This is a genomic window from Bacillus sp. FSL H8-0534 (assembly GCF_038005885.1).
GTDB lineage: Bacteria > Bacillota > Bacilli > Bacillales > Bacillaceae_G > Bacillus_A > Bacillus_A pseudomycoides.
Window position 1 is genome coordinate 2,825,905 of record NZ_JBBOUC010000001.1, and the last position, 57,671, is coordinate 2,883,575.

A 57,671-nucleotide genomic window follows, 5' to 3' on the forward strand; every position below is an offset into this window, starting at 1 on the left:
ACTTGAACTATTAAAGTTCTTCGCCTCAAATCCTGAACAAGTTTTTACAAAGACGCAACTCTTCCGCAATGTTTGGGATAGTAATTATATAGAAGATGATAATACCGTCATGGTACACATTAGAAAACTGAGAAAAAAAATAGAAGTTGATCCTTCAAACCCCAAACTCATTCAAACTGTATGGGGTATTGGTTATAAATTTGTAGGTGAGAAAAATGAAGAATGATAAAGTTCTCTATCTTATTCTATTGCAGTTTATCATCATCACCGGACTTCTATTTATAGATATTGTTCACACATTAAAATTAATTTTATTCATTATCCTTATGGTTATAACAGGAAGTCTTTTCTTTACAAGACTTCATTTTATTCAAACTCGGAAGTCCATGGCTACGAAATTAAAACGCGCCATTAATGGTAATTTACATACACGACTATATACAAATAACGACCATTCACTAGCTGACGTCATTTTTTCTATAAATGAATTAATAACCGAGCTAGAAAAAGTACAAGTTGAGGCCAAAAGGTCTCAAAAGGCTAGGAAGCAACTTCTATCCAGCATCTCACATGATATACGAACACCTCTTACTTCTATTATTGGATATATTGACGCATTAAAAGATGGTATAGCTGCTTCAGAGGAAGAAAAACTGGAGTATCTTGAAATAATCTCAAATAAAGCAAATAGCTTAAAACAATTAGTTGATGAAATATTCAATATGGCAAAGCTTGATGCAGATGAATTTCCATTAAAGGAAGAACAACTTGATTTTTCAGAGATTACTAGAGAATCGCTAATCGAGTTTTTACCTGAACTATCAAAACATAGTATTGAGTTACAAATTAATATTCCAGAAGAACCTTGCATAATTACAGCAGATTCTTTTAGTCTTATTCGAGTTATAAGTAACCTCCTAAAGAATGCTATACATTACGGACACTCTGGAAAAATAGTAGGAATCGAACTTTTAGAAACGACTAACGACTATCAGCTACTCATTTGGGATAAAGGCCCTGGCATTTCAACAGATGATCTAGAGAACGTATTTGAGAGAATGTACCAAATTGATCAATCAAGGAACCCTTCTCATGGCGGGAGCGGTCTAGGGCTTGCTATTGCAAAAGCTCTCGTAGAAAAAAACGGCGGTCAAATATGGGTAGAAAGTATTCCATGGAAAAAAACCACCTTTGGCTTTTCCATCCCAAAACAAACCGTTTTTAAGAAACAGTTAAGAAATGATTAAGGAGCAGTTAAATCCTCCTTCTTATTATGTACTTAAGAGATTATAGAAAGTAGGTGTTCAACATAAATACAATCATAAAAACAATAAACTTAACTAAAATTTATGGCAAGCAAAAATCAGTAGATAATGTAAATATAAATGTAAATCAAGGAGAGATTTACGGCTTCATTGGCCGGAACGGTGCAGGTAAAACAACAACAATTCGAATGCTGCTCGGTCTTATAAAACCTACAAGTGGAAAAATCGAAATATTCGGGGAAGATTTTTTTCAACACCAAAAAGAAATTTTAAGGAGAATCGGTTCTATCGTTGAGGTTCCGGGGTTCTATGAAAACTTAACTGCAAAAGAGAACCTATTAATTAATGCAAAAATAATCGGTGTTCATAAAAAGAATGCGATTGAAGAGGCATTAGAAATTGTAGGGCTAGAGCATGAAACGAAAAAGCTAGTGGGAAAATATTCATTAGGAATGAAACAGCGACTAGGGATAGCGAGAACTCTACTCCATTATCCAGAATTATTAATATTAGATGAACCGACAAATGGCTTAGATCCAATTGGTATTAAAGAAATGCGAAAGCTTATTAAATCTTTGGCACAAGAAAGAAATATAACGATATTAATTTCTAGCCATATTTTAGCCGAAGTCGAACAACTAGTAGATCGTATGGGGATTATTCATGAAGGGAAGTTATTAGAAGAGACTTCTCTTGATGCACTTCGAAGAACAAACCGTAAATACTTAGAATTTCAAGTCAATAATGATAATAAAGCTGCGATGCTTTTAGAAAAACAATTTCATATTTTTGATTACGAAGTACATGATGAAGGGAATATTCGCGTTTATTCTCATTTCGGTCAACAAGGACAGATTAACAGAACATTCGTTCGAAATGATATCGAAGTATTAAAAATTATGATGAGCGAAGACAAATTAGAGGATTATTTCACCAAATTGGTTGGAGGTGGGACAATTGGTTAATCTACTATATACGGAACTATTAAAATTGAAACGTTCTAACATGTTCTTAATTAGTATTATTGGAGCGGCGGTAGCACCTTTTATGGTAGTTGTATTATCTTATATACACATGCACACAAAACATCCTAATCCGATTATTGTATTTTCTCAACTGTTCTCTGAAGTAAATCTATATACTACTGTAGTACTAGGAGTCCCCCTATATGGAGTTGTTATCGCTTATTTGTTTAGCCGTGAATATACAGAAGATACTTTAAAGAACCTATTAACCATCCCTGTATCACGTATTAACTTTATTATAAGTAAATTTATTCTCCTATTCTTTTGGATTGTGATGTTAACTCTAGTTGCTTGGGGATTAACATTATTACTAGGGCTCTTAGGAAACTTTTCTGGATTCAGTAGCTCATTGCTTTTCCAATCTCTTATACAGTTTCTGATGTGCGGTGGATTTCTCTTTATTTTATCGACTCCTATTGTACTGCTAACTCTTATAATGAAAACTTACGTTCCCCCTATTGTATTAACGATCATTATAACGCTGATAAATCTTATGTCTATAAACTCAGAACATAAAGATCTATTCCCTTGGGCAGCTACACTTGATATAGCAAACAATACATTACAACCGACATATCCTCCAGAATATTCCTATATCGCGATCACTGCTACATCCATTATCGGTTTTATTGCAACAGTATTCTATTTTAAAAAAGTCGATATTCATTAATTTGAGTAGATAAAACAAAAAATTCCACTAAAATTTGTTCCCACATCTCTATTTATTCCTTTCTCATATTTTTGAGGTGTGGGTTACTTTCCAATTATGCAGATTTAAAACACTTTCTATAATGATTACAGCAACTCTATCATCCATTATTGCCTACAGATAGGAGCTATTAAAAATGAATAAAAAGCAAAGAAAACTTTACCATTACCTGTCTATTAGTTTTTTAATACTAATCTTCCTTATCCCATTAGCACACATTAGCTTTGCTGAAAGTGAACAAACTAACGAACAACGTATACAACAAATTGATCAATTTATTAAAGAGCAACAAGAACTGAGTCAAATACCAGGAATATCGGTAGTGATTGTTGAAAAAGGAAAAACTGTTTATCAAAAAGGATTTGGGTATGCAGATTTAAAAACAAAAAAGCCTGTGAATGAGGATACCTTATTCGAGTTAGCTTCAACAAGTAAAGCCTTTACAGGTTTAGCTATTTTGCAACTAGAAAAAGAAGGCCTACTAAAGCAGGCAGATGATATCACAAAGTTTTTACCATGGTTACAATTAACTTATAATGATAAGCCAGTAAAAATCAATTTAAATCATCTGCTCTATCATACTAGCGGGATACCTTCTACCACGATTAGCTCTATTCCTATAAGTTCAGCCAATGATGCACTGGAAACAACAATCAAAACTCTAAAACAAACAAAATTAAATCATAAGCCTGGAAGTTCTTTTGAATACGCAACTATTAATTACGATATTTTAGGACTTGTAATTGAAAAAGTAACAAAGAAGCCATATGAAGTTTATATAAAGCAGAACATCCTAGATCAAATTGGAATGAAAAATTCATTAGTAGGTTACTTACAAGGACACCCTAACGAGATGGCTACCGGATATAAATTAAGATTTATGAGACCATATCCATATGAACAACCTATCTATCGCGGTAATACACCTGCAGGTTATATTATTAGTAATACAAATGATTTAGCAAAATGGATGAATCTCCAGTTAGGAATTGAAATAAACAATTCTATTCATACACAACTCATTTCAGATTCACACATACCGGATAAAACAGTGCAACCAATTAAAAATAATGATTATTATGCTAGCGGCTGGATTGTTAGACAAGAAGACACAAAGTCCATACTTCATTCGGGGGAAAATCCGAATTTTTCATCCTTTATTATTATGCAACCGAATAAACAAACAGGTGTAGCAGTGTTATCTAATATGAAAAGTGCAGTTACAACATCAATTGGTCAAGGAGTTATAGATCTCTGGAATGGAAAAAACATTTCTGATACAAAACAAATAGATAGCTTTCAAAAAATAGATAAAGTAGCAACCATAATATTCATTGTGACAGCGTGCTTAAGTATATTATTTATAATTTTAACCATAAGACTTATAAGAAGGTTATTACAAAAACGCCGAAATTGGACTTTATTAAACAAAAAGAAATTCATATTATTTCTCATAAATATATGTGTCGTTGCAGGGGGACTACTATTCTTTTTAAAACTCCCCAAAATACTACTTGGAGCACCTTGGTCGTTTATTACAGTATGGGCTCCCGTTACAGTTACACTAACAATGTATAGCTTTATAACAGTTATAATTTTATATTCTATCTATACAACTTTAAAGTTTTTTACTAAAAAAGAAATGAATAGATTTATTTCTTAACATTGTATTTCATAGATAGCTTTTCATTAATATTTTGTATAGGAGTGAAATTATGAGCGATACAATTATTGCCTTCATACTCGGTATTGTAGAAGGACTAGCAGAATTCCTACCTATTTCTTCTACTGGGCATCTTATACTAGTAGGACACTTATTAGGTTTTGAAGGAGAAAGAGCAAAAACATTTGAGATTGTCATACAATTAGGAGCAATTTTAGCTATTGCTGTTTTATATCACAAACGCCTTGTTTCCTTATGTAACATTAAGCCTCTCTTGCAGAAAGAGAAAAAATTCAATGCACTACATGTTTTCCTAGGTGTATTCCCAGCTGTAGTTGCTGGCTTACTATTACATGATGTAATCAAAACATACTTATTTCAGCCATATACTGTCGTTATCGGACTTGTAGCAGGAGCTATTCTTATGATTTTTGCAGAAGTTAAAAAACCTGAAGCTACCTCTTATTCATTAGATGATTTAACATATCGTCAAGCATTAACAATTGGATTATTTCAATGTTTAGCGGTATATCCTGGTTTTTCAAGAGCTGGATCCACAATGTCTGGAGGATTGTTAGCAAAAGTAAATTATAACGCTGCATCAGAATTTTCTTTTCTTATCGCTCTTCCTGTCATGGTTGGTGCAACAGGTCTAGACTTATTAAAAAGTTGGGAACATTTAAGTATAGATGATATTCCAATGTTTGCAGTAGGATTTATTACTTCTTTTGTAGTAGCAATGTTGGCAGTAGTAACTTTTTTAAAGTTACTAGCAAAAATCGGTTTAAAGCCATTTGCCTATTACCGCATTTTGTTAGCCATTGTGTTCACTCTCTTCGTATTGCTCTAACTATAGAAAGATCACCTATAAAAAGACAACAACTAACCGATATTCCTATGGAAGAATCGGTTAGTTGCAATTATACCACCCTAACAGACGTACCTTCTTCATTTTGACGAAAAGATACGTTAAACAAGCTCCCCATAAAAAGCGTTGGTTTTATTACTCGAAATAAATTATCTAATCTTGAAAACTTAGGTAGTCGTTTAAAATGGCTTGACTTCTTTATTCCGAATATTCTTTAATATTATTATAGAGGTTTATAGGAAAGATAGATGAGCAGAACCTTATGGCAATGAATTATGTATTAGACTATATAATAGAGAAATAGGTGAATGATACAAATGAACCAATTAGCACAAAAGTATTGGGATGAGTATTGGAAGGAAAGTGAAAAACCTCAATCTGTCAGTGCATGGCAGTTCGGAGCATCTCCTGACTATCTTGCTCAATTAGTAATTGATGGCGTGAAAACAGCAACATGCTCTGGTCATATCTTCTATGAACTAGACAATGAGCCGCTTCCTACGACAAATGATTATAGCATTATCTTAAATAGCCAGGATGAGCCTGTAGCCATTATTAAAACAATAGAAGTAACTGTAACACCAATGAATGAAGTTCCCGAAGAATTTGCCATTGCAGAAGGCGAAGGTGATCGAACTTATGACTACTGGAGAAAAGCACATATAAAATTTTTCACAGAAGAGTTACACAAATTTGGACGTGAATTTTCTGAAGACATGTTACTCGTTTGTGAGCGCTTTAAACTCATTGATATCAAAAGATAAACATAGCTACTATTCACACCCAAGCCCATCATCTATGATTCGAGAGATACATATAGATGATGGGCTTATGTTATTATCTCTAACTTGGAGAAAAGAAGCCGTATGAAGGACTGCAAAAAAATATAAACAATATTTACATATACAAAACATTTTTGCAGAGCATCTCACAAACTTGTCATTCTGTAGAGGAAGCTACACAAACTATCAATGCTTCTCCAGAACAATTCGTCAAAAATATTTGTATGATTCTGAGCAATCACTTCTAGAGTAGGTAAAGCATTACATATTGAGAGGCCACGGTTAGCCACCGAGCAAGAAGTGTTAGAACATACAGGATATCCAGTTGGTGGAGTACCTTCATTCAGAATTAAAATCTATTTTTACTGGAGGCGTTTCTCCGTACTCTTTAGTAAAAATAAAAATTGAGGATATGTTAAAAGTGAATAGAGGAAAATTATTTGCATACGGAAATAGGTATTATGTTATTAACCACAAAAAAACCTAAGTCGAAACGACTTAGGTTTTTGCTTGGCGACGTCCTACTCTCACAGGGACAAGGTCCCAACTACCATCGGCGCTAGAGAGCTTAACTTCCGTGTTCGGTATGGGAACGGGTGTGACCTCTCTGCCATCATCACCAAACTATTGAAGGTATATTCCTTCAAAACTAGATAACATTTGCTTCATATTATATGGTTAAGTCCTCGATCTATTAGTATTCGTCAGCTCCACATGTCACCATGCTTCCACCTCGAACCTATCAACCTGATCATCTTTCAGGGATCTTACTAGCTTACGCTATGGGAAATCTCATCTTGAGGGGGGCTTCATGCTTAGATGCTTTCAGCACTTATCCCTTCCGCACATAGCTACCCAGCTATGCCCTTGGCAGAACAACTGGTACACCAGCGGTGCGTCCATCCCGGTCCTCTCGTACTAAGGACAGCTCCTCTCAAATTTCCTACGCCCACGACGGATAGGGACCGAACTGTCTCACGACGTTCTGAACCCAGCTCGCGTACCGCTTTAATGGGCGAACAGCCCAACCCTTGGGACCGACTACAGCCCCAGGATGCGATGAGCCGACATCGAGGTGCCAAACCTCCCCGTCGATGTGGACTCTTGGGGGAGATAAGCCTGTTATCCCCGGGGTAGCTTTTATCCGTTGAGCGATGGCCCTTCCATGCGGAACCACCGGATCACTAAGCCCGACTTTCGTCCCTGCTCGACTTGTAGGTCTCGCAGTCAAGCTCCCTTATGCCTTTGCACTCTACGAATGATTTCCAACCATTCTGAGGGAACCTTTGGGCGCCTCCGTTACACTTTAGGAGGCGACCGCCCCAGTCAAACTGCCCACCTGACACTGTCTCCCGGGTCGATAAGACCCGTAGGTTAGAATTTCAATACAGTCAGGGCGGTATCCCACCAGCGCCTCCACCGAAGCTAGCGCTCCGGCTTCAAAGGCTCCCGCCTATCCTGTACAAACTGTACCAAAATTCAATATCAGGCTACAGTAAAGCTCCACGGGGTCTTTCCGTCCTGTCGCGGGTAACCTGCATCTTCACAGGTACTATAATTTCACCGAGTCTCTGGTTGAGACAGTGCCCAAATCGTTACACCTTTCGTGCGGGTCGGAACTTACCCGACAAGGAATTTCGCTACCTTAGGACCGTTATAGTTACGGCCGCCGTTTACTGGGGCTTCAGTTCAGAGCTTCGCTTACGCTAACCCCTCTCCTTAACCTTCCAGCACCGGGCAGGTGTCAGCCCCTATACTTCGCCTTACGGCTTCGCAGAGACCTGTGTTTTTGCTAAACAGTCGCTTGGGCCTATTCACTGCGGCTTTCCGTTAAGAAAGCACCCCTTCTCCCGAAGTTACGGGGTCATTTTGCCGAGTTCCTTAACCAGAGTTCTCTCGCACACCTTAGGATTCTCTCCTCGCCTACCTGTGTCGGTTTGCGGTACAGGCACCTTTTATCTCGCTAGAAGCTTTTCTTGGCAGCGGGGAATCAAAGACTTCGCTCCATAAGGAGCTTCCCCATCACAGCTCAGCCTTCACGATAAGCGGATTTGCCTACTTATCAGCCTAACTGCTTGGACGTGCACAACCAATCGCACGCTTCTTCTATCCTTCTGCGTCCCTCCATTGCTCAAACGATAAAGAGGTGGTACAGGAATATCAACCTGTTGTCCATCGCCTACGCCTGTCGGCCTCGGCTTAGGTCCTGACTAACCCTGAGCGGACGAGCCTTCCTCAGGAAACCTTAGGCATTCGGTGGACGGGATTCTCACCCGTCTTTCGCTACTCATACCGGCATTCTCACTTCTAAGCGCTCCACCAGTCCTTACGGTCTGACTTCACTGCCCTTAGAACGCTCCCCTACCACTGATACCATAGGTATCAATTCGCAGCTTCGGTGGTGTATTTAGCCCCGGTACATTTTCGGCGCAGAGTCACTCGACTAGTGAGCTATTACGCACTCTTTAAATGGTGGCTGCTTCTAAGCCAACATCCTAGTTGTCTAAGCAACTCCACATCCTTTTCCACTTAATACACACTTTGGGACCTTAGCTGGCGATCTGGGCTGTTTCCCTCTTGACTACGGATCTTATCACTCGCAGTCTGACTCCTAAGGATAAGTCATTGGCATTCGGAGTTTGACTGAATTCGGTAATCCGATGAGGACCCCTAGTTCAATCAGTGCTCTACCTCCAAGACTCTTACACTTAAGGCTAGCCCTAAAGCTATTTCGGGGAGAACCAGCTATCTCCAGGTTCGATTGGAATTTCTCCGCTACCCACACCTCATCCCCGCACTTTTCAACGTGCGTGGGTTCGGGCCTCCATTCAGTGTTACCTGAACTTCACCCTGGACATGGGTAGATCACCTGGTTTCGGGTCTACGACCACGTACTAAACGCCCTATTCAGACTCGCTTTCGCTACGGCTCCGCCTCTTCAGCTTAACCTCGCACGGGATCGTAACTCGCCGGTTCATTCTACAAAAGGCACGCCATCACCCATTAACGGGCTCTGACTATTTGTAGGCACACGGTTTCAGGATCTCTTTCACTCCCCTTCCGGGGTGCTTTTCACCTTTCCCTCACGGTACTGGTTCACTATCGATCACTAGGTAGTATTTAGCCTTGGGAGATGGTCCTCCCAGATTCCGACGGAATTTCACGTGTTCCGCCGTACTCAGGATACATTCAAGAGAGAACGAAGTTTCGACTACGGGGTTGTTACCCTCTATGACGAGCCTTTCCAGGCTGCTTCGTCTACCTCGTTCCTTTGTAACTCCGTATAGAATGTCCTACAACCCCAAGAGGCAAGCCTCTTGGTTTGGGCTAGATTCCGTTTCGCTCGCCGCTACTCAGGAAATCGCATTTGCTTTCTCTTCCTCCAGGTACTTAGATGTTTCAGTTCCCTGGGTCTGTCTTCCTTACCCTATGTATTCAGGTAAGGATACCATACCATTACGTATGGTGGGTTTCCCCATTCGGAAATCTTCGGATCAAAGCTTACTTACAGCTCCCCGAAGCATATCGGCGTTAGTCCCGTCCTTCATCGACTCCTAGTGTCAAGGCATCCACCGTGCGCCCTTTCTAACTTAACCAAACTAAAATTAAAAAATATGAGCTACACTGTTATCTAGTTTTCAAAGAACATACATTTATTTCTGAGAGATAGTTCTCTCAAAACTGAACAAAACGAAACACGGAAACTTATATTGATGAACAGCGTTCATCAATTCTCCATAGAAAGGAGGTGATCCAGCCGCACCTTCCGATACGGCTACCTTGTTACGACTTCACCCCAATCATCTGTCCCACCTTAGGCGGCTGGCTCCAAAAAGGTTACCCCACCGACTTCGGGTGTTACAAACTCTCGTGGTGTGACGGGCGGTGTGTACAAGGCCCGGGAACGTATTCACCGCGGCATGCTGATCCGCGATTACTAGCGATTCCAGCTTCATGTAGGCGAGTTGCAGCCTACAATCCGAACTGAGAACGGTTTTATGAGATTAGCTCCACCTCGCGGTCTTGCAGCTCTTTGTACCGTCCATTGTAGCACGTGTGTAGCCCAGGTCATAAGGGGCATGATGATTTGACGTCATCCCCACCTTCCTCCGGTTTGTCACCGGCAGTCACCTTAGAGTGCCCAACTTAATGATGGCAACTAAGATCAAGGGTTGCGCTCGTTGCGGGACTTAACCCAACATCTCACGACACGAGCTGACGACAACCATGCACCACCTGTCACTCTGCCCCCGAAGGGGAAGCCCTATCTCTAGGGTTGTCAGAGGATGTCAAGACCTGGTAAGGTTCTTCGCGTTGCTTCGAATTAAACCACATGCTCCACCGCTTGTGCGGGCCCCCGTCAATTCCTTTGAGTTTCAGCCTTGCGGCCGTACTCCCCAGGCGGAGTGCTTAATGCGTTAACTTCAGCACTAAAGGGCGGAAACCCTCTAACACTTAGCACTCATCGTTTACGGCGTGGACTACCAGGGTATCTAATCCTGTTTGCTCCCCACGCTTTCGCGCCTCAGTGTCAGTTACAGACCAGAAAGTCGCCTTCGCCACTGGTGTTCCTCCATATCTCTACGCATTTCACCGCTACACATGGAATTCCACTTTCCTCTTCTGCACTCAAGTCTCCCAGTTTCCAATGACCCTCCACGGTTGAGCCGTGGGCTTTCACATCAGACTTAAGAAACCACCTGCGCGCGCTTTACGCCCAATAATTCCGGATAACGCTTGCCACCTACGTATTACCGCGGCTGCTGGCACGTAGTTAGCCGTGGCTTTCTGGTTAGGTACCGTCAAGGTGCCAGCTTATTCAACTAGCACTTGTTCTTCCCTAACAACAGAGTTTTACGACCCGAAAGCCTTCATCACTCACGCGGCGTTGCTCCGTCAGACTTTCGTCCATTGCGGAAGATTCCCTACTGCTGCCTCCCGTAGGAGTCTGGGCCGTGTCTCAGTCCCAGTGTGGCCGATCACCCTCTCAGGTCGGCTACGCATCGTTGCCTTGGTGAGCCGTTACCTCACCAACTAGCTAATGCGACGCGGGTCCATCCATAAGTGACAGCCGAAGCCGCCTTTGAATTTCGCACCATGCGGTGCAAAATGTTATCCGGTATTAGCCCCGGTTTCCCGGAGTTATCCCAGTCTTATGGGCAGGTTACCCACGTGTTACTCACCCGTCCGCCGCTAACTTCATAAGAGCAAGCTCTTAATCCATTCGCTCGACTTGCATGTATTAGGCACGCCGCCAGCGTTCATCCTGAGCCAGGATCAAACTCTCCAATAAAGTTAGTTTGTCTAGCATCTAAAATAAAAATTGACGTTTCACGTTGTTTGTTTCGTTCAGTTTTCAAAGAACTTGTTTGTCGCTCATTTGCGACTCCCTTATGTTAACACTTTCATGTTTCAATGTCAACTAAGTTTTTTATTTCGTTTGTCGCGTTTTTCGTTGTTGCTATCGGCGACTCGTATAATATTACACCTGTATATTGAAATAGTCAATGATTTTTATATAAAAAATTGTTTTTTATCTCTTTTATAGATAAACACTCACAGATTATTAATCTTTTATTCATACACCCTTTCCATTCCTATAGACTCAGTACCTCTAAAAGAGAAAAAAGTAAAACTATTTATCCCTACTAGATATTATAAATGCGTACTCAAGGAGCCTTCATTCTATTTCAGAGTCAAAAGAATGGCAATACTTCATTAGCAATTTGTTTTTTATCAAATAATTTCACTTCAAACATCCTTGGATTATCATCCCTTTGTTCATTATTATAAATGCAGTATATAAATGTATAATTTAGTATTGTATTACACGGGTTCCCTACTCTTCCTGTATGCTCCTCTAAACCAACTAAAAAGAGGGCATGCCATTCGATGCATCCCCCCTTTCATATTCTGGCATTAATATGTTTTGTACTTCCTATCTTCTGTAGTTTGTCGATCAACGGATTTCATTAGAGTACTTAATTTACCTTTATCCGCCCAGATAACCCCAAATAAAACTAGACATCCTCCTATTAATATCTTCCATGTTAAAGATTCTTTTAATAAAATAACCGAAGCAATAATACTTATAAGTGGTAAAGCATTTAAATACAACCCACTTACTGATGCCGAAATTCTTTCTAGTGCCTTATTCCAAAACCAATAAGCTAGGATTGTTGCACAAACAACAAGGTATGTAAAACTAAGCCCTGTCTTCCATGTTTCTATTTGAGGTAGACCATAATAAAAAGTTTCGATAACTGCAAAGGGGAATAGAATGATTGCCCCTATGATTAATGTTAACGTTGTAAATACTTCGTTTGATAGATTCTTTTCTTGTTTTGGTCTTTTTAATAATATTGTATAGAAAGCAAATAAAAAAGTACTTAATAAAATAAGTATGTCCCCAACTAGAGAAGCGCTTTGATTATCATTACCAGATGGAATGGTAATACATATTACTCCTATAAAACCTAATATAATTCCAATCCAATAGTTTAACTGAATCTTTTCTTTTAAAAACAGTGCCGAGAAAATAATTGTAACTAAAGGTAAAGCAGCATCAATGATGCTAACATGTAATCCACTTGTTAAAGAAATCCCATACGAGGTAAACATAAAATATCCCGCCACACCAGTAAAAGATAATACGCTTATCCTTTTCCACGGAACATCCCTATTAACAATACTTTTTCGTAGCTGCTGAAAAAAAAACAATAGACATATCCCGCCAGCAAAGCAAAGACGAAGAAATAATAGGGTGAATGGCTGAATTGACTCTAACGCCCATTTTGTCGGAGCAATTGCTATCCCCCATAGTATAATCGCAATTAATAGCATACTTATTCCTTTAATGTTTTTCTCCCCCTTTTCATATATGTCTCTTCATACCATATGTAGACATAAAAGTCCCATTGGAATTTTTTTCTTCGATCATTCGCTTATTATGTAAAAACACAAAAAAGACGAGTCATTCTGACTCGTCTAAAGTTGCTTGGCGACGTCCTACTCTCACAGGGACAAGGTCCCAACTACCATCGGCGCTAGAGAGCTTAACTTCCGTGTTCGGTATGGGAACGGGTGTGACCTCTCTGCCATCATCACCAAACTATTGAAGGTATATTCCTTCAAAACTAGATAACATTTGCTTCATATTATATGGTTAAGTCCTCGATCTATTAGTATTCGTCAGCTCCACATGTCACCATGCTTCCACCTCGAACCTATCAACCTGATCATCTTTCAGGGATCTTACTAGCTTACGCTATGGGAAATCTCATCTTGAGGGGGGCTTCATGCTTAGATGCTTTCAGCACTTATCCCTTCCGCACATAGCTACCCAGCTATGCCCTTGGCAGAACAACTGGTACACCAGCGGTGCGTCCATCCCGGTCCTCTCGTACTAAGGACAGCTCCTCTCAAATTTCCTACGCCCACGACGGATAGGGACCGAACTGTCTCACGACGTTCTGAACCCAGCTCGCGTACCGCTTTAATGGGCGAACAGCCCAACCCTTGGGACCGACTACAGCCCCAGGATGCGATGAGCCGACATCGAGGTGCCAAACCTCCCCGTCGATGTGGACTCTTGGGGGAGATAAGCCTGTTATCCCCGGGGTAGCTTTTATCCGTTGAGCGATGGCCCTTCCATGCGGAACCACCGGATCACTAAGCCCGACTTTCGTCCCTGCTCGACTTGTAGGTCTCGCAGTCAAGCTCCCTTATGCCTTTGCACTCTACGAATGATTTCCAACCATTCTGAGGGAACCTTTGGGCGCCTCCGTTACACTTTAGGAGGCGACCGCCCCAGTCAAACTGCCCACCTGACACTGTCTCCCGGGTCGATAAGACCCGTAGGTTAGAATTTCAATACAGTCAGGGCGGTATCCCACCAGCGCCTCCACCGAAGCTAGCGCTCCGGCTTCAAAGGCTCCCGCCTATCCTGTACAAACTGTACCAAAATTCAATATCAGGCTACAGTAAAGCTCCACGGGGTCTTTCCGTCCTGTCGCGGGTAACCTGCATCTTCACAGGTACTATAATTTCACCGAGTCTCTGGTTGAGACAGTGCCCAAATCGTTACACCTTTCGTGCGGGTCGGAACTTACCCGACAAGGAATTTCGCTACCTTAGGACCGTTATAGTTACGGCCGCCGTTTACTGGGGCTTCAGTTCAGAGCTTCGCTTACGCTAACCCCTCTCCTTAACCTTCCAGCACCGGGCAGGTGTCAGCCCCTATACTTCGCCTTACGGCTTCGCAGAGACCTGTGTTTTTGCTAAACAGTCGCTTGGGCCTATTCACTGCGGCTTTCCGTTAAGAAAGCACCCCTTCTCCCGAAGTTACGGGGTCATTTTGCCGAGTTCCTTAACCAGAGTTCTCTCGCACACCTTAGGATTCTCTCCTCGCCTACCTGTGTCGGTTTGCGGTACAGGCACCTTTTATCTCGCTAGAAGCTTTTCTTGGCAGCGGGGAATCAAAGACTTCGCTCCATAAGGAGCTTCCCCATCACAGCTCAGCCTTCACGATAAGCGGATTTGCCTACTTATCAGCCTAACTGCTTGGACGTGCACAACCAATCGCACGCTTCTTCTATCCTTCTGCGTCCCTCCATTGCTCAAACGATAAAGAGGTGGTACAGGAATATCAACCTGTTGTCCATCGCCTACGCCTGTCGGCCTCGGCTTAGGTCCTGACTAACCCTGAGCGGACGAGCCTTCCTCAGGAAACCTTAGGCATTCGGTGGACGGGATTCTCACCCGTCTTTCGCTACTCATACCGGCATTCTCACTTCTAAGCGCTCCACCAGTCCTTACGGTCTGACTTCACTGCCCTTAGAACGCTCCCCTACCACTGATACCATAGGTATCAATTCGCAGCTTCGGTGGTGTATTTAGCCCCGGTACATTTTCGGCGCAGAGTCACTCGACTAGTGAGCTATTACGCACTCTTTAAATGGTGGCTGCTTCTAAGCCAACATCCTAGTTGTCTAAGCAACTCCACATCCTTTTCCACTTAATACACACTTTGGGACCTTAGCTGGCGATCTGGGCTGTTTCCCTCTTGACTACGGATCTTATCACTCGCAGTCTGACTCCTAAGGATAAGTCATTGGCATTCGGAGTTTGACTGAATTCGGTAATCCGATGAGGACCCCTAGTTCAATCAGTGCTCTACCTCCAAGACTCTTACACTTAAGGCTAGCCCTAAAGCTATTTCGGGGAGAACCAGCTATCTCCAGGTTCGATTGGAATTTCTCCGCTACCCACACCTCATCCCCGCACTTTTCAACGTGCGTGGGTTCGGGCCTCCATTCAGTGTTACCTGAACTTCACCCTGGACATGGGTAGATCACCTGGTTTCGGGTCTACGACCACGTACTAAACGCCCTATTCAGACTCGCTTTCGCTACGGCTCCGCCTCTTCAGCTTAACCTCGCACGGGATCGTAACTCGCCGGTTCATTCTACAAAAGGCACGCCATCACCCATTAACGGGCTCTGACTATTTGTAGGCACACGGTTTCAGGATCTCTTTCACTCCCCTTCCGGGGTGCTTTTCACCTTTCCCTCACGGTACTGGTTCACTATCGATCACTAGGTAGTATTTAGCCTTGGGAGATGGTCCTCCCAGATTCCGACGGAATTTCACGTGTTCCGCCGTACTCAGGATACATTCAAGAGAGAACGAAGTTTCGACTACGGGGTTGTTACCCTCTGTGACGAGCCTTTCCAGGCTGCTTCGTCTACCTCGTTCCTTTGTAACTCCGTATAGAATGTCCTACAACCCCAAGAGGCAAGCCTCTTGGTTTGGGCTAGATTCCGTTTCGCTCGCCGCTACTCAGGAAATCGCATTTGCTTTCTCTTCCTCCAGGTACTTAGATGTTTCAGTTCCCTGGGTCTGTCTTCCTTACCCTATGTATTCAGGTAAGGATACCATACCATTACGTATGGTGGGTTTCCCCATTCGGAAATCTTCGGATCAAAGCTTACTTACAGCTCCCCGAAGCATATCGGCGTTAGTCCCGTCCTTCATCGACTCCTAGTGTCAAGGCATCCACCGTGCGCCCTTTCTAACTTAACCAAACTAAAATTAAAAAATATGAGCTACACTGTTATCTAGTTTTCAAAGAACATACATTTATTTCTGAGAGATAGTTCTCTCAAAACTGAACAAAACGAAACACGGAAACTTATATTGATGAACAGCGTTCATCAATTCTCCATAGAAAGGAGGTGATCCAGCCGCACCTTCCGATACGGCTACCTTGTTACGACTTCACCCCAATCATCTGTCCCACCTTAGGCGGCTGGCTCCAAAAAGGTTACCCCACCGACTTCGGGTGTTACAAACTCTCGTGGTGTGACGGGCGGTGTGTACAAGGCCCGGGAACGTATTCACCGCGGCATGCTGATCCGCGATTACTAGCGATTCCAGCTTCATGTAGGCGAGTTGCAGCCTACAATCCGAACTGAGAACGGTTTTATGAGATTAGCTCCACCTCGCGGTCTTGCAGCTCTTTGTACCGTCCATTGTAGCACGTGTGTAGCCCAGGTCATAAGGGGCATGATGATTTGACGTCATCCCCACCTTCCTCCGGTTTGTCACCGGCAGTCACCTTAGAGTGCCCAACTTAATGATGGCAACTAAGATCAAGGGTTGCGCTCGTTGCGGGACTTAACCCAACATCTCACGACACGAGCTGACGACAACCATGCACCACCTGTCACTCTGCCCCCGAAGGGGAAGCCCTATCTCTAGGGTTGTCAGAGGATGTCAAGACCTGGTAAGGTTCTTCGCGTTGCTTCGAATTAAACCACATGCTCCACCGCTTGTGCGGGCCCCCGTCAATTCCTTTGAGTTTCAGCCTTGCGGCCGTACTCCCCAGGCGGAGTGCTTAATGCGTTAACTTCAGCACTAAAGGGCGGAAACCCTCTAACACTTAGCACTCATCGTTTACGGCGTGGACTACCAGGGTATCTAATCCTGTTTGCTCCCCACGCTTTCGCGCCTCAGTGTCAGTTACAGACCAGAAAGTCGCCTTCGCCACTGGTGTTCCTCCATATCTCTACGCATTTCACCGCTACACATGGAATTCCACTTTCCTCTTCTGCACTCAAGTCTCCCAGTTTCCAATGACCCTCCACGGTTGAGCCGTGGGCTTTCACATCAGACTTAAGAAACCACCTGCGCGCGCTTTACGCCCAATAATTCCGGATAACGCTTGCCACCTACGTATTACCGCGGCTGCTGGCACGTAGTTAGCCGTGGCTTTCTGGTTAGGTACCGTCAAGGTGCCAGCTTATTCAACTAGCACTTGTTCTTCCCTAACAACAGAGTTTTACGACCCGAAAGCCTTCATCACTCACGCGGCGTTGCTCCGTCAGACTTTCGTCCATTGCGGAAGATTCCCTACTGCTGCCTCCCGTAGGAGTCTGGGCCGTGTCTCAGTCCCAGTGTGGCCGATCACCCTCTCAGGTCGGCTACGCATCGTTGCCTTGGTGAGCCGTTACCTCACCAACTAGCTAATGCGACGCGGGTCCATCCATAAGTGACAGCCGAAGCCGCCTTTGAATTTCGCACCATGCGGTGCAAAATGTTATCCGGTATTAGCCCCGGTTTCCCGGAGTTATCCCAGTCTTATGGGCAGGTTACCCACGTGTTACTCACCCGTCCGCCGCTAACTTCATAAGAGCAAGCTCTTAATCCATTCGCTCGACTTGCATGTATTAGGCACGCCGCCAGCGTTCATCCTGAGCCAGGATCAAACTCTCCAATAAAGTTAGTTTGTCTAGCATCTAAAATAAAAATTGACGTTTCACGTTGTTTGTTTCGTTCAGTTTTCAAAGAACTTGTTTGCCGCTCATTTGCGACTCCCTTATGTTAACACTTTCGTATTTCAATGTCAACTAAGTTTTTTATTTCGTTTGTCACGTTTTGCTTTGTTGCATCGGCGACTTCTAATATATTACACACTTATCATTATAAAAGCAATACCTTTTTAAAACAAAATTCAAATTCCCCATTAAATATAGAAGATAAGACTTTAATCCGTTAGATTTCTTTATCCTCACTTAAATTTAACCATCACTTATCCACGCATAACATTTAGATAGAAAGACTCCCTATTTAAGCTACAATCAATGTATCCCCTATATATAAAGAAAGAATCTTTCACTTTTAATAGCGAAAGATTCTTTCTAAATCTATACTTATGCTGGAATGTATTTTCCAATAAATCCCCATACAGTATTCCAATATTTCTCCGAATCTATTTTTTCAGCTTCTCCATGACCTGCACCTGGCACAATCAATTTCTCTTTTTTCACCTTTGCAGCATTATACACTTCATCCAACATTTCAAAAGGAACAAATGTATCTGCATCTCCATGGATAAACAACATCGGAGTTTTACTTTTTGCAACTTGCTTGACGGCCGATCCCTCATTCAAGTCATAACCAGCACGGAGTTTTGTAATTGTATTCGCCGCATTCATAACAGGGAATTTTGGTAAATGAAATAGATCTTTTAATTGATACGTGAATTCATCTATAACAGATGAATAACCACAATCTTCAATAATAACCTTAACATTGGCAGGTAACTCTTCTCCGGAAGTCATCATAACAGTTGCGCCTCCCATAGAAATACCGAACAGAGCTATTTCCGCTTGCGGATCTTTCTTTAATACATACTGAATCCACTGCGTAACATCCTTACGATCATGCCACCCCATACCAATATAATCACCTTGACTATTGCCATGACCACGAAGATCAGGTGCTACTACACTATAACCCTTTTCATAAAAATGGCGAATGTATTTTGTCATTTCCAAGGCTCTTCCATTATATCCGTGAACCACGATTGACCATTTATGACTAGATTCCTGATTACGATATTCATAGCCAGTTAGTTTCAAGTTATCAAAAGAACGTATAGACGTCGTACTTGGTTGATGTTTTGATAAGAATTCTGTATTTTTCATTTCATCAGTGGCTACTACATTACCCGATACAGTTACAGTTTTCTTTAAATGAGGGTTTCCCTCTAAAAATTCTTTTTCTTGTTTCGCATTTAGCGCATAGTTATAAAAGTAGTTCCCAACTAGCATATACGCAATAACTAGGAGGAGTAAAACTACTATTGTAACAATACTTATTTTCTTCATTCTTTGAATCCCTTCTCTATGATGTATATTTTAAAAACACCTTATATTATATCAAATTCGAATATAACGCCCTCCTACTTCATCAAGATTTTTACTAAGCTAGAATAGTAGGTCTCCTTAAAATTTACAATCGAGAAAAAGAAGCGAATAACAAAGAAAGAACTATTCATAGTAATGCGCAAGTAACAAACTTTCCTTAACAAAATATTCACTATGAATATTTTGTTAAGGAAAGCAATATTATGTTTTAATCGCCCTATTGTATAACGAAAGAACATAACTAGTTCGACTTCTTTCTTTTCTAACGAATCCATATGCCCATTCGCTATAGTTTCCTAATATTGAATCTATTATAGATACAACATTAGGAAACTTTGAAATCCAAATACTACAGATTATTTTTAATGAATTTGAATTATAACGGAAAATATTTGAACCTTATACCCTAGAAGAGTCTATTTATTGTACTCTACCAGACGATCTATTAGATATCTATAAAAATCTTAAAGAAGACATCTTATTATATGAGAAGAACGAATTCAACAAAGCTACTTAGCATTGGAAATTTCTTTTAGAGGCTCAATAAGATTCACATACTGTGCAATATGCACATTACATTTCGAAAAATTTTATTAAAGATCTTCAATAAGCTAAAAACACAAAAAAGACGAGTCATTCTGACTCGTCTAAAGTTGCTTGGCGACGTCCTACTCTCACAGGGACAAGGTCCCAACTACCATCGGCGCTAGAGAGCTTAACTTCCGTGTTCGGTATGGGAACGGGTGTGACCTCTCTGCCATCATCACCAAACTATTGAAGGTATATTCCTTCAAAACTAGATAACATTTGCTTCATATTATATGGTTAAGTCCTCGATCTATTAGTATTCGTCAGCTCCACATGTCACCATGCTTCCACCTCGAACCTATCAACCTGATCATCTTTCAGGGATCTTACTAGCTTACGCTATGGGAAATCTCATCTTGAGGGGGGCTTCATGCTTAGATGCTTTCAGCACTTATCCCTTCCGCACATAGCTACCCAGCTATGCCCTTGGCAGAACAACTGGTACACCAGCGGTGCGTCCATCCCGGTCCTCTCGTACTAAGGACAGCTCCTCTCAAATTTCCTACGCCCACGACGGATAGGGACCGAACTGTCTCACGACGTTCTGAACCCAGCTCGCGTACCGCTTTAATGGGCGAACAGCCCAACCCTTGGGACCGACTACAGCCCCAGGATGCGATGAGCCGACATCGAGGTGCCAAACCTCCCCGTCGATGTGGACTCTTGGGGGAGATAAGCCTGTTATCCCCGGGGTAGCTTTTATCCGTTGAGCGATGGCCCTTCCATGCGGAACCACCGGATCACTAAGCCCGACTTTCGTCCCTGCTCGACTTGTAGGTCTCGCAGTCAAGCTCCCTTATGCCTTTGCACTCTACGAATGATTTCCAACCATTCTGAGGGAACCTTTGGGCGCCTCCGTTACACTTTAGGAGGCGACCGCCCCAGTCAAACTGCCCACCTGACACTGTCTCCCGGGTCGATAAGACCCGTAGGTTAGAATTTCAATACAGTCAGGGCGGTATCCCACCAGCGCCTCCACCGAAGCTAGCGCTCCGGCTTCAAAGGCTCCCGCCTATCCTGTACAAACTGTACCAAAATTCAATATCAGGCTACAGTAAAGCTCCACGGGGTCTTTCCGTCCTGTCGCGGGTAACCTGCATCTTCACAGGTACTATAATTTCACCGAGTCTCTGGTTGAGACAGTGCCCAAATCGTTACACCTTTCGTGCGGGTCGGAACTTACCCGACAAGGAATTTCGCTACCTTAGGACCGTTATAGTTACGGCCGCCGTTTACTGGGGCTTCAGTTCAGAGCTTCGCTTACGCTAACCCCTCTCCTTAACCTTCCAGCACCGGGCAGGTGTCAGCCCCTATACTTCGCCTTACGGCTTCGCAGAGACCTGTGTTTTTGCTAAACAGTCGCTTGGGCCTATTCACTGCGGCTTTCCGTTAAGAAAGCACCCCTTCTCCCGAAGTTACGGGGTCATTTTGCCGAGTTCCTTAACCAGAGTTCTCTCGCACACCTTAGGATTCTCTCCTCGCCTACCTGTGTCGGTTTGCGGTACAGGCACCTTTTATCTCGCTAGAAGCTTTTCTTGGCAGCGGGGAATCAAAGACTTCGCTCCATAAGGAGCTTCCCCATCACAGCTCAGCCTTCACGATAAGCGGATTTGCCTACTTATCAGCCTAACTGCTTGGACGTGCACAACCAATCGCACGCTTCTTCTATCCTTCTGCGTCCCTCCATTGCTCAAACGATAAAGAGGTGGTACAGGAATATCAACCTGTTGTCCATCGCCTACGCCTGTCGGCCTCGGCTTAGGTCCTGACTAACCCTGAGCGGACGAGCCTTCCTCAGGAAACCTTAGGCATTCGGTGGACGGGATTCTCACCCGTCTTTCGCTACTCATACCGGCATTCTCACTTCTAAGCGCTCCACCAGTCCTTACGGTCTGACTTCACTGCCCTTAGAACGCTCCCCTACCACTGATACCATAGGTATCAATTCGCAGCTTCGGTGGTGTATTTAGCCCCGGTACATTTTCGGCGCAGAGTCACTCGACTAGTGAGCTATTACGCACTCTTTAAATGGTGGCTGCTTCTAAGCCAACATCCTAGTTGTCTAAGCAACTCCACATCCTTTTCCACTTAATACACACTTTGGGACCTTAGCTGGCGATCTGGGCTGTTTCCCTCTTGACTACGGATCTTATCACTCGCAGTCTGACTCCTAAGGATAAGTCATTGGCATTCGGAGTTTGACTGAATTCGGTAATCCGATGAGGACCCCTAGTTCAATCAGTGCTCTACCTCCAAGACTCTTACACTTAAGGCTAGCCCTAAAGCTATTTCGGGGAGAACCAGCTATCTCCAGGTTCGATTGGAATTTCTCCGCTACCCACACCTCATCCCCGCACTTTTCAACGTGCGTGGGTTCGGGCCTCCATTCAGTGTTACCTGAACTTCACCCTGGACATGGGTAGATCACCTGGTTTCGGGTCTACGACCACGTACTAAACGCCCTATTCAGACTCGCTTTCGCTACGGCTCCGCCTCTTCAGCTTAACCTCGCACGGGATCGTAACTCGCCGGTTCATTCTACAAAAGGCACGCCATCACCCATTAACGGGCTCTGACTATTTGTAGGCACACGGTTTCAGGATCTCTTTCACTCCCCTTCCGGGGTGCTTTTCACCTTTCCCTCACGGTACTGGTTCACTATCGATCACTAGGTAGTATTTAGCCTTGGGAGATGGTCCTCCCAGATTCCGACGGAATTTCACGTGTTCCGCCGTACTCAGGATACATTCAAGAGAGAACGAAGTTTCGACTACGGGGTTGTTACCCTCTGTGACGAGCCTTTCCAGGCTGCTTCGTCTACCTCGTTCCTTTGTAACTCCGTATAGAATGTCCTACAACCCCAAGAGGCAAGCCTCTTGGTTTGGGCTAGATTCCGTTTCGCTCGCCGCTACTCAGGAAATCGCATTTGCTTTCTCTTCCTCCAGGTACTTAGATGTTTCAGTTCCCTGGGTCTGTCTTCCTTACCCTATGTATTCAGGTAAGGATACCATACCATTACGTATGGTGGGTTTCCCCATTCGGAAATCTTCGGATCAAAGCTTACTTACAGCTCCCCGAAGCATATCGGCGTTAGTCCCGTCCTTCATCGACTCCTAGTGTCAAGGCATCCACCGTGCGCCCTTTCTAACTTAACCAAACTAAAATTAAAAAATATGAGCTACACTGTTATCTAGTTTTCAAAGAACATACATTTATTTCTGAGAGATAGTTCTCTCAAAACTGAACAAAACGAAACACGGAAACTTATATTGATGAACAGCGTTCATCAATTCTCCATAGAAAGGAGGTGATCCAGCCGCACCTTCCGATACGGCTACCTTGTTACGACTTCACCCCAATCATCTGTCCCACCTTAGGCGGCTGGCTCCAAAAAGGTTACCCCACCGACTTCGGGTGTTACAAACTCTCGTGGTGTGACGGGCGGTGTGTACAAGGCCCGGGAACGTATTCACCGCGGCATGCTGATCCGCGATTACTAGCGATTCCAGCTTCATGTAGGCGAGTTGCAGCCTACAATCCGAACTGAGAACGGTTTTATGAGATTAGCTCCACCTCGCGGTCTTGCAGCTCTTTGTACCGTCCATTGTAGCACGTGTGTAGCCCAGGTCATAAGGGGCATGATGATTTGACGTCATCCCCACCTTCCTCCGGTTTGTCACCGGCAGTCACCTTAGAGTGCCCAACTTAATGATGGCAACTAAGATCAAGGGTTGCGCTCGTTGCGGGACTTAACCCAACATCTCACGACACGAGCTGACGACAACCATGCACCACCTGTCACTCTGCCCCCGAAGGGGAAGCCCTATCTCTAGGGTTGTCAGAGGATGTCAAGACCTGGTAAGGTTCTTCGCGTTGCTTCGAATTAAACCACATGCTCCACCGCTTGTGCGGGCCCCCGTCAATTCCTTTGAGTTTCAGCCTTGCGGCCGTACTCCCCAGGCGGAGTGCTTAATGCGTTAACTTCAGCACTAAAGGGCGGAAACCCTCTAACACTTAGCACTCATCGTTTACGGCGTGGACTACCAGGGTATCTAATCCTGTTTGCTCCCCACGCTTTCGCGCCTCAGTGTCAGTTACAGACCAGAAAGTCGCCTTCGCCACTGGTGTTCCTCCATATCTCTACGCATTTCACCGCTACACATGGAATTCCACTTTCCTCTTCTGCACTCAAGTCTCCCAGTTTCCAATGACCCTCCACGGTTGAGCCGTGGGCTTTCACATCAGACTTAAGAAACCACCTGCGCGCGCTTTACGCCCAATAATTCCGGATAACGCTTGCCACCTACGTATTACCGCGGCTGCTGGCACGTAGTTAGCCGTGGCTTTCTGGTTAGGTACCGTCAAGGTGCCAGCTTATTCAACTAGCACTTGTTCTTCCCTAACAACAGAGTTTTACGACCCGAAAGCCTTCATCACTCACGCGGCGTTGCTCCGTCAGACTTTCGTCCATTGCGGAAGATTCCCTACTGCTGCCTCCCGTAGGAGTCTGGGCCGTGTCTCAGTCCCAGTGTGGCCGATCACCCTCTCAGGTCGGCTACGCATCGTTGCCTTGGTGAGCCGTTACCTCACCAACTAGCTAATGCGACGCGGGTCCATCCATAAGTGACAGCCGAAGCCGCCTTTGAATTTCGCACCATGCGGTGCAAAATGTTATCCGGTATTAGCCCCGGTTTCCCGGAGTTATCCCAGTCTTATGGGCAGGTTACCCACGTGTTACTCACCCGTCCGCCGCTAACTTCATAAGAGCAAGCTCTTAATCCATTCGCTCGACTTGCATGTATTAGGCACGCCGCCAGCGTTCATCCTGAGCCAGGATCAAACTCTCCAATAAAGTTAGTTTGTCTAGCATCTAAAATAAAAATTGACGTTTCACGTTGTTTGTTTCGTTCAGTTTTCAAAGAACTTGTTTGCCGCTCATTCGCGACTCCCTTATGTTAACACTTTCATGTTTCAATGCCAACTATTTTTTTATTTCATTTGTCGCGTTTTGCGTTGTTGCTATCGGCGACTCATATAATATTACACTTCATTTATATAAACGTCAATATGTTTTTCTAAAAAAATATAAAGAAGGCTTATTCCTTATAAACAAGCCTTCCTCTTCCATAACTCTCTCTTTATTTACTTTTCTTCTATAATTGGTAGTGAAACGATAAACTGAATAATTCCATCCTCATATTCTGCTCGAATTTCTCCCCCTTGTAATTCAACAATACTTTTAGCGATTGCTAATCCGAGTCCCGATCCTTCCGTTACTCTACTTCTAGATTGATCTTTCTTATAGAAGCGTTCAAACAAGTTCCCTAACTCTTCCTTTGTAAACTCTTCACTATGGTTCGCAACCGTAATTTGTATATTCCGGCGTTGTCTTTGAAGGGAAACCTTAATCTCTCCATCATCTTTACTATATTTAATAGCATTCATTAATAGATTCTCAAATACACGGACCATCTTCTCTGAATCAATCGCAGCATACACACGTTCTTTAGGAAACTGCTTCACGAGTATAAGTCCTTCTTCTTCAGCCTGTGGTACTAGCTCTTCTATTAATTGCCCCAGAAGTTCGGTTATACACACTTCTTGCTTTTCTAATACCATCTTTTCATTTGTTAACTTTGTATACTCAAATAAATCTTCTATTAAATTCTTTAACTGCTCAGATTTCGAGAAAGCAATTCTCACATATTCATTGTGCTGTTCTTTACTTTCATATTTTGAATCCTGTAATAAACGCAAATAACCCATAATAGATGTAAGTGGCGTTCGCAAGTCATGAGATACATTTGTAATCAATTCATTCTTTTGCTTCTCTATTCTTCTTTCTTTTTCTATGTTGGAAAATAACTCTTTTGCCATCTGATTCATATTCACAGCTAGCAAACTTAATTCATCTTGCCCCTTCTGCGGAATTCTATATTGCAGGTTACCTTTTGCGATTTCTTTTACACCTTCCGCCATTGCCTCAACTTGCCTCATCTTTCTTTTAGTTATATAAAAGAAAGAAAATAAAAAAATAACAAAGCCAATCAAAAATGGAAACGGCCCATCATTCTGTACTACTCTAATATTCCCTTCCGGTATACCGCTTGCGATCATATACATATTTTTCTCTTGAATTGTTAAAGGATAAAAAGTCGTAAATTCTTTACGCTCTCTTTCGATTTCATTATCTATTACATTTTTTTGATATTCATATTGAGAGCGATTTATTTTGAAACTCATTATATTACGAATAGTACTATGAAGATTAACTTGTTCTTCCTGAGCATCTTTTGTCTTATATATAACTTTTCCATTCTCATCTACAATTAACACTTTTAATTCACCTTGATACTCCGGACGTTCAAAAACTTCTTGGACGTTAACATCAGCACCTTCTCTTGTAATAACCTCGGCAAGTCTTTCAGCAGTTGCATCAATTCCTCGCATACCAGATGAATAATCAATTACAGAGTATGTATTTATTCCTTGAAAAAACGGAGATGATGTCCACACTCCTATTACACCCAACAAAATACAGAAAGCAAACGTAGTTATCAGTTGTACACGTAAACTCTTTTGTACTCCCCTTATTACTTTATATATTATTTTTTTAAAAGTTCGATTCATCCAACCAATCGGCCTAAATATGCTTTTAATTATCTTTCTCAATCTTATATCCCACTCCCCATACTGTTTTTATATATATTGGCTTTCTCGGATTCTCTTCTGTCTTCTCACGTATTTTTCGAATATGCACCATGACAGTATTATCAGATTGGAAAGATCGTTCATTCCAAACCTTTTCATAAATTTGTTCTGCACTAAAGACCATCTCTGGATTACGAGCTAATAACTCCAAAATCGAAAATTCCCTCGGAGTTAGTTTCACTTCTTCATTTTCTACAACAACTTTGTGGGTTGAGACGTTTATTTTCATATTCCCGATTTCAATTTCATTTTCATTTTGGACAACAAATCCATTCATTTTCATATATCGACGAAGCTGCGATTTTATTCTCGCCATCAGTTCTAACGGATTGAAAGGTTTCGTTACATAATCGTCCGCTCCTGTTGTTAGCCCTAAAATTTTATCCATATCTTGCGTTTTCGCAGACAACATAATAATTGGCATCTCTTTCGCTTCTCTTATTTTCATACACATATGGATACCATCAATTTTCGGCATCATAATATCCAATACAACTAAATGCACTTCATTTTTCTCTAATATATATAAACCCTCTGCTCCATCCTCTGCCTGTAGCACCTTATATCCTTCATTCTTTAAATAAATCGTAATTAAATCCCGAATTTCTTTTTCATCATCTACAACAAGTATTGTTTCGTGTCCCACAATATCTCCCCCATAGCTTTTTCATTCCCTAACTTCTATTATAAGAAAACTTCTGAAGAAAAACGGAACGAAATCCTTAAGATTTTCTGAAGACGCAAAAAAGGTCTAGACTCCCCTTAGTCCAGACCTTTCAAAAACCCCTTTATTTACGAACGTAGATGAAATATAGTACGAATAAAACTCCCATTACATACATAATTGGATGAATTTCTTTACGACGACCACTTACAACCATTGTAATTGGATAGAAGATAAATCCAATTGCTATTCCTGTTGCAATACTATACGTAAGTGGCATAGAAATAATCGTAAAGAATGCTGGTACTGCAATCTCGAATTTCTTCCAATCAATTTCTCCTAGAGACGAAACCATCAAAATCCCTACAATAATTAAAGCCGGTGCCGTTACAGACGCTGTCACAACACTTAATAATGGTGAAAAGAAAAGTGCTAACAAGAAAAATCCGGCTGTTACAACTGCTGTAAATCCTGAACGCCCTCCTGCTGCTACCCCTGCAGACGATTCAATGTAAGACGTTGTCGTAGATGTCCCAAGAATCGCACCAATTACAGTGGCAATTGCATCTGCAAATAATGCTTTTCCCGCACGTGGTAATTTATTGTTCTTCATTAACCCAGCTTGATTCGCAACTGCTACAAGTGTACCCGCTGTATCAAAGAAATCAATGAAGAAGAACGTTATAATAACAATTCCCATTTGAACAGTAAAGATATCTCCGAAGTGCTGGAACGCCACACCGAACGTAGGTTCTAAACTAGGAATTGCACCAACGACAGCTTTTGGTGTATCAATTAATCCTGTTGCTACTCCAAGGATTGCTGTAAGAATCATTCCGTAGAAAACAGCACCGTTTATTTTTTTAATCATTAGAATGATTGTAATCACTACACCGAAAATCGCAAGTAATGTTGTGCCCTTTGTTAAATCCCCCAATCCAACAAGAACCGCATCATTCTTCACAATAATTCCTGCATTTTGAAAACCAAGAAAGGCGATAAACAAACCAATTCCTGCTGCTACTGCAAACTTCAACTCTAATGGAATGGCATTAATAATTTTTTCGCGAATACCAGAAGCAGTAAGAATAATAAAGATAATACCTGACATTAAAGTTCCGGCAATCGCTGTTTGCCACGGAATCCCCATCGTTAACACCGCTGTATAAGCAAAGAATGCATTGATTCCCATTCCTGGCGCTAAGGCAATTGGATATTTTGCGAAAATCCCCATAATCAGTGACCCAATTGCAGCCGCTAATGCAGTGGCAACAAAGACCGCTCCCGGATCCATTCCTGTTCCTGCTGGTAACCCTTTAATGTTTCCCAGTGACAGTGTAGCAGGATTGACAAATAATACATAAGCCATAGATAAAAATGTCGTTAACCCTGCAATGAACTCTGTTTTATAATTTGTACCGAGCTCATCGAACTGAAAATAACGTTTCATTCTACGTTTCCCCCGTTATATGATTACTCGTCGTAACCCTCCCTAGCCCTCTTTTATTTATAAAAATAAAAAAGGCTTCCATTGCATATACATGGAAGCGTTCTGTAAATAAAGGCAGATTTCCCCTTACCTTTATAAAAACGCCTCGTAGTCAAGCCATTTACGGTAGCTAGGTAGAAACTTTCGGGCCATATCCCCGATATTATACGACGGCTGTAATATTCATTTTTTCGTATCAATTACATACTCATATTAACTCACATATAGGTGTATGTCAATTTAAAAACGAACATTTTTATAAGATTTTTGTTTTTCGTTCGTATAAACAACAAAAAAAGACCCATCTATGCATAAAATCATAGATGGGTCTTCTTTTAAACGAATAAACCTATTCTATTCCCACTCAATTGTTGCTGGTGGCTTACTCGTTACATCATACACGATACGGTTAACGTGTTTTACTTCGTTTACGATACGTACAGAGATTTTCTCTAATACATCCCAAGGGATACGTGCCCAATCTGCTGTCATACCATCGATTGATGTTACTGCACGGATACCTACTGTGTAATCATAAGTACGCTCGTCACCCATAACACCTACGCTACGCATGCCAGGAAGTGCAGTGAAGTATTGCCAAATTTCACGATCTAAGCCAGCTTTTTGGATTTCCTCACGTAAAATCGCATCGGATTCACGAACGATTTCTAATTTTTCTTCTGTGATTTCGCCTAATACACGGATACCAAGTCCTGGACCCGGGAACGGTTGACGCCATACGATTTCATCAGGAATTCCTAGTTCTGATCCTAATACACGTACTTCATCCTTAAATAGAGTGTTTAAAGGCTCAATTAATTTGAACTGCATATCTTCTGGAAGTCCACCAACGTTATGGTGAGATTTAATTGTTTGTGCAGTTGCTGTACCACTTTCAACAATATCTGTGTACAGTGTACCTTGTGCTAAGAAGTCCATTCCTTCTAATCTAGAAGCTTCATCATCAAATACGTAAATAAATTCATTACCAATGATTTTGCGTTTTTGTTCTGGATCTTCTACACCTTTTAACTTGTTCATGAAGCGTTCTTTTGCATCCACTTTAATAACGTTCATGTGGAAGCCTTCGCTAAATGTTTTCATAACACCTTCCGCTTCACCTTTACGAAGTAAACCATGGTCAACGAAAATACATGTTAATTGGTCACCGATTGCTTTATGGATTAATACTGCTACAACAGAAGAGTCTACACCGCCACTAAGTGCGCATAGTACTTTTTTATCGCCAACAGTTTCACGGATTTTTTCTAATTCTACTTCAATAAAGTTCTCCATGTTCCAACCTTCAGAACAGCCACATACGCCGAATACGAAGTTTTTGATTAAATCATTACCGTGCTCAGAATGACGTACTTCTGGATGGAATTGTACACCGTATAAGTTTTTTGCTTCATTGCTCATACCAGCAATTGGACAAGACTCACTTGTTGCATCTACTACGAATCCTTCTGGTAAACCAGTTACTAAGTCACCATGACTCATCCATACAACTTGCTCTTCTGGAAGGTTCGCATATAATTTTGATCCGTTCTCTACTTTAAGAACTGCTTTTCCGTACTCACGATGGTTCGCACGTTCTACTTTTCCACCAAAGTGTTTTGTCATAAGCTGCATACCGTAACAAATACCGAAAATCGGTAATCCTAATTCAAAGATTTTTTCATCACAGTGGAATGCATTTTCACCATATACACTATTCGGTCCACCAGAGAAAATAATCCCTTTTGGATTCATTGCTTTAATTTCTTCTGCAGTAATTGTATGTGGATGAAGTTCACTGTATACACCGAACTCACGAATTCGACGTGCAATTAACTGATTGTACTGACTCCCAAAATCTAAAACGATAATTGTATCGTGCTGTTTCTTCAAAATAATCACCCCAACGTTAGTTCTGTATATAAATATTTTCACCAATTTGGCAAAAAGCATTACCAATATAATAAAAAAAGCCAGTCCTCCGCCCTCAGTCTCATAACAAAGAAAAGGCAGAGGTCTGGCTTTATAAAGATAGTATCCCGCTCTTTATAAATATAAGACACACTGCCTTCATAGTCAGGTTGTTTACGGTAACCCGGTAGAGACTCTCAAACCATATCATTGAGGATATATGAAGGATTGTTTTATATTATCTTCCTAGATTCTAACAATGAAGTATCAATACGGTCAAGAGAGAAAGCGACAAAATTCTACAGAAATTATTTTCTTTATCCCAAGAAACCTTTATTTCTATATTTTTTTGTCCCATAACAAAAAACATTCACCCCTATATAGAGATGAATGTTTCTTTGGCGAATGAAATTACATCATTCCGCCCATACCGCCCATGCCCATGCCGCCCATGTCAGGCATTGCTGGTGCATTTGGTTCTGGCTTGTCAGCAACTACAGCTTCAGTTGTTAAGAACATAGCTGCAACAGATGCCGCGTTTTGAAGTGCAGAACGAGTTACTTTTGCTGGGTCTACGATACCAGACTCAAGCATGTTTACCCATTCGCCAGTTGCTGCGTTGAAACCAACGCCTACTTTTTCGCCTTTTAAGCGTTCTACAACAACGGATCCTTCTAGACCAGCGTTGATTGCGATTTGACGAACTGGCTCTTCTAATGCACGAAGTACAATGTTGATACCTGTTGCTTCGTCACCTTCAGCTGAAATAGAAGCTACTTTAGTGTATACGTTCATAAGTGAAGTACCACCACCTGCAACAATACCTTCTTCTACTGCTGCACGAGTTGAGTTAAGTGCATCTTCAATGCGAAGTTTGCGCTCTTTTAACTCAGTTTCAGTTGCTGCACCTACTTTAATTACTGCTACGCCTCCTGCAAGTTTAGCAAGACGCTCTTGTAATTTTTCACGATCGAATTCAGAAGTTGTTTCTTCTAATTGTGCACGGATTTGACCGATGCGAGCTTCGATTTGTTCTGTGTTACCTACACCTTCAACTACAGTTGTGTTTTCTTTCGTTACAACAACTTTGCCAGCGCGTCCTAAAGATGCAACTGTAGCTGATTTTAAGTCGCGTCCTAATTCTTCAGTGATCACTTCACCGCCAGTTAAGATCGCGATATCTTCTAGCATTGCTTTACGACGGTCACCAAATCCAGGAGCTTTAACAGCTACTACATTGAATGTACCACGAAGTTTGTTCACTACTAATGTAGCTAATGCTTCACCTTCTACATCTTCTGCAATGATAAGAAGTGGTTTACCTTGTTGTACCACTTGCTCTAACACTGGTAAGATTTCTTGAATGTTAGAAATCTTTTTGTCAGTGATTAAGATATATGGGTTATCAAGTACTGCTTCCATTTTGTCAGAATCAGTAATCATGTAAGGAGATGCATATCCACGATCAAATTGCATACCTTCTACTACATCTAATTCTGTTGTGAATCCTTTAGATTCTTCTAAAGTAATAACGCCGTCGTTACCAACGCGCTCCATTGCTTCTGCAATTAATTGACCTACTTCTTCGTCAGCTGATGAAATAGCAGCTACTTGTGCGATAGAAGATTTACCTTCGATTGGTTTAGAAATTATTTTTAATTCTTCAATTGCTGTAACAACCGCTTTTTCGATACCTTTACGAAGACCCATTGGGTTCGCGCCAGCTGTTACGTTTTTTAAACCTTCACGAATCATAGCTTGTGCTAATACAGTTGCAGTTGTTGTTCCGTCACCAGCTACGTCATTTGTTTTGCTAGCAACTTCTGCTACTAATTTTGCACCCATGTTTTCGAAAGCATCTTCTAATTCGATTTCTTTCGCAATTGTTACACCATCATTTGTAATAAGTGGTGAACCGAATTTTTTCTCAAGTACAACGTTACGACCTTTTGGTCCAAGCGTTACTTTTACTGCATTTGCAAGAGTGTCGACACCGCGAAGCATCGAACGACGTGCTTCTTCACTAAATTTAATATCTTTTGCCATAATAATTGACCCCCTTGGATTTTTAAAATGTATATAATTAACCGATAATTGCTAAAATGTCACTTTCACGTAAAATCAAGTAGTCTGTACCTTCATATTTCACTTCAGTACCTGCATATTTTGAGAAGATGATAAGATCACCTGCTGCTACCTCTAAAGCAACACGCTCACCATTTTCAAGCACTCGACCAGTACCTACTGCAATAACTTTACCCTCTTGTGGTTTTTCTTTTGCAGTGTCTGGTAATACAATACCACTTGCTGTTTTTTCTTCTGCTTGAACAAGCTCAATTACAACGCGATCACCTAATGGCTTTAGCATGAACAATAACCTCCTCATTTTTCTATGTAAATTTTCTTTATTAGCACTCAACGACCTCGAGTGCTAACACACTTATAATAATAAATAATCTAATTTTCTTTTGCAAGTAAAAAAATCATAATTTTTTCGCAAATTGCTATATAAACTTTTTTTATATAACTTCCTAAGAAAAATCATTCTGTTATCGCTGCAACCATTCTCGCGAAAGCCTTATATATATGAATCAGCGTTTTCACTTATCGTATGTTACAATATGGAAGATGCCATAAGTTGTTTTCTCTATAGGTACAGCTTTTTCCTGTCTCCTATTTCATTTTCAAAGAAAGATTTACAAAAAAATAATAATATGAATGGTTATTACGTATCCCCGGCTGGATGTTTACATGTTATCCCGCCTTATCTCATAAACTAGAGTTAGAAAGGATGGTTAACCAATTTGAAAAAACAATATTGGTGGATTATAGTTACATACATTCTTATGCAATTATCAGGTATTGTTGGATTACCGCTTCTTTTGAAAACCGGACTATATGATAATAGGGGGTTCACCAGAGAAGAAAAAATGCAGCTACTGACTGGTCACTGGGCAATTATTAGCTTTTTCATTGCATTATGTATTGTACTTTTACTACTTCGAACAGATATTCGTGAAAGTCGTTTCGATACAAAACGCGCCAGTATTCCTGCCACAATCGGTTGGATCTTTATCGGTTTCTTTTTAGCTTTCTTTTCTCAAACAATTGCAGGCACAATCGAAATGCGTTTATTGGGCATTAAACCTGGATCTGAGAACACAGCTCGCTTGATGGAAATAGCACGGACCACCCCATGGTTCCTTATTGTTATATCAATAATAGGGCCTATTTTAGAGGAAATTGTCTTTAGAAAAATTTTATTTGGTACATTGTATAAGAAATTCAACTTCTTTATCGCTGCTATTATTAGCTCACTTGTATTTGCAGCAATTCACTTTGATTTTACACACTTATTGGTATACACTTCCATGGGGCTTGTATTCGCCTTTTTATATGTAAAAACAAAGCGAATTATCGTTCCTATTATGGCACATGTTGCGATGAATACATTAGTTGCAATAGCCCAAGTACTGGTAAGTAACGAACAAATACAAGAAATGATTAAAGAAGCAGAAAAAATGCAAGGATTTATCGGAGGATTTTAAATATGAGGAACTCACCATTGTTCATGGCAGCACTGTATTTCCTTCTTGGTTGTGTCTTTACACGTTTCGCAATTACGAACGTTACAGATACAATTTGGAACTTTGGGACACTGCTGTTTGCTGCTATGGCAACAATTGATTTTAATTTGGCACTTCGACTTATCTTAGTCAAATTTACAAAGAAAAAGCAACAATAAAACGCAGAGGGATTTCCTCTGCGTTTTATTGTGGATAATTTTTCAAAAAATAAACGAGTGTTTGTAATTCTACAGCTAAATCAATATGGTGAATTCTTATATTTTCTGAAACATTTAATCGTGCTGGTGTAAAATTTAAAATTCCGTGTATATTTGTTTCGGCCAATCGATCTGCTACAGCCTGTGCAACAGTAGCAGGTACTGTTAATATTGCCACTTGTATATCATTTGTTAAACGCTCTTCTAATTCATCTAAATGATATACAGGAATTCCTCCGATTTCTTTTCCAACTTTCTCCTCATTGACATCAAATGCCATTTCAATCTTTGTATTATTATTTTTGGTGAAATTGTAATGTAAGAAAGCGGTCCCTAAATTACCCACTCCAATAAGTGCTACACGTGTTATATCATCTTGATCAAGCGTTTCTCGGAAGAATGATAGTAAATAATTCACATTATATCCATATCCCTTTTTCCCTAACGCTCCAAAATATGAAAAATCTCTCCGAATTGTTGCTGAATCTACCTTTACAGCTTCACTCAATTCAGCCGATGAAACACGCTGCTTACCAGAAAGAGATAAGTTTTGGATAAATCGATAGTATAGAGGCAATCGTTTGGCAGTGGCCTGTGGAATCTTTTGTTGATCCATATAACCTCTCCTCTCTTCCTATCTTTGTTCACAGATTTAAAACAAATACAGAAGTTTAGCACTTATGACTTTCCTTGTATAATAGAGAGAAGACTTCTCTCTTATTTTAAACTATACACTATTTTTAGTATGATTGAGAAATATAAACATGGCAAAGTTAAGAAATTATTTGAGGTGAAAACATTGATTTTATTACAAGTGAATGGGCTTTCAAAATTATACGGTGCTGAAACAATTCTTGCAAACATTAAATTGGAAGTTCAAACAAAAGATCGCATTGCACTAGTTGGTCGAAATGGTGCTGGAAAATCTACATTATTAAAAATAATTGCCGGTGAATTATCTCACGATGGTGGAGAAATTATAAAACCAAAAGATGTTTCAATTGGATACTTGGCCCAAAATACTGGTTTAGAAACTTCTTTAACAATTTGGGATGAAATGCTTACTGTCTTTACTCATCTGCAGCAAATGGAAAAGAAGCTTCGAAGGTTAGAGCTAGACATGGGTAAGGAAGAGAACTTTTCAAATGCTGCTACGTACGAAAAATTACTCGCTGATTATGATCAATTACAGTTAGACTACAAGGATCAAGGTGGTTATCAATATGAAGCTGATATTCGCTCCATTTTAAGTGGACTTGGTTTTCCGGTTGAAACACACCAAACAACGATTTCTACGTTAAGTGGTGGACAGAAAACAAGACTTGCTCTTGGGAAACTACTGCTAACAAAACCAGACTTACTCATCTTGGACGAACCAACAAACCATTTAGATATCGATACATTAACATGGCTTGAACAATACTTACAAGGCTATCCTGGAGCTATTTTAATCGTTTCCCACGATCGCTACTTTTTAGACAAGCTTGTTACACAAGTATATGAAATTTCTAATAAAGAAAGCAGACGATATGTTGGTAACTACAGTAAATATTTAGATTTAAAAGCTGCACTACATGAGCAGGAAATGAAGCGTTATGAGAAACAACAAGAGGAAATTGCTAAACTAGAAGACTTTGTCCAAAAGAACATTGCCCGTGCATCTACAACAAAGCGTGCACAAAGTCGTCGGAAGCAGTTAGACAGAATGGAATTACTAACTAGACCATTAGGTGATTCTAAATCAGCATCCTTCCACTTTGATATCGAAAAACAAAGCGGAAACGATGTATTACAAATAAAGGATGTTTCAATTGGATATGACAAAGAACCGATTATTGAACATGTAAATATGCGCTTAACCCGCGGTGATAGTGTCGCACTAGTTGGTCCAAATGGTATTGGGAAATCTACATTATTAAAATCAATTGTGAATAAATTAAAGACGTTAGGCGGTGAAGTTTCTTTCGGTTCAAATGTATCTATTGGATATTATGATCAAGAACAGGCAAACTTAACATCATCTAAGCGTGTTTTAAACGAACTATGGGATGATTATCCGCTAGAGCCAGAAAAAGAAATTCGCACGATACTCGGTAACTTTTTATTCACAGGGGACGATGTATTAAAGCCAGTATCTTCCTTAAGTGGTGGTCAAAAAGCACGATTAGCTCTAGCAAAATTGATGATGCAAAAATCTAATTTACTGATTCTCGATGAGCCAACAAACCATCTCGATTTAAATAGTAAAGAGATTTTAGAAAATGCCTTAATTGATTATCCTGGGACTCTTTTATTCGTTTCCCATGATCGCTATTTCATTAACCGTGTCACAACTACAGTTGTTGAGTTATCAACAGGTGGTGCACAAGAATATTTAGGTGACTATGACTACTATATTGAAAAGAAAAATGAAATGATTGAACGTGCGGAATTTGAACAACAAGAAGAGGATGCAACAGTCCAAAAAACTATCGCTCAAGAAAAATTAAATTACCTTGAAGAAAAAGAACGTAAGAAGTCAGAACGCCAACGCATCCGAAAGATTGAAGAAATTGAACAAAACATTGCAAATTTAGAAGAAGAAATTGAACAATTAGAAGAGGAGCTTTGTCTACCTGAAGTATATGCTGACTACGAACGAGCTAGTGAGATTACAACAGCAAAGCAAACAAAACAAGAAAAATTAGAGCAGTTTATGGCGGAATGGGAAGAGTTACACGTATAACCCTTATATATTTATATGATAAAAACAAGGTAGTTGAAAGCCATTCAACTACCTTGTTTATTTTTCAATACAAAAGATTATGGTCGAAGGTCTGACCTCAATAGTGTTATCCACAACCTTATGCACATATCCACCTTTATCATATAAACACAAAAATAACTTTTCCACATTATCCACAAATCACAAAAAAATTATGCACATTTAATATTCACAATAAAACCCATATTATCAACAGATAATATGGGTTTTATCCACAAGTTGTGGTTAATTATGTGTATAACTATGCTTCAATATCTAATCCTGGATTTGCATTTAAAGCCAATGTTGCACGTTTTCCTTGCTCATATGCAATAGTTCCTGCTGCTGCAATCATTGCTGCATTATCTGTGCATAAAGATAACGGTGGAATAATGAGCTCGATTTCTTCTTTTTTTGCAAACTCTTCCTCTAAACGTGCACGAAGTCCTTTATTCGCTGCAACGCCACCAGCGAGAAGCACCTGTTTTACATCATACGCTTCTGCAGCACGTGCTGCTTTTGTTACTAGTACATCTATTACACTCGCTTGGAAGCTAGCTGCTAAATCTTCTGGTGCGATTTCTTCTCCACGTTGTTTTGCGTTATGCACAGTGTTGATAACTGCTGATTTCAGTCCACTAAAGCTAAAATCATACGAATCTGGTTCTAACCATGCACGTGGTAAATCAATCGTTGGTTGTCCTTCATGAGCAAGACGGTCAATATGAGGACCACCTGGATATGGCATAGATAGTGTACGTGCAACTTTATCATATGCTTCTCCTGCCGCATCATCTCTCGTTTCGCCAATTACTTCAAACGAACCATGCTCTTTCATATAAACAAGCTCTGTATGCCCGCCAGACACAACAAGTGACAACAAAGGGAATTGTAGTTCTTTTACTAAGCGATTCGCGTAAATATGCCCAGCAATATGATGAACACCAACAAGAGGAATATTATGAGCAAAGGCAACTGCTTTAGCTGCATTTACACCAATTAAAAGTGCCCCTACTAAACCTGGCCCTTCCGTCACAGCAATTGCATCAATATCTTCAAATGTAATGTTCGCTTCCTTTAATGCTTCTTCTAATACAACTGTAATTTGTTCTACATGATGACGAGATGCAATTTCCGGCACAACTCCGCCAAAACGCTTATGGCTCTCAATCTGTGAAGCAACAATATTTGCCACTATTTCTGTTCCATTTTTAACAACCGCTACAGCCGTTTCATCACAGCTCGTTTCAATACCAAGTATAATCGTATTTTTTTCCATTATATATTCACCCACATTACAAGACCATCTTCATAATTGTCTGTATAGTATCGTTTACGAATCCCACCATTTTGGAATCCATACTTTCGGTATAACTGCTTCGCTACTTCATTTGACACTCGTACTTCAAGTGTCATCGTTTTTGCTCCCATTTCTTTTGCCTGATCCATTACTTCTTTCAGCAAAGCATCTCCAAGTTTTTGACCGCGATATTCTGGCAAAATGGCTATGTTCGTAATATGTGATTCATCAATAATAATCCACAATCCACAGTATCCAATTACCACACCATCTTTTTCAATTACGACATAATGTGCATATTCATTCATCGTCAATTCACGATAAAATGCATCAGCAGTCCAAGGAGTTGGGAATGACGCTTCTTCAATTACTACAATTTGAGCAATATCATCAGTCGTCATCTTTCTAAATGTAATATCCATTTTGATAACCCCTATTTTTTTTGACTTTCTAGCCATTTTGCTTCTGCTTCTGCTAAACGGAGGTAGCTCGGAACAAATGTATGCACACTTTGCTCCTCTTTTTGTAATCCTAAAAATGCTAGCTCACTTGGTCTTGGGTTGTTCTTTGTAAAAGAAGCAAACACAGCTCGATCTCCTAAATATTCTACAATCGTTTCTTTATGTTGTTCTACATCATTGCCGATAAATAAAACAGGTTGCCCCTTATCTTTTAACATCTGTAACCAATCAATAATAAGAATAATTCGATCCTCTTCTACAGAAGATAACTGCTCTTCTTTATATGTATACAAGCCCGTATAAATTTGTCCGCGACGTCCATCAAACAATGGACAAATAACCCCTTGGAAATTCGCTCCATTCGCAGCCACTACTTCTAAGCTAGACACACCGACAATCGGTATTTGCAACGACCAAGCTAATGTTTTTGCAACAGTCACACCAATTCGAACTCCTGTATAAGATCCAGGACCAGCCGCTACGATGATTTTGTCTAGCTCTTTCGGCTTTATATTACATTCCTTCAGAAGTTGTTCTACAGCCGGCATAAGGCGTACAGAATGATTTTTGGTTAAATTCGTAATGATTTCTCCGACAACAGTATTTCCATCAATAAGAGAAATCCCCATTACATAATTTGAAGTATCAATTGCTAGTACTTTCATCTTGTAATAGCTCCTCACATAATCTAATATAGCGTTCACCACTTGGCTCTAACACAATTTTTCTTGTATCATCACCTGTATGGAACAAGCTTATTTTTAATTTCTCATTTGGCAGAAAAGATTCAATTAAATGAGCCCATTCTACTACTGTTATACCTTCACCATAAAAATACTCATCAAACCCTAAATCTTCTTCACTTTCCGCTAAACGATACACGTCCATATGATATAGCGGTAATCTCCCTTTGTACTCTTTAATAATATTGAATGTCGGACTATTTACAACTCGTTTCACACCAAGGCCTTTTGCAAGACCTTTCGTAAACGTTGTCTTGCCAGCACCAAGATCGCCTTCTAAAACAAGTACATCTTGTTCCCTAACAAGTTGTCCTAGCCTTTCTGATAAGTTCTGTGTCTCTTCAGAAGAAGTTGTCGTTATTTCATATTTATTCAAAGGTTTCACCTACCTTACTCACAATATTCTCTGCTCTTTATTATACAGATTTTTTCACTTTGTTTCATTTTGAACATATAAAAAAGACCTTAGGAGTTGTCCTAAGGGTAAGATTGACTGTCTTTATAAGTTTTCTTAAAAATAAATAAAAAAATACGAAACAAGTTGTTTCGTTCTTTTCTTTGTATAAATGGCGGTCCCGACCGGGGTCGAACCGGCGATCTCCTGCGTGACAGGCAGGCATGTTAACCACTACACCACGGGACCATTGGTTGCGGGGACAGGATTTGAACCTGCGACCTTCGGGTTATGAGCCCGACGAGCTACCGGACTGCTCCACCCCGCGACGATATAAAAGCCTGGCAACGTCCTACTCTCACAGGGACAAGGTCCCAACTACCATCGGCGCTAGAGAGCTTAACTTCCGTGTTCGGTATGGGAACGGGTGTGACCTCTCTGCCATCATTACCAGACTTATGAAGGTATATTCCTTCAAAACTAGATAACATTTGCTTCATATTATATGGTTAAGTCCTCGATCTATTAGTATTCGTCAGCTCCACATGTCACCATGCTTCCACCTCGAACCTATCAACCTGATCATCTTTCAGGGATCTTACTAGCTTACGCTATGGGAAATCTCATCTTGAGGGGGGCTTCATGCTTAGATGCTTTCAGCACTTATCCCTTCCGCACATAGCTACCCAGCTATGCCCTTGGCAGAACAACTGGTACACCAGCGGTGCGTCCATCCCGGTCCTCTCGTACTAAGGACAGCTCCTCTCAAATTTCCTACGCCCACGACGGATAGGGACCGAACTGTCTCACGACGTTCTGAACCCAGCTCGCGTACCGCTTTAATGGGCGAACAGCCCAACCCTTGGGACCGACTACAGCCCCAGGATGCGATGAGCCGACATCGAGGTGCCAAACCTCCCCGTCGATGTGGACTCTTGGGGGAGATAAGCCTGTTATCCCCGGGGTAGCTTTTATCCGTTGAGCGATGGCCCTTCCATGCGGAACCACCGGATCACTAAGCCCGACTTTCGTCCCTGCTCGACTTGTAGGTCTCGCAGTCAAGCTCCCTTATGCCTTTGCACTCTACGAATGATTTCCAACCATTCTGAGGGAACCTTTGGGCGCCTCCGTTACACTTTAGGAGGCGACCGCCCCAGTCAAACTGCCCACCTGACACTGTCTCCCGGGTCGATAAGACCCGTAGGTTAGAATTTCAATACAGTCAGGGCGGTATCCCACCAGCGCCTCCACCGAAGCTAGCGCTCCGGCTTCAAAGGCTCCCGCCTATCCTGTACAAACTGTACCAAAATTCAATATCAGGCTACAGTAAAGCTCCACGGGGTCTTTCCGTCCTGTCGCGGGTAACCTGCATCTTCACAGGTACTATAATTTCACCGAGTCTCTGGTTGAGACAGTGCCCAAATCGTTACACCTTTCGTGCGGGTCGGAACTTACCCGACAAGGAATTTCGCTACCTTAGGACCGTTATAGTTACGGCCGCCGTTTACTGGGGCTTCAGTTCAGAGCTTCGCTTACGCTAACCCCTCTCCTTAACCTTCCAGCACCGGGCAGGTGTCAGCCCCTATACTTCGCCTTACGGCTTCGCAGAGACCTGTGTTTTTGCTAAACAGTCGCTTGGGCCTATTCACTGCGGCTTTCCGTTAAGAAAGCACCCCTTCTCCCGAAGTTACGGGGTCATTTTGCCGAGTTCCTTAACCAGAGTTCTCTCGCACACCTTAGGATTCTCTCCTCGCCTACCTGTGTCGGTTTGCGGTACAGGCACCTTTTATCTCGCTAGAAGCTTTTCTTGGCAGCGGGGAATCAAAGACTTCGCTCCATAAGGAGCTTCCCCATCACAGCTCAGCCTTCACGATAAGCGGATTTGCCTACTTATCAGCCTAACTGCTTGGACGTGCACAACCAATCGCACGCTTCTTCTATCCTTCTGCGTCCCTCCATTGCTCAAACGATAAAGAGGTGGTACAGGAATATCAACCTGTTGTCCATCGCCTACGCCTGTCGGCCTCGGCTTAGGTCCTGACTAACCCTGAGCGGACGAGCCTTCCTCAGGAAACCTTAGGCATTCGGTGGACGGGATTCTCACCCGTCTTTCGCTACTCATACCGGCATTCTCACTTCTAAGCGCTCCACCAGTCCTTACGGTCTGACTTCACTGCCCTTAGAACGCTCCCCTACCACTGATACCATAGGTATCAATTCGCAGCTTCGGTGGTGTATTTAGCCCCGGTACATTTTCGGCGCAGAGTCACTCGACTAGTGAGCTATTACGCACTCTTTAAATGGTGGCTGCTTCTAAGCCAACATCCTAGTTGTCTAAGCAACTCCACATCCTTTTCCACTTAATACACACTTTGGGACCTTAGCTGGCGATCTGGGCTGTTTCCCTCTTGACTACGGATCTTATCACTCGCAGTCTGACTCCTAAGGATAAGTCATTGGCATTCGGAGTTTGACTGAATTCGGTAATCCGATGAGGACCCCTAGTTCAATCAGTGCTCTACCTCCAAGACTCTTACACTTAAGGCTAGCCCTAAAGCTATTTCGGGGAGAACCAGCTATCTCCAGGTTCGATTGGAATTTCTCCGCTACCCACACCTCATCCCCGCACTTTTCAACGTGCGTGGGTTCGGGCCTCCATTCAGTGTTACCTGAACTTCACCCTGGACATGGGTAGATCACCTGGTTTCGGGTCTACGACCACGTACTAAACGCCCTATTCAGACTCGCTTTCGCTACGGCTCCGCCTCTTCAGCTTAACCTCGCACGGGATCGTAACTCGCCGGTTCATTCTACAAAAGGCACGCCATCACCCATTAACGGGCTCTGACTATTTGTAGGCACACGGTTTCAGGATCTCTTTCACTCCCCTTCCGGGGTGCTTTTCACCTTTCCCTCACGGTACTGGTTCACTATCGATCACTAGGTAGTATTTAGCCTTGGGAGATGGTCCTCCCAGATTCCGACGGAATTTCACGTGTTCCGCCGTACTCAGGATACATTCAAGAGAGAACGAAGTTTCGACTACGGGGTTGTTACCCTCTATGACGAGCCTTTCCAGGCTGCTTCGTCTACCTCGTTCCTTTGTAACTCCGTATAGAATGTCCTACAACCCCAAGAGGCAAGCCTCTTGGTTTGGGCTAGATTCCGTTTCGCTCGCCGCTACTCAGGAAATCGCATTTGCTTTCTCTTCCTCCAGGTACTTAGATGTTTCAGTTCCCTGGGTCTGTCTTCCTTACCCTATGTATTCAGGTAAGGATACCATACCATTACGTATGGTGGGTTTCCCCATTCGGAAATCTTCGGATCAAAGCTTACTTACAGCTCCCCGAAGCATATCGGCGTTAGTCCCGTCCTTCATCGACTCCTAGTGTCAAGGCATCCACCGTGCGCCCTTTCTAACTTAACCAAACTAAAATTAAAAAATATGAGCTACACTGTTATCTAGTTTTCAAAGAACATACATTTATTTCTGAGAGATAGTTCTCTCAAAACTGAACAAAACGAAACACGGAAACTTATATTGATGAACAGCGTTCATCAATTCTCCATAGAAAGGAGGTGATCCAGCCGCACCTTCCGATACGGCTACCTTGTTACGACTTCACCCCAATCATCTGTCCCACCTTAGGCGGCTGGCTCCAAAAAGGTTACCCCACCGACTTCGGGTGTTACAAACTCTCGTGGTGTGACGGGCGGTGTGTACAAGGCCCGGGAACGTATTCACCGCGGCATGCTGATCCGCGATTACTAGCGATTCCAGCTTCATGTAGGCGAGTTGCAGCCTACAATCCGAACTGAGAACGGTTTTATGAGATTAGCTCCACCTCGCGGTCTTGCAGCTCTTTGTACCGTCCATTGTAGCACGTGTGTAGCCCAGGTCATAAGGGGCATGATGATTTGACGTCATCCCCACCTTCCTCCGGTTTGTCACCGGCAGTCACCTTAGAGTGCCCAACTTAATGATGGCAACTAAGATCAAGGGTTGCGCTCGTTGCGGGACTTAACCCAACATCTCACGACACGAGCTGACGACAACCATGCACCACCTGTCACTCTGCCCCCGAAGGGGAAGCCCTATCTCTAGGGTTGTCAGAGGATGTCAAGACCTGGTAAGGTTCTTCGCGTTGCTTCGAATTAAACCACATGCTCCACCGCTTGTGCGGGCCCCCGTCAATTCCTTTGAGTTTCAGCCTTGCGGCCGTACTCCCCAGGCGGAGTGCTTAATGCGTTAACTTCAGCACTAAAGGGCGGAAACCCTCTAACACTTAGCACTCATCGTTTACGGCGTGGACTACCAGGGTATCTAATCCTGTTTGCTCCCCACGCTTTCGCGCCTCAGTGTCAGTTACAGACCAGAAAGTCGCCTTCGCCACTGGTGTTCCTCCATATCTCTACGCATTTCACCGCTACACATGGAATTCCACTTTCCTCTTCTGCACTCAAGTCTCCCAGTTTCCAATGACCCTCCACGGTTGAGCCGTGGGCTTTCACATCAGACTTAAGAAACCACCTGCGCGCGCTTTACGCCCAATAATTCCGGATAACGCTTGCCACCTACGTATTACCGCGGCTGCTGGCACGTAGTTAGCCGTGGCTTTCTGGTTAGGTACCGTCAAGGTGCCAGCTTATTCAACTAGCACTTGTTCTTCCCTAACAACAGAGTTTTACGACCCGAAAGCCTTCATCACTCACGCGGCGTTGCTCCGTCAGACTTTCGTCCATTGCGGAAGATTCCCTACTGCTGCCTCCCGTAGGAGTCTGGGCCGTGTCTCAGTCCCAGTGTGGCCGATCACCCTCTCAGGTCGGCTACGCATCGTTGCCTTGGTGAGCCGTTACCTCACCAACTAGCTAATGCGACGCGGGTCCATCCATAAGTGACAGCCGAAGCCGCCTTTGAATTTCGCACCATGCGGTGCAAAATGTTATCCGGTATTAGCCCCGGTTTCCCGGAGTTATCCCAGTCTTATGGGCAGGTTACCCACGTGTTACTCACCCGTCCGCCGCTAACTTCATAAGAGCAAGCTCTTAATCCATTCGCTCGACTTGCATGTATTAGGCACGCCGCCAGCGTTCATCCTGAGCCAGGATCAAACTCTCCAATAAAGTTAGTTTGTCTAGCATCTAAAATAAAAATTGACGTTTCACGTTGTTTGTTTCGTTCAGTTTTCAAAGAACTAAAAGCGGGTGAAGAGAATCGAACTCTCGACCAGAGCTTGGAAGGCTCTTGTTTTACCACTAAACTACACCCGCGTGGTCGGGAAGACAGGATTTGAACCTGCGACCCCCTGGTCCCAAACCAGGTGCTCTACCAAGCTGAGCCACTTCCCGTTATGGCGCGCCCGAGAGGACTCGAACCCCTAACCTTTTGATCCGTAGTCAAACGCTCTATCCAATTGAGCTACGGGCGCTTATTCATGATGTTTTGTCGTTGTTGTATTTCAGCGACTCAATTATCTTATCACACTGCATTTTCAAATGCAAGCACTTTTTTATTTTTCTTTGGTGCGGCCGAGAGGACTTGAACCTCCACGGGGTTTCCCCCACTAGGCCCTCAACCTAGCGCGTCTGCCATTCCGCCACGACCGCATATGCGGGTGAAGGGAGTCGAACCCCCACGCCAAAGGCGCCAGATCCTAAGTCTGGTGCGTCTGCCAATTCCGCCACACCCGCGGAAATAAAAAAGAATGAGCCATGAAGGACTCGAACCTTCGACCCTCTGATTAAAAGTCAGATGCTCTACCAACTGAGCTAATGGCTCGTAAATGGCTGGGCTAGCTGGATTCGAACCAGCGCATGACGGAGTCAAAGTCCGTTGCCTTACCGCTTGGCTATAGCCCATCAAAAAATATAATGTTTTTTGAGACGAAAATCATCATATCACAATAACCAATAAAAAACAACTGCTCAAAGGCAGAAGTTAAAATGGCGGTCCCGACCGGGGTCGAACCGGCGATCTCCTGCGTGACAGGCAGGCATGTTAACCACTACACCACGGGACCATTGGTTGCGGGGACAGGATTTGAACCTGCGACCTTCGGGTTATGAGCCCGACGAGCTACCGAACTGCTCCACCCCGCGACGATACTATTCATATGTTATATATGGTGGAGGATGACGGGATCGAACCGCCGACCCCCTGCTTGTAAGGCAGGTGCTCTCCCAGCTGAGCTAATCCTCCAAAAGTGGTGACCCGTACGGGATTCGAACCCGTGTTACCGCCGTGAAAGGGCGGTGTCTTAACCACTTGACCAACGGGCCAATATGAATGGCAGAGAAGAAGGGATTCGAACCCTCGCACCGCGTTAGCGATCTACTCCCTTAGCAGGGGAGCCCCTTGAGCCACTTGGGTACTTCTCTGTATGGCTCCGCAGGTAGGACTCGAACCTACGACCGATCGGTTAACAGCCGATAGCTCTACCACTGAGCTACTGCGGAATAAGAAAGACAAGTTATATCTTATAAAAGTTCATACTATAAGTCAAGTCGTTTATACAAATTCTTGTACAAACGTGACATGTTTATAATATACTGGATTGATTTTTAACTGTCAAGGTGTTTTTTATCTCTTTCAATCTACCTTTACACTTCCCGCAAACATATCTTTTTGTATTTATTTGACGCCTTCTTCTATATTGAAGAAAACATCTCATACATTCATACATATGAGTTTTAATCACCTTCTCTTCTTCGCTCATTCTCTTACAGAATCTAGGCGCACCAACCTTCTTCATTAACTGACGAAAATCTCGATCTCGATGTTGGTACCCTTTCCCCATAATATGCAAATGATAATGACACAACTCATGCTTAATAACGCCAATCAGTTCTTCTTCTCCATACACTTCATAATAACGATAGTTTAATTCTATATTATGACTTCGCAATAAATACCTCCCACCAGTTGTACGTAGTCGTTTATTGAACATTGCTTTATGTAAAAAAGCCCTACCGAAATATTGCAACGATATTTCTTCTACAAGTCTTTGAACTTCTTTTTCATTCATTTTCATTCCCCCAAAAACTAAAAATAAACTTACACTTTTCCTCTTTCTTATACATATATTAAATAGTACATATACCCATCCTCATTCAAAAGTGCAATTTCTATGAACTACCCTCTTCCTCATCTATCCATAGAACTTCGCTAACCAAACTCTTATAAGCAGTTCCCGAAATTGAGCTTTTTACTTACTTCGAATCTTATCTCAATGTATAGGGGGGCTACTTGTTAGAGCCGGATTAAACAAGGAGGGATTCTTATGCCTACGTGGCTCCGAAAACAAATGCAACGTGCATATTTCGAAAAAAACCGGTATCAAATTAAGTTACTAAATGAATGCTGGTTTTATTATAGCAAAACACATCAAAATTCCTGATAAAGTGAACGTTATATCAGTGGGGGATGAAGGCTCCCCCACTAATTCAAATTTCACTAACATCCGTTCATAAAAAAAGAGCAGTGTCATACCTGCCCTCTTCCCATTATTATTCAATAGGTAACATTGCTAAGGCAACGCGCCCTTTTTTCATATCAACATCATCTACCCAGACCTTTACAATTTGCCCGACAGACACCACATCTAACGGATGCTTCACAAACTGTTTGCTAAGTTTAGAAATATGTACTAAACCATCTTGTTTCACACCAATATCGACAAACGCACCAAAGTCAACAACATTTCGAACAGTTCCTTCTAACTCCATGCCACGCTTTAAATCTTCTAATTTGAGAATTCCCTTTTTCAAAAGTGGTTTTGGTAATTCATCACGCAGATCTCGTTCCGGACTAATTAAAGCATCTATAATATCAATTAATGTCGGCTCACCGATATTTATCTCTTGAGATAATTTAGAGAGCTCTACTCCTTCTAAACACTTTTGTAAGTGCGGTTGTCCTACATCATCAATCGATAATCCTAAACTCTTTAATAGTAACTCAACATTTTTATACTGCTCTGGATGAATACTTGTTCTATCAAGTGGATTTTTACCTTCTAGTATACGTAAGAAACCAATGCATTGCTCATACGTTTTGGCGCCTAAACGTGGTATTCCCTTCAACTCTGTACGCTTTGTAAATTTCCCATCTTCTTCACGTTTTTTTACAATATTTTTCGCAACTGTTTTTGATAATCCGGAAACGTACTGCAATAGCGCTACAGAAGCTGTATTCACATTCACTCCTACTTGGTTAACGGCTGTTTCCACGACAAATGTTAATGATTCATTTAATCTCTTTTGCGATACATCATGTTGATATTGCCCTACCCCAACTGATTTCGGATCAATTTTCACAAGTTCGGCAAGCGGATCTTGCAGACGTCTTCCAATCGAAATGGCACTTCTTTCCTCAACTTGCAAATCCGGAAATTCTTCACGAGCCAAATCAGAAGCTGAATATACACTAGCACCAGCTTCATTGACAATAATATAAAATACATCTTGCGGTACTACCTGTAAGACATCTACTATAAACTCTTCCGTTTCCCTAGAAGCTGTACCATTTCCAATCGCAATCATCTGAACCTGATATTTTTCTAGAATAGAAACAACTTTTGCTTTTGCATCTTCATATTTTCGAACAGGCGGATGCGGATAAATAACATCAATATGCAGAACTTTCCCTGTATCATCTACTACTGCTAACTTACATCCTGTTCGATACGCAGGATCTACCGCTAATACCACTTTCCCTTTCATAGGTGGCTGTAATAACAAATTACGTAAGTTCTCAGAGAAAATATGAATCGCTTGTTCTTCTGCTTTTTCAGTTAATTCTTTTCGAATTTCCCTTTCAATTGATGGCTGAATTAATCTCTTATATCCGTCTTCAATTGCTAATTGTACATAATCTGCACTTTCAAAAGAAACATCATGAATTACTTTTTTATGTAAAAAACGAACAATCTCTTCTATTGGCGGGACAACAGAAGCTTTTAGGACCTCTTCTTTTTCACCACGGTTCATAGCTAATACACGATGAGGTACAATCTTTTGCAGTGGCTCTTCATAACCGTAATACATCTCATATATATTTTTTTCATCTTTTTCTTCATCTTTTACAGAGGACGCAATCATTCCTTTTTTAAAGGTAACATTTCGAATCCAGCTGCGGTACGCCGCATTATCCGATATAAGTTCTGCAATAATATCTTGTGCACCTTGAAGTGCTTCTTGAGCGGATTGTACTTCTTTCTCGGCATTAACAAATTCCTTTGCCTTACCTGTCGGATCTTCTTTTGTAAATAGAAGTAACCATTCAGCTAGTGGCTCTAGCCCCTTATCCTTCGCGATTGTTGCTTTTGTTCTTCTTTTTTCTTTATAAGGACGGTACAAATCTTCTACTTCTTGTAACTTTGTTGCAGATAAAATATGATGGTGCAGATCTTCTGTTAATTTTCCCTTTTCATTAATCAGACGAAGAACCTCTTCTTTTCGATCTTCAAGTTGCATCATATATTGCCATCTTTCTAAGATTGCACGGATTTGCACTTCATCTAAAGAACCTGTCCATTCCTTTCGGTAACGAGCAATAAATGGAACTGTATTACCTTCTTCTGTTAATTGAATAACATGACGAACTTGCTTTTCTGTAAAGCCTAATTCTTTCACTAACATTTTCATTAACGCTTGTCGATTATCTACCATTCCCATATACAACCGAAACCTCCTCTAATAAAAAAAGTTGCCCCTAAAAGAGAGCAACTTAAACTGCCGATTTAAAAATCTATTAGTCCTAAACTAATTTGTAAAGCTTCGTCTACACGACTCATCATCATCTCATCTAAATGAGTGATTTTGTCCGTTAAGCGTTGCTTATCGATTGTTCGAATCTGCTCGAGCAAGATAACAGAATCTCTCTCAAATCCGTACTTTTTTGCATCGATTTCCACATGTGTGGGCAATTTTGCTTTCTGAATCTGTGCAGTAATAGCCGCTACAATCACAGTTGGACTAAAACGATTTCCGATGTCATTTTGAATGACAAGAACCGGACGAACGCCTCCTTGCTCAGAACCAACAACTGGGGAAAGGTCTGCAAAATACACGTCGCCGCGTTTTACAATCAAAATATTACCCCCCGCTAACTAAGCGTTCTACTGTATGAGCTGCTTCATACTCTGCTAAGAAAGCTTCAGATGCAATACCAAGATTAATTTTTCCCATTTCAATGTACCCACGTCGCATTGATTCATGTTGGTAGCGTTTCTTCGTCTTATGTTGACGCAATAACAGTTGTGTTGCCTGGCAAATTAGTTCATGGCGATTCTTATTCTCTTGTTTTCCAATTCCGTCCAATTCCGTTACCACTTGCTTTGGCAACCGAACCACGATTTCAGTAGTTACACTTGATTCGGACACAAAAATACACCTCCACCGTCAACTACACACCCAAATATATATGACACCTATTGTAATAATACCATTGTATGGAGCCTGTTGCAAAGACTTCCTTATTCCTTGTTTATGTTTTCCAATTAACAAATAAAACATTCACTCTCATTTACTTTTTATCTCTTTTTAACAAGAAGTGAAGGGGAATTTCCACGAACAGGAGCCCCCATCATCATTGATAACTAGCAAGTAGGAACTATCACAAAGATGTTTGCTTATATATCATTTAAATAGTTTATTACTTTTACCACTTCCCCATGTCGTATGAATACACGTGGAACACGAAAACTAATTGTCGCGATAATCTCATAATTAATGGTATTTGAATACTCGGCAACCTCAGTTGCACTAATGTACTCATCACCTTGCTGTCCAATCAGGGTAACCTTTGTTCCAAGTGGTACTTCACAGGGAAGATGCAACATACATTGATCCATTGTAATCCGACCTACAATAGGAACTCTTTTCCCCTGAACGAGCACTTCAAATCCCTGTAGTCGTCTAAGCCAACCATCTGCATATCCAATCGGTACTGTTGCAATCCACTCTTCTGTCTTCGTCCGATATGTGACATTATAGCTAATCCTATCACCTTTAATGACTCGTTTAATATGTGCGACTGTTGTATGAAGTGAAAGAGCAGGTTCTAATTTAATTGGTAAATAAGGGCGTATTTCTACAGAAGGTGATAACCCATACATTGCAATTCCAATTCGAACTGCATTAAATGTAATTCCATCAAATCGCATAGTAGCTGCACTATTTGCCGTATGAATAAATGTTGGATTCACCCCGAATGCTTTCAACCAACTAAGTTGCTCTAAAAAAGTGTTATACTGCTTATCAAAGTAAGATGTCTCTACTTCATCTGCTGTTGCAAAATGCGTATATACCCCTTCCAACTCCAAAAAGGGGGCATCTTCTAAGCTTCGTAAGAACTCTTTTAGCTCTTTACGTTCACGAATCCCAATTCTACCCATACCACTATCGAAGTTAATATGAAACTTCATCGGGAACGGGCTATCCCAAATTTCTACTGCTTCTTCAACCCATTCCTTTTGAAAAACAGTTAGTGCTACATCATTCTCAGCAGCTACATTCACATCACGTGGCGGTGAAGGACCTATTACTAAAATTGGTGCAGTAATCCCAGCGCGCCTAAGTACTAGTGCCTCATCTAAAAAAGCAACTGCTAATCTTGTTGCTCCTGCTTCTAATGCTGTTCTTGCTACTAGAACATAGTCATGTCCATATGCGTTCGCTTTCACTACAGCAAAAATCTCGACACTTTCCGGAATGATTTCTTTAATGTGCGTTACATTATTGTAAATTTCATCCAAATTTACTTCTACCCACGTATCACGGTAAAACGATGATTTTTCCATAAAAAACACTTCCTTATATACGATATGCGAAGCTCATTCTTTTATATTCGTCTTTTTATGAAATCCATTCCTCAAGACAAGAAAAAACGTGGTGCATATACATCACCACGCCTTAAAAGTTTATCCCGCTATTCACGGGCATTAAAACCCCACCCTCAAGATTTAGAGAAAAACAAAGAAAATAGATGGGGAGTAACTGCCCGTAAAAGCCTGATTTGTGATGACTTTCCATCAATTTGGAATCCCCCACTGATGGAATTTCCACTTTATTTCACCTGCTTTTCTGCAACAGAACGAGCTACCATTAACAGCTCATCTGGTTTTAAATCTTTAGACACGAGCATATATTCCACTCCGTTATGCGACCATGTTAATGAGTCTTTCGCTAGAGCACCAATTGTAAAACCAAGATCGACTAACTCTCCACTTACACTTATTGACGCTGAAGCTTCAGCAACCTTCGCTTTTTCTTGTATCAATGTAAAGGATTTCTTATTTCCAGTGTATGTGAGTATCGCACGCTTACCACTGTCTGTCTTTAACTCTTTTTCTTCATTTAAAACCATCCCTTGCGGAGTATCACGTGGATATAAAATAGCAAATGGCTTATCTTCTTTCGCTGTTGTTTGCACATCCACTTGCGCCCTGGACATATTTTGTTTCGTATCAAATGCCCCCTTATCAAACTTTGTATCAAACTTCACTTTTGAAAAATCTACTTTCACAAGAACATTTTGATCATTATCCATCAATTTCACCGAAACAGGCGCTAAATCACTTTTATTAAATTTAATCTCTTGCTTCGGCAGCATATTTTGATGGTGATAATTCGTTTTTGTTTTAAACACATAATATTTATCCGTTTTCTCAAATGAAAGATTCTTATCATTTAAAATATCTCTTACAAGTGACTCATACAAATAAGCTTGGCTGCTATTTTGCGGCCAGTCGCTTTGAAATCGAAAACTTTTATTAAGAGCTGGCGTTAATACAAAAACACCCTCATTATTTCGTAAAATAATTTGACTTTGATCCTTTTTCGTGTTTTTTAAATTCACACGATAATAAGAAGGTTCTTTGTGCCAAACTTCCACGTTATACTCTTGTGGTTCATTCCCCGTTTTAATAGATAACTTTGCTTCAGCTTGATAACTCTTCATACTCTTAACCTTCGCTTCTAAATCTCGCACGATGTCTTCCTGTTTCTTTTCCATACAACCCGCTAACACGAAAACGGTCAATAAACCGACAATAACTAAAAATAGCCGCCTTTTCATCATTTCAGCCCCTTTGCCCCTATAAATGAATGGAAGATATTTCTTCCTTATCGCTAAATCAAATATATGAGACAAAGATGTAAAATATGCAGACTAGCGTGACGAGCTTTCTAAAACAACCTGTGCCACTGCAAATTCTCTACTATGACTGATTGATAGATGAACGATGTGCTCTGTATTTGCAATAAGAACTGGCTTACCTCTATCATCATTTTTTATTTTAATATCCAAAAAACTTACTTCTTTTCCAATACCTGTTCCAAGAGCTTTAGAATACGCTTCTTTCGCTGCAAATCTTCCCGCTACAAATTCTACAAGACGATTCCCTTTTAATTTAGAAGCAACACTACGTTCCTCCTCAGTTAAAATACGCTCCATAAATTTAAGCTTTCCATCTAGCATTTTTTCAATTCGATTTAGTTCGATAATATCAATTCCGATCCCTATAATCATTTCAAAATTCCCCTTCTTCTATTTGTCTTCCTTCATTCATATTGTAAGAATAACAGAGAATCTTTCTGATGCAAAAGGAGTGAAAATATAAAATGCCAATACCCTATATGCGAACCACCTTACAACCCGTCATTCTCTCTTTACTTTTCTTGCAACTAATCATGATGATAATAGGAGATCTTTTCTTCCCTACTTTAGCTGCTTACAATGAATATATTTCTAAGGGAGAATGGTGGCGATTTATAACTTCTCTATTTATACATGTAGACTTTCAGCACTTTCTTTCCAATAGCATTTGTCTATTTCTTCTCGGTCAATCTATCGAAAAACAACTAGGGAGTATTCGATTCCCTATTTTATTTTTTACTGCTGGCATTAGCGGCAATATTTTCTCTTATATTATTATGCCCATCGGGTATGTTCATGCCGGCGCATCAGGTGGAATTTTCGGATTACTCGGTGCACAGCTTTTTCTTTTATATAGTCGCTATCGGTCTTCTCAACCAAAAGAGTTAATTTTCTTTTCTTCAATTATATTACTATTACTTCTTTTCACATTCTTCAATCCGTCCGCTAATCCTATTAGCCATTTAACCGGACTACTAATTGGTGGTATTTGCACTCCATTTTTAGCAAAAAAAAACGATGGTGTAGAGCTTATTTAATATAAAAGCTCCCGCCATCAATCATTTCCACCTCTGATTTTGTACCAAGATCTCGTATTAATCGAAATAAAGATTCATCCTTCTTTTTCGCTTCAATCATACAATCAATTTGCGAAACGCTACCTTTGATTTTCTGTAAAAAGGATAGAAATGTATCTGCATTAATAAAGTCTGCGTGCGCTCGAGGATCATTGCCTTCTCTCGGGCTGGAAATATGCATTTTGATTGGTAATAAAGATGTTTTCCAAGTATTTACTACACGCTCCCAATCTTCATACCAATCTTCTTCATCGTTATTCATCATATGATGATGCAGGTCAAACACGACTGGAACTGCCAATTTTTCACCTAAATATAGTGTTTCTTTTAATGAAAAGGTCGTATCATCATTTTCTAACATAATCATTTCTTGAATACTTGCAGGAACATTTGACCAATTTTCAATGAAACGTTCTAACGCAAGTTCTTTATCATCATATCCACCACCAACATGTAACACAGCGCGATGACTCCGCTGTATGCCCATTCCTTTCAATAATTTCCGATGCATTTGAAGCGTCTTTATTGATTGTTTTAAAATATTTTCTTGCGGTGAATTTAGCACAACAAAGTGATCAGGATGAAAATCGATCCTCATCTTCATCCGATGCGCATACTCACCCACTTCTTTTAATTTCTCTTTTAAAGGACGAATGTAATTCCAATCCAACAATTCTTCATGGTTTGCTAGAGGAATTAACTTTGAACTAAGCCGAAAAAATGCTATATCATGTCCCTTATTATGCTTTAATAACCGTAAACAATTTTCTAAATTAGAATTAGCAATTCTTTCAAGTTTATGAATCGCCGCCTCTCGATCTTTAATACGTTGAAATTGTGCATATGTCATCGTTTGAGATGGAGATGCATTGTTTAAATGTACACTCATCGCTACATAACCAAGTCTTACAAGCATAAAGTCCCTCTTTTCTATACAACTTACTTGTAGTATGCACAATTACACAAATAAAAAAGAGGATGACCTTTTGGTCATCCTCTTTTTTATTAAGCTTGTGGCTTACGGCTATGATGTTTTCTTTCGCCGCGTCCATTTGAAGATCCTGGGCGCCCCTGACCTTCACCTTTACGACCACGGTTACGATTACCATCACGATTACCATCACGATTACCATCACGGTTACCGTCACGATTGCGACCATCACGGTTGCGATCACGATTACGACCATCTCCACCGCGTCCATCGCGACTACGGTTACGGTTACCATCACGGTATCCATTTCCGTTACCACCGCGCTTTTTAGAACCTCTTGAAACAACTGGTGGCTCTGATGTTAAAGCAATCGGTGTTGTATCTGGCTCTTTTGTCATCATTTTTAAAGCAGCTGCTACAACAGTTACAGAATCATTTTCTTCTAACATTTCTTCTGCAATACGTTTGTAGTATGCTAAGTTATCACTTTCAATTGTGCTTTGAAGTTTTTCTGCGATTAAACGTTGTTGACCTTCTAATGCTTCGTCAAGTGTCGGTGCATTCATACGGTCAATTTTGCGTTTTGTTGTCTGTTCGATATTTTTTAATTGTCCTGATTCACGTGGCGTTACAAATAGCATTGCAATACCTTTTTTACCAGCACGGCCAGTACGACCAATACGGTGAACATATGATTCTGGATCTTGTGGAATATCGAAGTTATATACGTGTGTTACACCTGAAATATCAAGACCACGCGCCGCAACGTCTGTTGCAACAAGAACTTCAATAGAACCTTCTTTAAATTTACGCAATACAGACATACGTTTCGCTTGTGTTAAATCACCATGAATACCTTCTGCTGCATAACCGCGTAAGTTTAAAGCTTCTGATAACTCATCCACACGACGCTTTGTGCGACCAAATACAATCGCAAGCTCTGGAGATTGAATATCTAATAAGCGTGTTAACACGTCAAACTTTTTCTTTTCTTGCACTTCTAAATAGAACTGCTGAATGTTTGGCATTGTTACTTCTTTTGCTTTTACTTTAATGTGTTGAGGCTCAGTCATGAAACGCTCAGCAATACGACGGATTGGGTCTGGCATTGTTGCTGAGAATAATAATGTTTGATGTGTTTCTGGCACATCTGTTAAAATTGCTTCAATATCTTCAATGAAGCCCATGTTTAACATTTCATCTGCTTCGTCAAGAACAACAGTTTCTACGTTTTGTAGACGAAGTGTTTTACGGTTAATATGATCTAAAATACGACCCGGCGTACCAACAATAATGTGTGGGTGTTTTTTTAGAGCACGAATTTGGCGGTTAATATCTTGGCCACCATAGATTGGTAAAATACGAACACGTTTATGTTTACCAATTTTGTAAAGTTCTTCTCCAACTTGGATTGCTAATTCACGCGTTGGCGCGATAACAATACCTTGAACTGATTCTTTATGTGTATCCACTTTATCTAATAGTGGTAATCCAAATGCTGCTGTTTTCCCTGTACCTGTTTGTGCTTGCCCAATAATGTCTTTACCTTGCAATGCATGTGGAATTGTTTCAGCTTGAATTGGCGTAGCCTCTTCAAAGCCCATACTTTCAACAGATTGCAGTAAAGAATCACTTAATCCTAATTCTCGAAATGTTGTCAATGTTACTTCTCCTTTTCTATCCTATACTTATCATTTAAAAAAAGGCGTTTTCCGAATTTGCGGAAAAGCCCTTTTCCTGAATGCTCACGTATATAAACGGGCGTATATTCTTCGCGAAAATACTTCTAAACGTTATTACACTTTATCAATTATAAGTTTTGTATGTGCAAAAAGCAAACCCAACTGTTACCTTATTTCATATAAAGAGCTTTTTTCTTCACTTTTATTTTTTTATTTTTTACTGTAAGCGCTTATTAGCAGTTTCCACTATTTTTGTATCTATCATCCCTATTTACACGCACCAATTATTTCAACATCGTAATAACTTCTTCCAACTTCATTCCGCGAGATGCTTTCACTAATACAACGTCTTTCACATCAACGATTGCTTGTAAATTTTTTACAAGCTCTTCTTTATTGTCATATACTTTTACACGTTCATTAGGGAAGTTAATTTTTGCTCCTTCAGCAATTTGCGCCCCAAGTCTACCGTACGTAAATACATAGGAGATTCGTGCAGGGTCAATTAACTT

36 protein-coding genes, 15 tRNA genes, 12 rRNA genes and 2 riboswitches (2 of these 65 only partly in view) are annotated in these 57,671 nt (G+C 41.3%); of the genes, 13 read left to right on the top strand and 50 right to left on the bottom strand.

All coding sequences use genetic code 11. From position 1 onward, the window contains the following. From MHH71_RS14375 to MHH71_RS14410, 8 genes are all read left to right on the top strand, one after another. Positions 1-226: the 3' end of a response regulator transcription factor gene (locus MHH71_RS14375; protein ID WP_006093176.1), read on the top strand. It extends 488 nt beyond the left edge of the window; the window shows 226 of its 714 coding nt (coding positions 489-714); the start codon falls outside the window, past its left edge; it ends in the stop codon at positions 224-226. Beyond that, the gene (locus MHH71_RS14380) at positions 216-1,247 is read left to right on the top strand and encodes a sensor histidine kinase (protein ID WP_018783682.1); all 1,032 of its coding nucleotides are present in this window, start codon (positions 216-218) and stop codon (positions 1,245-1,247) included. The genes MHH71_RS14375 and MHH71_RS14380 overlap by 11 nt, the downstream gene beginning before the upstream one ends. A 53-nt stretch (positions 1,248-1,300) precedes the next feature. Continuing rightward, positions 1,301-2,230, top strand: a complete 930-nt coding sequence (locus MHH71_RS14385; RefSeq protein ID WP_006093179.1) for an ABC transporter ATP-binding protein — start codon at positions 1,301-1,303, stop codon at positions 2,228-2,230. Beyond that, complete coding sequence (locus MHH71_RS14390; RefSeq protein WP_033798564.1) at positions 2,223-2,960, top strand: ABC transporter permease; 738 nt, start codon at positions 2,223-2,225, stop codon at positions 2,958-2,960. Before MHH71_RS14385 ends, MHH71_RS14390 begins: the two co-directional genes overlap by 8 nt. Positions 2,961-3,135: 175 nt before the next feature. Then, on the top strand, positions 3,136-4,662 hold the full coding sequence (locus tag MHH71_RS14395) for a serine hydrolase domain-containing protein (protein ID WP_006093181.1): 1,527 nt from the start codon (positions 3,136-3,138) through the stop codon (positions 4,660-4,662). Positions 4,663-4,714: 52 nt separating this feature from the next. Then, positions 4,715-5,512 carry an undecaprenyl-diphosphate phosphatase gene (gene bacA / locus MHH71_RS14400; RefSeq protein ID WP_006093183.1) on the top strand — a complete coding sequence of 266 codons (798 nt, stop codon included), beginning with the start codon at positions 4,715-4,717 and terminating at the stop codon, positions 5,510-5,512. Between the two features lie 335 nt (positions 5,513-5,847). After that, complete coding sequence (locus MHH71_RS14405) at positions 5,848-6,294, top strand: ASCH domain-containing protein (protein WP_018783680.1); 447 nt, start codon at positions 5,848-5,850, stop codon at positions 6,292-6,294. 318 nt (positions 6,295-6,612) lie between these two features. Then, entirely contained in the window at positions 6,613-6,720 is a 108-nt protein-coding gene (locus tag MHH71_RS14410) for a hypothetical protein (RefSeq protein ID WP_231399124.1), read from the top strand. Between the two features lie 100 nt (positions 6,721-6,820). On the opposite strand, the gene rrf (MHH71_RS14415) is transcribed toward MHH71_RS14410, so the two are convergent. From rrf (MHH71_RS14415) to groES, 17 genes are all read right to left on the bottom strand, one after another. Then, positions 6,821-6,936, bottom strand: a 5S ribosomal RNA gene (rrf, locus tag MHH71_RS14415). A 50-nt stretch (positions 6,937-6,986) separates the two neighbouring features. Beyond that, a 23S ribosomal RNA gene (locus MHH71_RS14420) occupies positions 6,987-9,908 on the bottom strand. A gap of 145 nt (positions 9,909-10,053) precedes the next feature. Next, positions 10,054-11,605, bottom strand: a 16S ribosomal RNA gene (locus MHH71_RS14425). 626 nt (positions 11,606-12,231) lie between these two features. After that, on the bottom strand, positions 12,232-13,155 hold the full coding sequence (locus tag MHH71_RS14430) for a DMT family transporter (protein ID WP_006096945.1): 924 nt from the start codon (positions 13,153-13,155) through the stop codon (positions 12,232-12,234). A gap of 152 nt (positions 13,156-13,307) precedes the next feature. After that, positions 13,308-13,423, bottom strand: a 5S ribosomal RNA gene (gene rrf, locus MHH71_RS14435). 50 nt (positions 13,424-13,473) lie between these two features. Further along, positions 13,474-16,395: ribosomal RNA gene (locus MHH71_RS14440) — 23S ribosomal RNA — on the bottom strand. Positions 16,396-16,540: 145 nt separating this feature from the next. Beyond that, positions 16,541-18,092 (bottom strand): 16S ribosomal RNA (locus MHH71_RS14445). Together the 16S, 23S and 5S rRNA genes form the textbook arrangement of a ribosomal RNA operon. Positions 18,093-18,524: 432 nt before the next feature. After that, complete coding sequence (locus MHH71_RS14450; RefSeq protein ID WP_018783736.1) at positions 18,525-19,484, bottom strand: alpha/beta hydrolase; 960 nt, start codon at positions 19,482-19,484, stop codon at positions 18,525-18,527. A gap of 694 nt (positions 19,485-20,178) precedes the next feature. Further along, positions 20,179-20,294: ribosomal RNA gene (gene rrf / locus MHH71_RS14455) — 5S ribosomal RNA — on the bottom strand. Positions 20,295-20,344: 50 nt separating this feature from the next. Further along, positions 20,345-23,266, bottom strand: a 23S ribosomal RNA gene (locus tag MHH71_RS14460). A 145-nt stretch (positions 23,267-23,411) separates the two neighbouring features. Continuing rightward, positions 23,412-24,963: ribosomal RNA gene (locus tag MHH71_RS14465) — 16S ribosomal RNA — on the bottom strand. Between the two features lie 290 nt (positions 24,964-25,253). Beyond that, on the bottom strand, positions 25,254-26,741 hold the full coding sequence (locus MHH71_RS14470; protein ID WP_051091473.1) for a sensor histidine kinase: 1,488 nt from the start codon (positions 26,739-26,741) through the stop codon (positions 25,254-25,256). A gap of 25 nt (positions 26,742-26,766) precedes the next feature. Continuing rightward, complete coding sequence (locus MHH71_RS14475; RefSeq protein ID WP_006093173.1) at positions 26,767-27,468, bottom strand: response regulator transcription factor; 702 nt, start codon at positions 27,466-27,468, stop codon at positions 26,767-26,769. Positions 27,469-27,610: 142 nt separating this feature from the next. After that, positions 27,611-28,936: an NCS2 family permease gene (locus MHH71_RS14480; RefSeq protein ID WP_003194563.1), complete on the bottom strand. Its 1,326-nt coding sequence runs from the start codon at positions 28,934-28,936 to the stop codon at positions 27,611-27,613. 128 nt (positions 28,937-29,064) lie between these two features. Beyond that, a riboswitch (purine riboswitch) is annotated at positions 29,065-29,167 on the bottom strand. 162 nt (positions 29,168-29,329) lie between these two features. After that, positions 29,330-30,868 (bottom strand): glutamine-hydrolyzing GMP synthase, encoded by a 1,539-nt coding sequence (gene guaA, locus MHH71_RS14485; RefSeq protein ID WP_018783542.1) that lies wholly within the window; start codon positions 30,866-30,868, stop codon positions 29,330-29,332. A gap of 160 nt (positions 30,869-31,028) precedes the next feature. Continuing rightward, positions 31,029-31,130, bottom strand: a riboswitch (purine riboswitch). Positions 31,131-31,297: 167 nt separating this feature from the next. Then, positions 31,298-32,932, bottom strand: coding sequence for a chaperonin GroEL (groL, locus tag MHH71_RS14490; protein ID WP_006093172.1), 1,635 nt, complete (start codon positions 32,930-32,932; stop codon positions 31,298-31,300). Positions 32,933-32,969: 37 nt separating this feature from the next. Continuing rightward, on the bottom strand, positions 32,970-33,254 hold the full coding sequence (groES, locus tag MHH71_RS14495; RefSeq protein ID WP_000917305.1) for a co-chaperone GroES: 285 nt from the start codon (positions 33,252-33,254) through the stop codon (positions 32,970-32,972). Between the two features lie 436 nt (positions 33,255-33,690). Here groES and MHH71_RS14500 point away from each other — a divergent pair, with 436 nt between their 5' ends. Both MHH71_RS14500 and MHH71_RS14505 read left to right on the top strand, forming a co-directional pair. Beyond that, complete coding sequence (locus MHH71_RS14500; RefSeq protein ID WP_016117047.1) at positions 33,691-34,434, top strand: CPBP family intramembrane glutamic endopeptidase; 744 nt, start codon at positions 33,691-33,693, stop codon at positions 34,432-34,434. 2 nt (positions 34,435-34,436) lie between these two features. Continuing rightward, complete coding sequence (locus MHH71_RS14505) at positions 34,437-34,631, top strand: YdiK family protein (protein ID WP_016117046.1); 195 nt, start codon at positions 34,437-34,439, stop codon at positions 34,629-34,631. A 25-nt stretch (positions 34,632-34,656) separates the two neighbouring features. On the opposite strand, the gene MHH71_RS14510 is transcribed toward MHH71_RS14505, so the two are convergent. Further along, positions 34,657-35,286, bottom strand: a complete 630-nt coding sequence (locus MHH71_RS14510; protein ID WP_003205609.1) for a redox-sensing transcriptional repressor Rex — start codon at positions 35,284-35,286, stop codon at positions 34,657-34,659. Positions 35,287-35,469: 183 nt separating this feature from the next. Between MHH71_RS14510 and MHH71_RS14515 the strand changes: the two genes are divergently transcribed. Continuing rightward, positions 35,470-37,395 carry an ABC-F family ATP-binding cassette domain-containing protein gene (locus tag MHH71_RS14515; RefSeq protein WP_208858013.1) on the top strand — a complete coding sequence of 642 codons (1,926 nt, stop codon included), beginning with the start codon at positions 35,470-35,472 and terminating at the stop codon, positions 37,393-37,395. A 280-nt stretch (positions 37,396-37,675) separates the two neighbouring features. Here the strand turns inward: MHH71_RS14515 and tsaD are convergent, their stop codons facing one another. The 23 genes from tsaD to MHH71_RS14630 form a co-directional block, all read right to left on the bottom strand. Continuing rightward, entirely contained in the window at positions 37,676-38,692 is a 1,017-nt protein-coding gene (gene tsaD / locus MHH71_RS14520; RefSeq protein ID WP_003194551.1) for a tRNA (adenosine(37)-N6)-threonylcarbamoyltransferase complex transferase subunit TsaD, read from the bottom strand. Then, on the bottom strand, positions 38,692-39,135 hold the full coding sequence (gene rimI, locus MHH71_RS14525; RefSeq protein ID WP_006093166.1) for a ribosomal protein S18-alanine N-acetyltransferase: 444 nt from the start codon (positions 39,133-39,135) through the stop codon (positions 38,692-38,694). Before rimI ends, tsaD begins: the two co-directional genes overlap by 1 nt. 11 nt (positions 39,136-39,146) lie before the next feature. Next, complete coding sequence (gene tsaB / locus MHH71_RS14530; RefSeq protein ID WP_018783544.1) at positions 39,147-39,839, bottom strand: tRNA (adenosine(37)-N6)-threonylcarbamoyltransferase complex dimerization subunit type 1 TsaB; 693 nt, start codon at positions 39,837-39,839, stop codon at positions 39,147-39,149. Further along, on the bottom strand, positions 39,820-40,293 hold the full coding sequence (gene tsaE / locus MHH71_RS14535; RefSeq protein WP_018783545.1) for a tRNA (adenosine(37)-N6)-threonylcarbamoyltransferase complex ATPase subunit type 1 TsaE: 474 nt from the start codon (positions 40,291-40,293) through the stop codon (positions 39,820-39,822). The genes tsaB and tsaE overlap by 20 nt, the downstream gene beginning before the upstream one ends. 191 nt (positions 40,294-40,484) lie before the next feature. After that, a tRNA-Asp gene (locus MHH71_RS14540) sits at positions 40,485-40,560 on the bottom strand. A gap of 2 nt (positions 40,561-40,562) precedes the next feature. Then, a tRNA-Met gene (locus tag MHH71_RS14545) sits at positions 40,563-40,639 on the bottom strand. Positions 40,640-40,650: 11 nt separating this feature from the next. Continuing rightward, a 5S ribosomal RNA gene (gene rrf, locus MHH71_RS14550) occupies positions 40,651-40,766 on the bottom strand. A 50-nt stretch (positions 40,767-40,816) separates the two neighbouring features. Continuing rightward, positions 40,817-43,738, bottom strand: a 23S ribosomal RNA gene (locus MHH71_RS14555). A gap of 145 nt (positions 43,739-43,883) precedes the next feature. Further along, positions 43,884-45,435: ribosomal RNA gene (locus MHH71_RS14560) — 16S ribosomal RNA — on the bottom strand. 76 nt (positions 45,436-45,511) lie between these two features. Beyond that, a tRNA-Gly gene (locus tag MHH71_RS14565) sits at positions 45,512-45,582 on the bottom strand. Between the two features lies 1 nt (position 45,583). Further along, positions 45,584-45,660 (bottom strand) — tRNA-Pro (locus tag MHH71_RS14570). 3 nt (positions 45,661-45,663) lie between these two features. Further along, positions 45,664-45,740 (bottom strand) — tRNA-Arg (locus MHH71_RS14575). Between the two features lie 92 nt (positions 45,741-45,832). Continuing rightward, positions 45,833-45,918: transfer RNA gene (locus tag MHH71_RS14580), tRNA-Leu, on the bottom strand. Between the two features lie 3 nt (positions 45,919-45,921). After that, positions 45,922-46,002 (bottom strand) — tRNA-Leu (locus tag MHH71_RS14585). A 15-nt stretch (positions 46,003-46,017) separates the two neighbouring features. Continuing rightward, positions 46,018-46,090: transfer RNA gene (locus tag MHH71_RS14590), tRNA-Lys, on the bottom strand. 5 nt (positions 46,091-46,095) lie between these two features. Then, positions 46,096-46,170, bottom strand: a tRNA-Gln gene (locus tag MHH71_RS14595). A gap of 85 nt (positions 46,171-46,255) precedes the next feature. After that, a tRNA-Asp gene (locus MHH71_RS14600) sits at positions 46,256-46,331 on the bottom strand. 2 nt (positions 46,332-46,333) lie between these two features. Next, a tRNA-Met gene (locus MHH71_RS14605) sits at positions 46,334-46,410 on the bottom strand. A gap of 24 nt (positions 46,411-46,434) precedes the next feature. Further along, a tRNA-Val gene (locus tag MHH71_RS14610) sits at positions 46,435-46,510 on the bottom strand. A gap of 5 nt (positions 46,511-46,515) precedes the next feature. After that, positions 46,516-46,590: transfer RNA gene (locus MHH71_RS14615), tRNA-Glu, on the bottom strand. Between the two features lie 8 nt (positions 46,591-46,598). Next, positions 46,599-46,689: transfer RNA gene (locus MHH71_RS14620), tRNA-Ser, on the bottom strand. A gap of 3 nt (positions 46,690-46,692) precedes the next feature. Continuing rightward, positions 46,693-46,767, bottom strand: a tRNA-Asn gene (locus MHH71_RS14625). A gap of 83 nt (positions 46,768-46,850) precedes the next feature. Continuing rightward, complete coding sequence (locus MHH71_RS14630; RefSeq protein ID WP_018767122.1) at positions 46,851-47,336, bottom strand: SprT family protein; 486 nt, start codon at positions 47,334-47,336, stop codon at positions 46,851-46,853. Positions 47,337-47,591: 255 nt separating this feature from the next. Here MHH71_RS14630 and cmpA point away from each other — a divergent pair, with 255 nt between their 5' ends. After that, positions 47,592-47,708, top strand: a complete 117-nt coding sequence (gene cmpA / locus MHH71_RS14635) for a cortex morphogenetic protein CmpA (RefSeq protein WP_017154227.1) — start codon at positions 47,592-47,594, stop codon at positions 47,706-47,708. Between the two features lie 109 nt (positions 47,709-47,817). On the opposite strand, the gene MHH71_RS14640 is transcribed toward cmpA, so the two are convergent. The 6 genes from MHH71_RS14640 to acpS form a co-directional block, all read right to left on the bottom strand. Then, positions 47,818-49,986 (bottom strand): Tex family protein, encoded by a 2,169-nt coding sequence (locus MHH71_RS14640; RefSeq protein ID WP_006093162.1) that lies wholly within the window; start codon positions 49,984-49,986, stop codon positions 47,818-47,820. A 65-nt stretch (positions 49,987-50,051) separates the two neighbouring features. Next, positions 50,052-50,402, bottom strand: coding sequence for a type II toxin-antitoxin system endoribonuclease NdoA (gene ndoA, locus MHH71_RS14645; protein ID WP_003194532.1), 351 nt, complete (start codon positions 50,400-50,402; stop codon positions 50,052-50,054). Between the two features lie 4 nt (positions 50,403-50,406). Then, entirely contained in the window at positions 50,407-50,694 is a 288-nt protein-coding gene (locus tag MHH71_RS14650; RefSeq protein WP_000004571.1) for an antitoxin EndoAI, read from the bottom strand. Positions 50,695-50,942: 248 nt separating this feature from the next. Then, on the bottom strand, positions 50,943-52,112 hold the full coding sequence (gene alr, locus MHH71_RS14655) for an alanine racemase (RefSeq protein WP_006093160.1): 1,170 nt from the start codon (positions 52,110-52,112) through the stop codon (positions 50,943-50,945). Between the two features lie 266 nt (positions 52,113-52,378). Next, a complete protein-coding gene (locus MHH71_RS14660; protein ID WP_029427332.1) occupies positions 52,379-53,326 on the bottom strand; it encodes a LolA family protein in 948 nt (315 codons plus the stop codon). Between the two features lie 156 nt (positions 53,327-53,482). Further along, the gene (gene acpS, locus MHH71_RS14665) at positions 53,483-53,842 is read right to left on the bottom strand and encodes a holo-ACP synthase (RefSeq protein ID WP_006093158.1); all 360 of its coding nucleotides are present in this window, start codon (positions 53,840-53,842) and stop codon (positions 53,483-53,485) included. A gap of 92 nt (positions 53,843-53,934) precedes the next feature. On the opposite strand from acpS, the gene MHH71_RS14670 reads away from it, so the two are divergent. Next, positions 53,935-54,507, top strand: coding sequence for a rhomboid family intramembrane serine protease (locus MHH71_RS14670; RefSeq protein WP_018767126.1), 573 nt, complete (start codon positions 53,935-53,937; stop codon positions 54,505-54,507). On the opposite strand, the gene uvsE is transcribed toward MHH71_RS14670, so the two are convergent. The 3 genes from uvsE to MHH71_RS14685 all read right to left on the bottom strand — a co-directional run. After that, entirely contained in the window at positions 54,500-55,462 is a 963-nt protein-coding gene (gene uvsE, locus MHH71_RS14675) for a UV DNA damage repair endonuclease UvsE (RefSeq protein ID WP_006093157.1), read from the bottom strand. The genes MHH71_RS14670 and uvsE overlap by 8 nt on opposite strands. A gap of 89 nt (positions 55,463-55,551) precedes the next feature. Continuing rightward, complete coding sequence (locus tag MHH71_RS14680) at positions 55,552-57,138, bottom strand: DEAD/DEAH box helicase (RefSeq protein WP_006093156.1); 1,587 nt, start codon at positions 57,136-57,138, stop codon at positions 55,552-55,554. Between the two features lie 305 nt (positions 57,139-57,443). Next, positions 57,444-57,671, bottom strand: the end of a protein-coding gene (locus tag MHH71_RS14685; RefSeq protein ID WP_006093155.1) for a UDP-N-acetylmuramoyl-tripeptide--D-alanyl-D-alanine ligase. The gene runs 1,149 nt beyond the window's last position; only the last 228 of its 1,377 coding nucleotides appear in the window; the start codon falls outside the window, past its right edge; it ends in the stop codon at positions 57,444-57,446.

Bases quoted from the DNA above. Each gene is read 5' to 3' on its own strand.
- MHH71_RS14380 (WP_018783682.1), top strand. From the start codon at position 216: ATGAAGAATGATAAAGTTCTCTATCTTATTCTATTGCAGTTTATCATC.
- MHH71_RS14395 (WP_006093181.1), top strand. From the start codon at position 3,136: ATGAATAAAAAGCAAAGAAAACTTTACCATTACCTGTCTATTAGTTTT.
- bacA (WP_006093183.1), top strand. From the start codon at position 4,715: ATGAGCGATACAATTATTGCCTTCATACTCGGTATTGTAGAAGGACTA.
- MHH71_RS14405 (WP_018783680.1), top strand. From the start codon at position 5,848: ATGAACCAATTAGCACAAAAGTATTGGGATGAGTATTGGAAGGAAAGT.
- MHH71_RS14430 (WP_006096945.1), bottom strand. From the start codon at position 13,155: ATGCTATTAATTGCGATTATACTATGGGGGATAGCAATTGCTCCGACA.
- MHH71_RS14450 (WP_018783736.1), bottom strand. From the start codon at position 19,484: ATGAAGAAAATAAGTATTGTTACAATAGTAGTTTTACTCCTCCTAGTT.
- MHH71_RS14470 (WP_051091473.1), bottom strand. From the start codon at position 26,741: ATGAATCGAACTTTTAAAAAAATAATATATAAAGTAATAAGGGGAGTA.
- MHH71_RS14480 (WP_003194563.1), bottom strand. From the start codon at position 28,936: ATGAAACGTTATTTTCAGTTCGATGAGCTCGGTACAAATTATAAAACA.
- groL (WP_006093172.1), bottom strand. From the start codon at position 32,932: ATGGCAAAAGATATTAAATTTAGTGAAGAAGCACGTCGTTCGATGCTT.
- groES (WP_000917305.1), bottom strand. From the start codon at position 33,254: ATGCTAAAGCCATTAGGTGATCGCGTTGTAATTGAGCTTGTTCAAGCA.
- MHH71_RS14505 (WP_016117046.1), top strand. From the start codon at position 34,437: ATGAGGAACTCACCATTGTTCATGGCAGCACTGTATTTCCTTCTTGGT.
- MHH71_RS14510 (WP_003205609.1), bottom strand. From the start codon at position 35,286: ATGGATCAACAAAAGATTCCACAGGCCACTGCCAAACGATTGCCTCTA.
- tsaD (WP_003194551.1), bottom strand. From the start codon at position 38,692: ATGGAAAAAAATACGATTATACTTGGTATTGAAACGAGCTGTGATGAA.
- rimI (WP_006093166.1), bottom strand. From the start codon at position 39,135: ATGGATATTACATTTAGAAAGATGACGACTGATGATATTGCTCAAATT.
- tsaB (WP_018783544.1), bottom strand. From the start codon at position 39,839: ATGAAAGTACTAGCAATTGATACTTCAAATTATGTAATGGGGATTTCT.
- MHH71_RS14630 (WP_018767122.1), bottom strand. From the start codon at position 47,336: ATGAATGAAAAAGAAGTTCAAAGACTTGTAGAAGAAATATCGTTGCAA.
- cmpA (WP_017154227.1), top strand. From the start codon at position 47,592: ATGCCTACGTGGCTCCGAAAACAAATGCAACGTGCATATTTCGAAAAA.
- MHH71_RS14640 (WP_006093162.1), bottom strand. From the start codon at position 49,986: ATGGGAATGGTAGATAATCGACAAGCGTTAATGAAAATGTTAGTGAAA.
- alr (WP_006093160.1), bottom strand. From the start codon at position 52,112: ATGGAAAAATCATCGTTTTACCGTGATACGTGGGTAGAAGTAAATTTG.
- MHH71_RS14660 (WP_029427332.1), bottom strand. From the start codon at position 53,326: ATGGAAAAGAAACAGGAAGACATCGTGCGAGATTTAGAAGCGAAGGTT.
- acpS (WP_006093158.1), bottom strand. From the start codon at position 53,842: ATGATTATAGGGATCGGAATTGATATTATCGAACTAAATCGAATTGAA.
- MHH71_RS14670 (WP_018767126.1), top strand. From the start codon at position 53,935: ATGCCAATACCCTATATGCGAACCACCTTACAACCCGTCATTCTCTCT.
- uvsE (WP_006093157.1), bottom strand. From the start codon at position 55,462: ATGCTTGTAAGACTTGGTTATGTAGCGATGAGTGTACATTTAAACAAT.